The organism is Gilliamella sp. Choc4-2 (assembly GCF_001690355.1).
In the GTDB taxonomy this organism is placed as follows: Bacteria; Pseudomonadota; Gammaproteobacteria; order Enterobacterales; family Orbaceae; genus Gilliamella; species Gilliamella apicola_A.
In genome coordinates this window covers 1-57,671 of record NZ_LZHG01000014.1, presented here as the reverse complement: position 1 = coordinate 57,671, position 57,671 = coordinate 1, and the positions used below count along the sequence as shown (strand labels likewise).

56 protein-coding genes, 1 tRNA gene and 4 pseudogenes (1 of these 61 running past the window's edge) are annotated in these 57,671 nt (G+C 33.7%); 24 read left to right on the top strand and 37 right to left on the bottom strand.

Annotated elements, in window-relative coordinates; all coding sequences use genetic code 11:
* The 6 genes from A9G34_RS02430 to A9G34_RS02405 form a co-directional block, all read right to left on the bottom strand.
* Positions 1-126, bottom strand: the beginning of a protein-coding gene (locus tag A9G34_RS02430; protein ID WP_065568766.1) for an ApeI family dehydratase. Its footprint begins 1,611 nt before the window's first position; the window shows 126 of its 1,737 coding nt (coding positions 1-126); its start codon is at positions 124-126; the stop codon falls past the left edge of the window.
* The gene (locus A9G34_RS02425; protein ID WP_141670314.1) at positions 96-581 is read right to left on the bottom strand and encodes a hypothetical protein; all 486 of its coding nucleotides are present in this window, start codon (positions 579-581) and stop codon (positions 96-98) included. The genes A9G34_RS02430 and A9G34_RS02425 overlap by 31 nt, the downstream gene beginning before the upstream one ends.
* Positions 582-664: 83 nt before the next feature.
* Positions 665-913 (bottom strand): acyl carrier protein, encoded by a 249-nt coding sequence (locus tag A9G34_RS02420; protein ID WP_034943500.1) that lies wholly within the window; start codon positions 911-913, stop codon positions 665-667.
* Between the two features lie 13 nt (positions 914-926).
* Positions 927-1,184: a phosphopantetheine-binding protein gene (locus A9G34_RS02415; protein ID WP_034943499.1), complete on the bottom strand. Its 258-nt coding sequence runs from the start codon at positions 1,182-1,184 to the stop codon at positions 927-929.
* 28 nt (positions 1,185-1,212) lie between these two features.
* Complete coding sequence (locus A9G34_RS02410) at positions 1,213-2,007, bottom strand: lysophospholipid acyltransferase family protein (RefSeq protein ID WP_065568764.1); 795 nt, start codon at positions 2,005-2,007, stop codon at positions 1,213-1,215.
* Positions 1,989-2,708, bottom strand: a complete 720-nt coding sequence (locus A9G34_RS02405) for a beta-ketoacyl synthase chain length factor (protein WP_034943497.1) — start codon at positions 2,706-2,708, stop codon at positions 1,989-1,991. Before A9G34_RS02405 ends, A9G34_RS02410 begins: the two co-directional genes overlap by 19 nt.
* Before the next feature lie 119 nt (positions 2,709-2,827).
* Between A9G34_RS02405 and A9G34_RS02400 the strand changes: the two genes are divergently transcribed.
* The 4 genes from A9G34_RS02400 (at position 2,828) to A9G34_RS02385 (ending at position 7,983) form a co-directional block, all read left to right on the top strand.
* Complete coding sequence (locus A9G34_RS02400; protein ID WP_065568763.1) at positions 2,828-3,913, top strand: class I SAM-dependent methyltransferase; 1,086 nt, start codon at positions 2,828-2,830, stop codon at positions 3,911-3,913.
* 35 nt (positions 3,914-3,948) lie between these two features.
* The gene (locus A9G34_RS02395; RefSeq protein ID WP_065568762.1) at positions 3,949-4,350 is read left to right on the top strand and encodes a hypothetical protein; all 402 of its coding nucleotides are present in this window, start codon (positions 3,949-3,951) and stop codon (positions 4,348-4,350) included.
* A 307-nt stretch (positions 4,351-4,657) separates the two neighbouring features.
* On the top strand, positions 4,658-6,358 hold the full coding sequence (gene aspT / locus A9G34_RS02390) for an aspartate-alanine antiporter (protein WP_034943495.1): 1,701 nt from the start codon (positions 4,658-4,660) through the stop codon (positions 6,356-6,358).
* Positions 6,359-6,387: 29 nt separating this feature from the next.
* A complete protein-coding gene (locus A9G34_RS02385) occupies positions 6,388-7,983 on the top strand; it encodes a bifunctional aspartate transaminase/aspartate 4-decarboxylase (protein ID WP_065568761.1) in 1,596 nt (531 codons plus the stop codon).
* 145 nt (positions 7,984-8,128) lie between these two features.
* Here A9G34_RS02385 and A9G34_RS02380 read toward each other — a convergent pair whose 3' ends face one another.
* Both A9G34_RS02380 and A9G34_RS02375 read right to left on the bottom strand, forming a co-directional pair.
* The gene (locus A9G34_RS02380; protein ID WP_065568760.1) at positions 8,129-10,081 is read right to left on the bottom strand and encodes an acyltransferase family protein; all 1,953 of its coding nucleotides are present in this window, start codon (positions 10,079-10,081) and stop codon (positions 8,129-8,131) included.
* A 286-nt stretch (positions 10,082-10,367) separates the two neighbouring features.
* On the bottom strand, positions 10,368-12,326 hold the full coding sequence (locus A9G34_RS02375) for an acyltransferase family protein (RefSeq protein ID WP_065568759.1): 1,959 nt from the start codon (positions 12,324-12,326) through the stop codon (positions 10,368-10,370).
* A gap of 1,472 nt (positions 12,327-13,798) precedes the next feature.
* Between A9G34_RS02375 and A9G34_RS02365 the strand changes: the two genes are divergently transcribed.
* On the top strand, positions 13,799-14,122 hold the full coding sequence (locus A9G34_RS02365; protein ID WP_141670313.1) for a hypothetical protein: 324 nt from the start codon (positions 13,799-13,801) through the stop codon (positions 14,120-14,122).
* Here A9G34_RS02365 and A9G34_RS11055 read toward each other — a convergent pair.
* Positions 14,106-14,909 (bottom strand): annotated as a pseudogene (locus A9G34_RS11055) (integrase core domain-containing protein). The gene A9G34_RS02365 and the pseudogene A9G34_RS11055 sit on opposite strands and share 17 nt — an antisense overlap.
* A 77-nt stretch (positions 14,910-14,986) precedes the next feature.
* Here A9G34_RS11055 and A9G34_RS11050 point away from each other — a divergent pair.
* The 3 genes and pseudogenes from A9G34_RS11050 (at position 14,987) to A9G34_RS02345 (ending at position 16,883) form a co-directional block, all read left to right on the top strand.
* A complete protein-coding gene (locus tag A9G34_RS11050) occupies positions 14,987-15,052 on the top strand; it encodes a DUF4113 domain-containing protein (RefSeq protein WP_081295248.1) in 66 nt (21 codons plus the stop codon).
* Positions 15,053-15,704: 652 nt separating this feature from the next.
* The gene (locus tag A9G34_RS02355) at positions 15,705-16,166 is read left to right on the top strand and encodes a GNAT family N-acetyltransferase (RefSeq protein WP_065568756.1); all 462 of its coding nucleotides are present in this window, start codon (positions 15,705-15,707) and stop codon (positions 16,164-16,166) included.
* A gap of 3 nt (positions 16,167-16,169) precedes the next feature.
* Positions 16,170-16,883 (top strand): annotated as a pseudogene (locus A9G34_RS02345) (SidA/IucD/PvdA family monooxygenase).
* A 35-nt stretch (positions 16,884-16,918) separates the two neighbouring features.
* Here A9G34_RS02345 and A9G34_RS02340 read toward each other — a convergent pair.
* The 4 genes and pseudogenes from A9G34_RS02340 to A9G34_RS02320 all read right to left on the bottom strand — a co-directional run bounded on the left by A9G34_RS02340 (position 16,919) and on the right by A9G34_RS02320 (position 19,234).
* Positions 16,919-18,000 (bottom strand): IS3 family transposase gene (locus A9G34_RS02340; RefSeq protein ID WP_442902677.1). Its coding sequence is split into 2 segments (ribosomal slippage): positions 16,919-17,754 and positions 17,754-18,000, totalling 1,083 coding nucleotides; the frame shifts between segments, so codons are not numbered across the junction.
* A 170-nt stretch (positions 18,001-18,170) separates the two neighbouring features.
* Positions 18,171-18,518: pseudogene (locus tag A9G34_RS10855) on the bottom strand (hypothetical protein); the annotation flags it as partial.
* Entirely contained in the window at positions 18,491-18,796 is a 306-nt protein-coding gene (locus A9G34_RS10850) for a DNA cytosine methyltransferase (protein ID WP_065568752.1), read from the bottom strand. The pseudogene A9G34_RS10855 and the gene A9G34_RS10850, both read right to left, overlap by 28 nt.
* 350 nt (positions 18,797-19,146) lie before the next feature.
* Positions 19,147-19,234 (bottom strand) — tRNA-Ser (locus A9G34_RS02320).
* Between the two features lie 194 nt (positions 19,235-19,428).
* Between A9G34_RS02320 and A9G34_RS02315 the strand changes: the two genes are divergently transcribed.
* The 6 genes from A9G34_RS02315 to A9G34_RS02290 are packed head-to-tail and all read left to right on the top strand — an operon-like array spanning position 19,429 to position 22,945.
* Positions 19,429-19,746 (top strand): TusE/DsrC/DsvC family sulfur relay protein, encoded by a 318-nt coding sequence (locus tag A9G34_RS02315; RefSeq protein WP_034943493.1) that lies wholly within the window; start codon positions 19,429-19,431, stop codon positions 19,744-19,746.
* 21 nt (positions 19,747-19,767) lie between these two features.
* Positions 19,768-20,064 (top strand): cell division protein FtsB, encoded by a 297-nt coding sequence (ftsB, locus tag A9G34_RS02310; RefSeq protein ID WP_442902637.1) that lies wholly within the window; start codon positions 19,768-19,770, stop codon positions 20,062-20,064.
* A gap of 8 nt (positions 20,065-20,072) precedes the next feature.
* The gene (ispD, locus tag A9G34_RS02305; RefSeq protein WP_081295241.1) at positions 20,073-20,777 is read left to right on the top strand and encodes a 2-C-methyl-D-erythritol 4-phosphate cytidylyltransferase; all 705 of its coding nucleotides are present in this window, start codon (positions 20,073-20,075) and stop codon (positions 20,775-20,777) included.
* 6 nt (positions 20,778-20,783) lie between these two features.
* On the top strand, positions 20,784-21,260 hold the full coding sequence (ispF, locus tag A9G34_RS02300) for a 2-C-methyl-D-erythritol 2,4-cyclodiphosphate synthase (RefSeq protein WP_034943489.1): 477 nt from the start codon (positions 20,784-20,786) through the stop codon (positions 21,258-21,260).
* A gap of 30 nt (positions 21,261-21,290) precedes the next feature.
* Positions 21,291-22,313, top strand: coding sequence for a tRNA pseudouridine(13) synthase TruD (gene truD / locus A9G34_RS02295; protein ID WP_065568751.1), 1,023 nt, complete (start codon positions 21,291-21,293; stop codon positions 22,311-22,313).
* A 5-nt stretch (positions 22,314-22,318) separates the two neighbouring features.
* The gene (locus A9G34_RS02290; protein ID WP_065568750.1) at positions 22,319-22,945 is read left to right on the top strand and encodes a protein-L-isoaspartate(D-aspartate) O-methyltransferase; all 627 of its coding nucleotides are present in this window, start codon (positions 22,319-22,321) and stop codon (positions 22,943-22,945) included.
* Between the two features lie 237 nt (positions 22,946-23,182).
* On the opposite strand, the gene pnuC is transcribed toward A9G34_RS02290, so the two are convergent.
* Entirely contained in the window at positions 23,183-23,872 is a 690-nt protein-coding gene (gene pnuC, locus A9G34_RS02285; protein ID WP_034943482.1) for a nicotinamide riboside transporter PnuC, read from the bottom strand.
* A gap of 2 nt (positions 23,873-23,874) precedes the next feature.
* On the bottom strand, positions 23,875-25,110 hold the full coding sequence (gene nadR / locus A9G34_RS02280) for a multifunctional transcriptional regulator/nicotinamide-nucleotide adenylyltransferase/ribosylnicotinamide kinase NadR (RefSeq protein WP_065568749.1): 1,236 nt from the start codon (positions 25,108-25,110) through the stop codon (positions 23,875-23,877).
* A gap of 161 nt (positions 25,111-25,271) precedes the next feature.
* On the opposite strand from nadR, the gene recD reads away from it, so the two are divergent.
* Entirely contained in the window at positions 25,272-27,122 is a 1,851-nt protein-coding gene (recD, locus tag A9G34_RS02275) for an exodeoxyribonuclease V subunit alpha (RefSeq protein ID WP_065568748.1), read from the top strand.
* Between the two features lie 84 nt (positions 27,123-27,206).
* On the opposite strand, the gene A9G34_RS02270 is transcribed toward recD, so the two are convergent.
* From A9G34_RS02270 to trxB, 12 genes are all read right to left on the bottom strand, one after another.
* Complete coding sequence (locus A9G34_RS02270) at positions 27,207-27,932, bottom strand: amino acid ABC transporter ATP-binding protein (protein ID WP_034943474.1); 726 nt, start codon at positions 27,930-27,932, stop codon at positions 27,207-27,209.
* On the bottom strand, positions 27,929-28,609 hold the full coding sequence (gene gltK / locus A9G34_RS02265) for a glutamate/aspartate ABC transporter permease GltK (protein ID WP_034943472.1): 681 nt from the start codon (positions 28,607-28,609) through the stop codon (positions 27,929-27,931). The genes A9G34_RS02270 and gltK overlap by 4 nt, the downstream gene beginning before the upstream one ends.
* The gene (locus A9G34_RS02260; RefSeq protein ID WP_034943469.1) at positions 28,606-29,349 is read right to left on the bottom strand and encodes an amino acid ABC transporter permease; all 744 of its coding nucleotides are present in this window, start codon (positions 29,347-29,349) and stop codon (positions 28,606-28,608) included. Before A9G34_RS02260 ends, gltK begins: the two co-directional genes overlap by 4 nt.
* Positions 29,350-29,435: 86 nt before the next feature.
* Complete coding sequence (locus tag A9G34_RS02255) at positions 29,436-30,344, bottom strand: glutamate/aspartate ABC transporter substrate-binding protein (RefSeq protein ID WP_034943466.1); 909 nt, start codon at positions 30,342-30,344, stop codon at positions 29,436-29,438.
* A gap of 202 nt (positions 30,345-30,546) precedes the next feature.
* Entirely contained in the window at positions 30,547-32,112 is a 1,566-nt protein-coding gene (gene lnt, locus A9G34_RS02250) for an apolipoprotein N-acyltransferase (protein WP_065568747.1), read from the bottom strand.
* Positions 32,105-32,977 (bottom strand): CNNM family magnesium/cobalt transport protein CorC, encoded by an 873-nt coding sequence (gene corC / locus A9G34_RS02245; RefSeq protein ID WP_065568746.1) that lies wholly within the window; start codon positions 32,975-32,977, stop codon positions 32,105-32,107. The genes lnt and corC overlap by 8 nt, the downstream gene beginning before the upstream one ends.
* Positions 32,978-33,051: 74 nt before the next feature.
* Positions 33,052-33,516 carry an rRNA maturation RNase YbeY gene (gene ybeY, locus A9G34_RS02240; RefSeq protein WP_034943459.1) on the bottom strand — a complete coding sequence of 155 codons (465 nt, stop codon included), beginning with the start codon at positions 33,514-33,516 and terminating at the stop codon, positions 33,052-33,054.
* 16 nt (positions 33,517-33,532) lie between these two features.
* Positions 33,533-34,003, bottom strand: coding sequence for a 23S rRNA (pseudouridine(1915)-N(3))-methyltransferase RlmH (rlmH, locus tag A9G34_RS02235; RefSeq protein ID WP_034944655.1), 471 nt, complete (start codon positions 34,001-34,003; stop codon positions 33,533-33,535).
* A gap of 4 nt (positions 34,004-34,007) precedes the next feature.
* Entirely contained in the window at positions 34,008-34,325 is a 318-nt protein-coding gene (gene rsfS, locus A9G34_RS02230; protein ID WP_034944652.1) for a ribosome silencing factor, read from the bottom strand.
* Between the two features lie 255 nt (positions 34,326-34,580).
* Positions 34,581-36,212, bottom strand: a complete 1,632-nt coding sequence (gene cydC, locus A9G34_RS02225; RefSeq protein WP_065568745.1) for a heme ABC transporter ATP-binding protein/permease CydC — start codon at positions 36,210-36,212, stop codon at positions 34,581-34,583.
* Positions 36,206-37,921: a heme ABC transporter permease/ATP-binding protein CydD gene (cydD, locus tag A9G34_RS02220; RefSeq protein ID WP_065568744.1), complete on the bottom strand. Its 1,716-nt coding sequence runs from the start codon at positions 37,919-37,921 to the stop codon at positions 36,206-36,208. The genes cydC and cydD overlap by 7 nt, the downstream gene beginning before the upstream one ends.
* A 15-nt stretch (positions 37,922-37,936) precedes the next feature.
* Positions 37,937-38,890, bottom strand: coding sequence for a thioredoxin-disulfide reductase (trxB, locus tag A9G34_RS02215; RefSeq protein ID WP_065568743.1), 954 nt, complete (start codon positions 38,888-38,890; stop codon positions 37,937-37,939).
* Between the two features lie 394 nt (positions 38,891-39,284).
* Between trxB and A9G34_RS02205 the strand changes: the two genes are divergently transcribed.
* Positions 39,285-39,470 (top strand): hypothetical protein, encoded by a 186-nt coding sequence (locus A9G34_RS02205; protein WP_034943454.1) that lies wholly within the window; start codon positions 39,285-39,287, stop codon positions 39,468-39,470.
* Positions 39,471-39,534: 64 nt separating this feature from the next.
* On the opposite strand, the gene A9G34_RS02200 is transcribed toward A9G34_RS02205, so the two are convergent.
* Both A9G34_RS02200 and A9G34_RS02195 read right to left on the bottom strand, forming a co-directional pair.
* Positions 39,535-40,191, bottom strand: a complete 657-nt coding sequence (locus A9G34_RS02200; protein ID WP_034943452.1) for an NAD(P)H-dependent oxidoreductase — start codon at positions 40,189-40,191, stop codon at positions 39,535-39,537.
* Between the two features lie 8 nt (positions 40,192-40,199).
* Positions 40,200-41,453, bottom strand: coding sequence for an AmpG family muropeptide MFS transporter (locus A9G34_RS02195; protein WP_081295247.1), 1,254 nt, complete (start codon positions 41,451-41,453; stop codon positions 40,200-40,202).
* Positions 41,454-41,718: 265 nt separating this feature from the next.
* On the opposite strand from A9G34_RS02195, the gene A9G34_RS02190 reads away from it, so the two are divergent.
* The 6 genes from A9G34_RS02190 to rplI all read left to right on the top strand — a co-directional run bounded on the left by A9G34_RS02190 (position 41,719) and on the right by rplI (position 45,511).
* Positions 41,719-42,720: a 2-hydroxyacid dehydrogenase gene (locus A9G34_RS02190; RefSeq protein WP_034943448.1), complete on the top strand. Its 1,002-nt coding sequence runs from the start codon at positions 41,719-41,721 to the stop codon at positions 42,718-42,720.
* A 56-nt stretch (positions 42,721-42,776) separates the two neighbouring features.
* Positions 42,777-43,850, top strand: a complete 1,074-nt coding sequence (gene mltB, locus A9G34_RS02185) for a lytic murein transglycosylase B (RefSeq protein WP_065568740.1) — start codon at positions 42,777-42,779, stop codon at positions 43,848-43,850.
* A gap of 278 nt (positions 43,851-44,128) precedes the next feature.
* Positions 44,129-44,512 carry a 30S ribosomal protein S6 gene (gene rpsF, locus A9G34_RS02180; protein ID WP_034943444.1) on the top strand — a complete coding sequence of 128 codons (384 nt, stop codon included), beginning with the start codon at positions 44,129-44,131 and terminating at the stop codon, positions 44,510-44,512.
* Positions 44,496-44,807 carry a primosomal replication protein N gene (gene priB / locus A9G34_RS02175; protein ID WP_034943442.1) on the top strand — a complete coding sequence of 104 codons (312 nt, stop codon included), beginning with the start codon at positions 44,496-44,498 and terminating at the stop codon, positions 44,805-44,807. Before rpsF ends, priB begins: the two co-directional genes overlap by 17 nt.
* Positions 44,808-44,811: 4 nt before the next feature.
* Complete coding sequence (rpsR, locus tag A9G34_RS02170) at positions 44,812-45,039, top strand: 30S ribosomal protein S18 (RefSeq protein WP_025314965.1); 228 nt, start codon at positions 44,812-44,814, stop codon at positions 45,037-45,039.
* Between the two features lie 22 nt (positions 45,040-45,061).
* Positions 45,062-45,511 carry a 50S ribosomal protein L9 gene (gene rplI, locus A9G34_RS02165; protein ID WP_034943440.1) on the top strand — a complete coding sequence of 150 codons (450 nt, stop codon included), beginning with the start codon at positions 45,062-45,064 and terminating at the stop codon, positions 45,509-45,511.
* A 154-nt stretch (positions 45,512-45,665) separates the two neighbouring features.
* Here the strand turns inward: rplI and ggt are convergent, their stop codons facing one another.
* From ggt to A9G34_RS02125, 8 genes are all read right to left on the bottom strand, one after another.
* Positions 45,666-47,315, bottom strand: coding sequence for a gamma-glutamyltransferase (ggt, locus tag A9G34_RS02160; protein ID WP_442902678.1), 1,650 nt, complete (start codon positions 47,313-47,315; stop codon positions 45,666-45,668).
* A gap of 364 nt (positions 47,316-47,679) precedes the next feature.
* Positions 47,680-49,029, bottom strand: coding sequence for a PTS cellobiose transporter subunit IIC (gene celB / locus A9G34_RS02155; RefSeq protein ID WP_065568738.1), 1,350 nt, complete (start codon positions 49,027-49,029; stop codon positions 47,680-47,682).
* A gap of 14 nt (positions 49,030-49,043) precedes the next feature.
* Positions 49,044-49,532 carry a hypothetical protein gene (locus A9G34_RS02150; protein WP_081295240.1) on the bottom strand — a complete coding sequence of 163 codons (489 nt, stop codon included), beginning with the start codon at positions 49,530-49,532 and terminating at the stop codon, positions 49,044-49,046.
* Positions 49,533-49,537: 5 nt separating this feature from the next.
* A complete protein-coding gene (locus tag A9G34_RS02145) occupies positions 49,538-49,888 on the bottom strand; it encodes a PTS cellobiose transporter subunit IIA (RefSeq protein ID WP_065568737.1) in 351 nt (116 codons plus the stop codon).
* Positions 49,889-49,890: 2 nt separating this feature from the next.
* Positions 49,891-51,918 (bottom strand): PRD domain-containing protein, encoded by a 2,028-nt coding sequence (locus A9G34_RS02140; RefSeq protein ID WP_065568736.1) that lies wholly within the window; start codon positions 51,916-51,918, stop codon positions 49,891-49,893.
* A 156-nt stretch (positions 51,919-52,074) separates the two neighbouring features.
* Positions 52,075-52,398: a PTS cellobiose transporter subunit IIB gene (locus A9G34_RS02135; protein WP_034943433.1), complete on the bottom strand. Its 324-nt coding sequence runs from the start codon at positions 52,396-52,398 to the stop codon at positions 52,075-52,077.
* Between the two features lie 49 nt (positions 52,399-52,447).
* Positions 52,448-53,878, bottom strand: coding sequence for a 6-phospho-beta-glucosidase (locus A9G34_RS02130; RefSeq protein WP_034944636.1), 1,431 nt, complete (start codon positions 53,876-53,878; stop codon positions 52,448-52,450).
* Positions 53,879-53,999: 121 nt separating this feature from the next.
* Positions 54,000-54,227 carry a ChaB family protein gene (locus A9G34_RS02125; protein ID WP_034943431.1) on the bottom strand — a complete coding sequence of 76 codons (228 nt, stop codon included), beginning with the start codon at positions 54,225-54,227 and terminating at the stop codon, positions 54,000-54,002.
* A 545-nt stretch (positions 54,228-54,772) separates the two neighbouring features.
* On the opposite strand from A9G34_RS02125, the gene A9G34_RS02120 reads away from it, so the two are divergent.
* The gene (locus tag A9G34_RS02120) at positions 54,773-57,142 is read left to right on the top strand and encodes a type VI secretion system Vgr family protein (RefSeq protein ID WP_065568735.1); all 2,370 of its coding nucleotides are present in this window, start codon (positions 54,773-54,775) and stop codon (positions 57,140-57,142) included.
* Positions 57,142-57,671: pseudogene (locus A9G34_RS02115) on the top strand (hypothetical protein); the annotation flags it as partial. The gene A9G34_RS02120 and the pseudogene A9G34_RS02115, both read left to right, overlap by 1 nt.

Genomic DNA, 57,671 nt, shown 5'->3' with positions numbered 1-57,671 from the left:
AACTTGTTTTTTTAAATCACGTATTGATAATGGTTGCTTATTTCTAAAAGCTATAATTTCATGTTCAGGGCGTGATAACTGTTGTGATAGTTTAACTATTGTTGAATTCTTCGACGCAAAAGCCATTCTCCCCCCATAAATACTCCAATTAATACATAACTAATTAAACCATTATAGATTGTCCACCAATATGTATTATTGATTAAACAAGTGATCAAGGCTACTGTTCCATTGAAAACAAAGAATAGACACCAAAATATAGTAACTTTTCTTGTATATTGAATCGCATCAACCGATAAGTCTGGATTCTTGATTCTGGCAAATGTCTCAATAATAGTTTGAGGTTGCGATAAAGAGTAGCTAAAAAAAACAAATAATACTACATTGACCATGACTGGATAATAAAGTAGTAATTGATATTTAGAAAATAACCAACTGGTCAATGCTAAGATCATGCCTATACAAGCAATAATCTTAGCCGTCCATTTTATATTAGATATTACATTCGGTAATGTTACTAACCGTATAAGAAATAAAATAATTAAACATAAAATGGCTAAATTTATATGTTTATTTTGCATAGATAAGTAGATAATAAAAGGGTAACAAACGATTAAAATACTTGTTACACATTTTGTTATTAACTTAATTTTTTTCATGCCAATTATTTTGTATTTGATAGATTATATACGGCTTCAACAACATCTTGTACCGTTCTAACTGATTTAAAAGTTTCAGGCTCTACTTTTTTACCAATCAGCTTTTGTAGATGCACAACTAAGTCAACAGCATCAATGCTATCAAGATCTAGTTCTTCAAATAGTTTTGATTCAGGTTTTATGTCACCTTCAGGTAGTTCAAAAATTTGCACTAGTACAGATTTGACTTGTTCAAAAATTTGTTGCTTTTCCATACTATAATGCTCCTTATTGTTTTTGTGATAAGATAAAACTAGCTAATGTCTTGACTGAATAAAACGCTTTTTTAGTTTCGTCACTTTCAGCCGATAAAACAATACCATATTCTTTTTTAATAGCTAAACCAAGCTCTAATGCATCTATTGAATCTAAGCCTAATCCTTCGACGAATAATGGCGCTTCAGTTTCAATATCATCAGGTGTGATATCTTCAAGATTAAGAACTTCAATTATAAGTACTTTAATGTCATGATGTAAGTTTTCCATTAGGTTTCCTTTTTCTATTTGATCAATATTAATTTATCCTACTTTTAGTAAAAAATGAGGTTAAATAGCTGGTTAATCTTCTTGCTGCAATAGTTGTATTTTGATCCATAAAATCATCAATCAAAATCTTTTCTCCAACTGTAATTTTAAAAGAAGCTTTTTGGATTGGTATGTCATACCACCTTTGATGTTTAATTAGATAAGGTGGATCACATTGAATATGAACTACGCGGATGTTTGCATGACAGCGTAAAGCAATATTAGCAGCACCTCTATGTAATTTTATTGGTTGATTAGGGACAGTTCTTGTTCCTTCTGGAAATATTAATATTCGGCCTCCATTTAGTAGTATATTCTGGCACTGTGGTAATATTTTTTCAGATTCAGCATTTAGGATATAGCCTGCTGTTTTAATTATTCGGCTGACAAAAACATTATGAAGTAATGCTCCCTTAACCAAACAATCACAACGAGGCATAACAGATGCTAAGAGTACAAAGTCAAGTAAAGAAGGATGATTAGCAACGATTAAGCAATTTTTATCTTGATTAAGTTTTTCGAGGCCATCAAATTGATATTGAATGACGTTTAAGAATTTTAATATCCTTATAAAAATTCTAAAACTAAAACTGATACTTATTTGAACAATAACGATTCGTTTGTTTTTATTCCAAACAAATAGCCTTAATAAGCTAAACCACAATATTGATAATACAACTAAACCACATAATCCAAAAAGCATGAATCCTAATGCAGTAGCAAATAATCGCCACCATTGGTTGATGCTGTAATTATTTTTTTTTACTAAAGGTTTAATGTCCATTGCCAATCCTGAGTATTTCCTTGTATTGTAAATTGTTTTTGTTTATTCAAATATGCATGCAAAAAAGCAAGAGATTGAGGATAATCGGGCTGATAAATCTTCGGTGTTTTTTTGATGCTTTGGCAATTAATTTCATTACCTTTTGCCAATATATATCCAACTGCATAAGCAGGAACTAACGGTTTGATTTCTTTGTGGTATGCTTCAGGAACCAATCCATCAAAGTCAATCAATAAGACTTTTTTATTTCCTTGATGCAATACTGCAAGAGATTCAATCAAGCCTTGTTGGAAGCTGTCATTATGAGCTGAAAGTGAGCTTATCGGTATCGTTTTATTACTAACGATAGTCAATAATCCAGAGGCGGTATTATGAACAGAAAGAGTAAAATCAGTTGGCGAGATATCTATATTTCGATTCAGTGTAGATAAAATTTTATAGGTTCTTTCTAATTCGCCATGTTGGCTAGTGAAAATAGCTAAATCCAAATTATTATTCTCAATAAGATTAAGCCCTACTTCAACAGCAAATCGTGATGCGATACTCATTCTTCGAGATTGCATCATAGGTATTTTTGTTACTTTAGGTAATGGTAAACTCCAATCATGAACGGGATTTTTAGACCATAATTCCCAATCATGTTTCTTTGATAATCCTGAAGATAAAGCAAACCAACTCTCAACTGCAAAAGAAAAATTCATTTTATTAATATTTTTATTAATTACTTATATTAACTATAATTTGTTAATTTATTGACCAAATTATTACATATATTTATAATTTGTAAATACTACATCAAAATTTAAAAAAGGCAATACTATTGGCTACACAAGAAAATTCAAAATATGGATATGATAAAGATATCTATACCGCATTAGAGGCAATTACTGAAGCGCAAAAAATAGCATTTTCACCAATTTTATTTCAAGCAATTGTTTGCATGAAAAATAAGGGAATTTTGGCGTGTTTAGACCGAGCAGGTCAAAAAGGAATCAGTATTGATAACTTAGTCAAAGAAGTTTCTTTATCTCCTTATGCAATTCAACTTTTGTTAGATGTTGGTTTGAGCATGCATGTTATTTATCAACATGATTCGCATTATATCTTAGGTAAAATAGGTCATTATTTATTACATGATAGAATGACTCATGTTAACCTTAATTTCACTCAGGATGTTTGTTATCAAGGTATGTTCTATCTTCAAGATTCTTTAGAAAGCGGTTGTCCAAAAGGATTAAAGGTTTTTGGAGATTGGAAGACAATTTATCCAGCATTACAGCAATTACCTGAAAAAGCTAAACAAAGTTGGTTTGAGTTTGATCATTTTTATTCCGATCACTCATTTCCTAGCGCTTTTCTTTATGTTAACCAGCTAAACCCCAAACATATATATGATGTTGGTGGAAATACCGGAAAGTGGGCAATTTATTGTGCAAAACACAATCCTGATATTAAGGTGACATTACTTGATTTACCAGAACAAATTACTGTTGCTGAAAAAAATATTAAGCAAATTGGTTTAGAACATCGCATTGATAGTTATGCTGTAGACTTATTATCTGCTGAAAGGCTACCTAATAAAGCAGATGTTTGGTGGATGAGCCAATTTCTAGATTGTTTTAGTGAAGAGCAAATTACAAACATTTTAAAGTTAGTTCACCGTAGTATGAAAGATGATGCTACAGTTTGCATAATGGATATTTTTTGGGATAGACAAGATTTTGAAGCGGGTGCATTAAGCTTGAATGCTTCTTCTTTATATTTTACGTGCTTGGCAAATGGCAATAGTCGTTTCTATCACTCTAAAGTATTTTATAAATGTCTGAATGATGCAGGTTTTCACGTCGAGAAAGATATCGATGGCCTAGGTTTTGGTCATTCATTATTAATATGTAAAAAGCGTTAAGTGAACATAATTAACAATAATTCAAGGAGTAATAAATGAAGTTATTAAAATATTTATCGATACTTTTATTCATCTCATTTTTATTTGGTTGCGGTAATAATAAATATGACACTCCAAAAAATACTTATACACAAGTGAATGGTCTTACTAAAGAGCAAGTAAAAGCAGCTATTTTAGCATCTGCCACTAAAGAACCATCCAGATTTAGTAATTGGAAAATGACTGTTGCTGATAAAAATACAATTCGTGCTACTTTAGTCAATCGCGAGTATCAAGTTGTTGTTAATATACCTTATTCTGCTGAAGGTTATGCAATTAATTTTGTTTCTGGTAGTACAAATTTAACCAATAATAAAGGTCAAATTCACCGAAATTATAAACGTTGGATAAAAAAACTTGATAATAATATTAAGTTAAATCTTGCTAAGGCGAAATAATTAAGTTTCTTACATTTTATTCACTTATATTTAAGTTGTTTTGAGATATGCAATAAGCCCAATTTGTTATTGGGCTTATTAATATAGTCAACTTTGTTATATCTGTTTTTAAATTAAAAATGCATAATTATTGATTAATCATTTTTCTAACAATGATATCAATTGTTAAAATTGACTTTCTATTCTTTCAATAACAGTTTAGTATAAATACGTATTCATAATATTTTAATGAATATTTTTTAAACCCCTTTTTGTATCTTTTCTTATATTTTTAATTCACCATTTTTAGCACTTGAGGACAATTATTATGTTTCAATGGCTTTCAAATTGGATTTTAGATGGACTAAAACACTCACCGGAAATTCTTTTATTTCTTTCTTTGAGTTTGGGTTATTTAATTGGCAGTATTCGTATAGGTAAATTTCAGCTTGGTGGAGTTGCAGGCTCATTGCTTGTTGCTGTTGCACTAAGTGTTTTTGGCGTTACAGTTGATTCTGGTGTTAAAGCAGTTCTTTTCGCACTGTTTATCTATGCTGTTGGTTTTGAAAGTGGTCCACAGTTTTTTCGATCACTAGGTGTTAAAACATTACGAGAAATCTTTTTAGCATTGTTTATTGCTATAATTGGTTTTGTGACAGTGGTAGTATTAGCAAAAGTTTTCAATTTAGATAAAGGGTTAGCTGCAGGATTGGCTGCAGGTGGGTTAACTCAATCAGCTATTATGGGTACAGCTTCTGATGCTTTAAGTCAGCTGGGTTTAAGTGCCGAAGAGCTCAGGAGATTGCAGGGTAATGTGACAATTGGCTATGCCGTTACTTATATCTTTGGTTCGCTAGGGGCAATCATTGTTTGTGTTAATATTTTACCAAAAATAATGGGGCGAGATATTAGTGATGATGCCATAAAAGCTCAATCAGAACAGCTTAATGGCTCGCTATTATTAGGCGCTAATCAAAATTTCGCTTTATCTGATATTAGTGGTCGTTTATATCATGTAACTAATAAGATTAATCAAAGCGTTTCTGATATTGAAAAAATGGTTAATGGTATTAGCATTGAACGAATAAAACGTGACAATAAAATTTTAGAAGCAACTCCAGATGTTTTAATAAAAGAAAAAGATATTATTTTGGTTGTTGGTCATCGCGATGCCATGATTCAAGCAAATGATCTTCTTGGCACTGAGGTTAATTCTGCCTCAGGGATGGATGTTATTATGAATACGCAAGATGTTGAGATGCGTAACTCTCGTTATGTTGGTGAAAACTTAATGCAGGTGCTTTCCTCTGATGAAGTTATGAAGTTAAAGCATGGTATTTATTTAGTCGCTATTCATCGAGATGGTCAGCCTCTTCCACTTAATAATGATATTGTCTTAAAACTTGGTGATGTGATAACTATTTACGGTGCTGATAGTGATCTTCGGCGTGTAATTGATAAAATTGGTGCACCAATTACCAAAAGCGAGAAAACTGATTGGATATTTCATGGCCTAGGTTTGGTCGTTGGACTTATTATTGGTTTAATTGTTATTCATGTAAGTCATATCCCAATTACATTAGGGGCTGGCGGAGGAGCATTACTTTCTGGTTTATTATTTGGTTGGTATCGTGCTCTGCATCAAACTTATGGAAACATTCCTTCCGGAGCGCTACAACTTTTAAAAGATTTTGGTTTAGCTGGCTTTGTTGCTGTAGTTGGTTTAAGTTCAGGGCTTCAAGCAATTGATACTATAAAAGAACAAGGGATTTCCCTATTTTTAATAGGTGTGATTGTCACATTATTACCAATGTTACTTGCTATCTATTTTGGTAAATATATCCTTGGTTATAAAAATGCGGCAGTATTTGCTGGTGCCTTAGCTGGTTCTCGAAGTGCTAATCCAGCTTTTGGGGAAGTGCTAAATAAAGCCGGCAACTCAATACCAACTAACTCTTTCGCTATTACTTATGCATTAGCTAATGTTTTCTTAACACTTTTAGGTCCATTTGTAGTTGCTTTTGTTTAATTGTAATATCAATTTAAAGGTAAATTCTTATGAAGACTAAATCAGAGTACGCTAAATATGCTAATTTAAGCCCTTTTGAATTAAAAGATAACTTAATTAAACTTGCACAAAGCCATACAGATCATGTGATGTTAAATGCTGGACGTGGAAATCCTAATTTTCTAGCTACTTGGCCAAGACAGGCATTTTTTCAATTAGGTGTTTTTGCGGTGCAAGAATCAGAAATGTCTTATTCTTACTTGAATGAAGGGATAGGGGGCTTTCCAATTAAATCCGGATTAACTGGGCGTTTTGAACATTTTATTTATCAAAACTGTAACACCCCTGGTGTCTCCTTTTTAGGTAAAGCCTTTTCTTATATTCGTGATCAATTAGGGCTTGACGAAAATGCCTTTTTACAAGAAATGGTAGAAGGTATTTTAGGGTGTAATTATCCTGTTCCGGATAGGATGTTACAATTTAGTGAAGAGATAGTAAAAGCCTATGTTTTGCAGCAAATGGGAGCCCAATATCTTGATCGTGGTGATATTGATCTGTTTGCTGTAGAAGGTGGTACAGCAGCTATGGCTTACATATTTAATTCAATGAAAGAAAATGGTTTGATTGAAAAAGGTGATAAAATTGCAATAGGAGCACCTATCTTTACGCCTTATCTTGAAATTCCATCTTTAAATGATTATCAATTAGTTGAGATATTAGTTAATTCTGATCCTAACTTAAATTGGCAGTATCCTGAAGCAGAATTACGTAAATTGGAAGATTCTTCTATCAAAGCTTTCTTCCTGGTGAATCCTTCAAATCCTCCTTCTGTGAAAATTGATAGTAAAAGCCTGAAAATTATAGCTGATATTGTTAAAAAACGTCCTGATTTAATTATTTTAACCGATGATGTTTATGGTACATTTGCCGATGATTTTCAATCTTTGTTTGCTGTTTGTCCCCAAAATACTATCCTGGTCTATTCATTTTCTAAATATTTTGGTGCAACAGGTTGGCGTTTAGGAGTTATTGCAATAAATAAAGATAATGTTATTGATAAAACTATTAAAACTTTACCAAGTAAAACAAAACAAATTCTGAATAAGCGTTACAGTTCAATTGTTACTGATCCTGAGAATCTTAAATTTATCGATCGGCTAGTTGCTGATAGTCGTGCTGTTGCATTGAATCATACCGCAGGACTTTCTACCCCGCAGCAGGTACAAATGGTATTATTCGCATTATGCGAAATGATGGATGCCGATGAAAGTTATAAATCTATATTAAAATCATTAATTCGCCGTAGAGCAGCTTCACTTTATCAACATGTTGGTCTTAAACATCAAATAGATGAAAATAGTGTCGATTACTATACATTAATCGATCTTGAACATATTTGCCGAGAACTTTATGACGATAAATTTGCAAAATGGATCTTAAAAAATAAAAATCCTTCTGAAATGCTCTTTAGGATTGCTGATGAAGCAGGTGTAGTTCTTCTGCCAGGTAAAGGGTTCGCTGTTCAACACCCATCAGCTCGTGCATCTTTAGCTAATTTAAATGAGCACCAATATGCTTCAATTGGTTTATCAATGCGCAAACTTGCTCAAGAGTATTATGATGAATATAATGCAAAAAATAGATAACTGATTTATTTGATAATAAATTTTCAATATAAAAAATATAGCCTTAATTAATTTGGGGCTATATTTAAGTTTTTGTATTCTTAATTAAAAAGTGGCAGATGATGAAAAATAAATATTTTTATCATCTTGTTCACTTATTAATAAACTATTCATTTGCTTCTTTAGCTAATTGTTGCCAAAAAGCTTGTTGTGTTGGTAAAACTTCTTGTGACCATAATCGTGTTACATATTCATTTAAATGGCCGTCATGAGAATATGCAATTAACCCTTTGTAAATAGGCCATTCTTTTCTCGATTTTTCATTTAATCCATTTAATGGATCGAAAAAAATTGCTTTTCCATAAATGGAATTTTGAATCATTGCGTTAGCAAATTTTTCTTGATTAGTAATAAATTTCTTACTTTTAAAAGGTTTATTGTGCAAGAAATAAACCATAAATTTTTCATGCTCTTTAACATTTATCCAAGGTGCTTGGGATAGAACAATTGTTTTTTTATTGTATTTAGTTATATTAGTTGCTAAATAATTAACTATTAAATGTTGTTGTTTACCTTTTTTATTGTAAGCATATGCATTATATCGTCCTGCGTATATTAGAATTTTTGCTTCTTGTATAGCTTTGGTAACTTCTTTTCCTAACTTCAAACATTTTCTTTTAAATTCAGAAGGTATTATATCTAACTTAATTTGTTCAGGTAAAAAAGTACAAGCTGGAGAATTAATAATTTTTACAGCAAATCCATATTTCTTCCCTGCTTCATCAAGATAAGGAGAATAATGTCCCGAATGAGAATCACCAAATAATAATATATTTGCTCGTTTTGTTTTATCACCAAAAATACAATTGCCTTTAATTTCACCCATACAAAAATTTTCTGCTGGATTTAAATATTCTGTTTGTAAATAGTAAAGTTGAAGTCTTTCTAGGCTATGTGTATTTAAAAATTTAGTTGATTTTTGTGCATAATAGATAGTTAAAATTACTGTTACAGGTAGAATGTAATAGACAATTAATGAAAATTTAAAACTTCGTTTTTTCAAACGACAAGGTCGTTCAATAAAATAATAAGTTAATATAGATATAAGCAAAGTACCAACTACAATCCAAAAGTATTGCTTTGGTTTATAAAACTGCTCGACAAAAAGGTATTTTCGCGACAGCACAATTATAGGCCAATGCCATAAATATAGAGAATAGGATATTTTACCTATAAAAACAATGGGTTTTAATGATAGCAATCTAGAGACTATAGTTTTAGGGTGGTAAAAATATAAAATCAAACCTGTGCTAATTGTTGGAAAGATAGCCCAAAAACTAGGAAATAATATTTTATCTGAAAATAAAGTAACTGATAAAGATATCCCAATAAAGCCTATAAGTGTTAGTACATTATTTTTCGTAAAATTTGTTCCAATATATTTATTTTTATCTCTATATATCGATAAAATTCCCAAAATAGAGCCTATTAATAGTTCACCAGCCCTCCCAGTAAGTAATGAATAATAATTGTATTTAGTTAATAATCGAGCTAATGGTGAAATTTGAGCTAATAAGAAAGACAGGAAAGCTATAATGACAAAAACAATTAATGCTATTTTAGTCGCAGATTGCTGCTTTAACCTTAATATTAATAATAATATAAATGGTAATATAATGTAGAACTGTTCTTCAACGGCTAAACTCCAAGTGTGCAAAATTGGCATTGATTCTGCAGATGAATCCCAATATCCTCCAGTATGCCTTGCAAAAAACATATTTTCCCAGAAATAAGTTGTTGATTTTAAACTACGGAAAAACAACATAAAATCATTAGGTAATAATATATACCATGAAAAAAATGCAGTGAAGAGCATGACGAAGAAAAAAACCGGTAATATGCGATTAATCCGTCTTTGATAAAAGTTTTTAAAACTAAATGTATTATTGATAATTTCACCATAAATTATTTTGGTGATAAGAAATCCTGAGATAACAAAAAATATATCTACACCAATAAAGCCACCATGTAGCCAATGATGATTAAGGTGATAAGCAATAACTGCGATGACTGCAAATGCCCTAAGCCCATCAATATCAGATCTGTATTTCAATTCCATCTATAGAACCACCGAATTAAGGTTTCTTAATATTATGCTCTTCATACGTATTACTGGGTGTTGCATATAATTATCTTTTTAGATAAAAAGTTAAATAGAAAAACAACGCCACTTTCAAAAAGAGAGTACTTAAAAAAACAATTTTGAAGCATAAAAATTAAAAATCATAACGTTATGTATTAAATAAAAAATTAATTTGTTTGTGAATCTTAATATTCCCCCTATATTTAAAGAAACTATGTGCAAAATCAAATATGGGGGAACAGTATATTATGATACGAGTGATTTATTCATTTGCTTCTTTAGCCAGTTGTTTCCAAAATTCTTTTTGTTTTGGTAAAACTTCTTTGGACCATTGACGAGTTACATACTCACCTAAATGACCATCATAGCTATAAGCAATTAACCCATTATATATAGGCCACTCTTTTTTAGATTCTTCGTTTAAATCATTCAATGGATTGAAGAATATTGCTTTACCTTTTACTTCTTCTTCAATAAGCTTATTTGGTAATTTTTCACTATTAGTGATAAAGTGGCTGCTTGTAAAAGGTATGCCCTGTAAATAATTAGCTATAAATCTTTCATGTTCATTTGTATCAATCCATGGAACTTGAGCTAATACAATAAATTTTTTATTAGTTTTATCGATAAATTTGGGCAAATATTTAACAATTAAGAGTTCTCCATTATAATCGTAACCATTATAACGTCCTGCATATATTATTATTTTTGACTCTTCAATTGCTTTAGTGACATCCCTTCGAAGATCTTCACAATCTTTTTTGAATCTAGAATCGATTAAATTTAAATCATATTGCTCTGGTAAAAAAGTGCAAGCATGCGCATTAATAATTTTTACAGCAAATCCGTATTTTTTACCTGCTTCATCTAAGTATGGCGAATAATGGCCAGAATGAGAATCTCCGAATAGTACAATATTAGGTTTTTTAGTTTTATCTCCAAAAACACAATCACCTACAATTCTACTAATACAAAAATTTTCAGATGGATCTAAATATTGTCCTTGCAACTTATAAAGCTCTAATTTCTCTTTATATCGATAATCTAAAAATTTAGTCTCTTTTTGCATATAATATACAGAAAAGATTACTAAAACGGGAAATATATAATAAGTAATAAAAGAATATTTAAAGCTTCTTTTATTAATCCGGCAAGGCCTCTCAATTAAAAAGTAAGATATTATAGATAAAATTAAGGTAATAAGGGAAACAATAATGTATTGCTCTGCTGAGTTAAATTCTTTAATAAAGAGGTATTTTCGAGTAAGAACAATTATCGGCCAATGCCATAAATATAGGGAATAAGAAATTTTACCAACAAAGACTACAGGTTTTAAAGATAATAATCTTGATACAATGGTTTTAGGATGATAACAATATAGAATTGTAGCAGCACTAATAGCTGGTATAACAGCCCAAAAACTAGGGAATAGTATTTTATCAGAAATAAAAGTTATAGATAAAACAATTCCAATCAAACCAATAAATGACATTATATTGCATCTAATGAGCAAAGCTTGTTGCTGTGCTAAGTTGTTAAGGCCATTATGTTTGTTATCTATATTAACTGAAATAATTCCAATAATAGAGCCTATTAATAATTCACCAGCGCGTCCTGTAAAAAGAGAATAGTAGTTGTATTTGGTTAAAAATGCAGATTCTGGTGAAATTTGAGCTAGTAAAAATGATATAAACGCAATTATAAAAAGAACGGTCAATACTAATTTAATTGATCGTTGTTTCATTTTTAAAAGAATTAATAGAATAACGGGAAGAATAATATAAAACTGTTCTTCTACAGCAAGGCTCCAAGTATGTAGTATTGGCATAGATTCAGCTGAAGTATCCCAATACCCGCCTGTATTTTGCGCAAAAAACATGTTTTCCCAAAAATAGGTAGTCGATTTTAAACTGCGTAAAAATAACATCAAGTCTTTTGGTAAAAAGAGGTACCAGGTAAAAATTGAAGTGAGAAGCATTACACAAAAAAAGACCGGTAAAATGCGGTTTATTCGTCTTTGGTAAAAATTTTTGAAACTAAATGTATTATTACAAATTTCACTATAAATTATTTTGGTAATCAAAAAACCAGAAATCACAAAAAATATATCAACACCAATAAAACCGCCTTGTAACCAGTTATTATTTAGATGGTAAATAATTACAGAAAGTACAGCTAATGCCCTAAGTCCATCAATATCAGATCTATACTTTAATTTCATTGCAGCCACAATACCTTGAATAAAATTGTAGCATTATATACTTTTTCTAATCATATTAGAATACATAGAAAATGTTTTATACTTGCTAATAAAAAATATAAAAGGTGATATTAAAATAACAAGTTAAACCTAGATAAATAATTATTTATATTACACTTCATATAATTCAATTATTAAAGAAACGGTACCAATAATGATGAAGCTTAAAATTTAATCATTTTAAAGTAAAGAATATATTATGTTTTTCGTTAATGTTATTTGGATAAATAAGATGCACCAATTTTATGGATTTGTTTAATTATAGGTTGCTTACTTTAGATGTATATAATAAACAAATTTATAAAATAGCTTTTTATTAATGTTAATACAAAATTATTTTTGCTATCACTTTACGAATTTATACATTGTTTCTATATAACAGATAATACACAGATATTTGGTTAAGTTTTAGTTGAATAAAAAACAAGGCGAGATGTTATTTGAAATCTAGAAAAGGATATGGCGGAAGAGCAGGAAAAAGCTGGAATTCGAATTTAAATTTAACTCATTGATTTTATGTAAATTATTCATGCTTCATCTTATGTGTAAATCTCTGTTCTACCTTTGGGTCTACCTTTTGAAAATGGATTATTTTGGACTGGTATGGATTAAAATAATATGATGTACAATCAAAGTCAAACCTAAATTTTGAGTGTCCAAATTATTTATTTGCTAACTATTTTAGCTTCTCCGTTAATGGAATTACGTTATTCCTTAGTCGATGCAACTGAAAAGCTTCAGTCAACAAATTAAATGAAATATATTGAATCATTATTCTTGATAATGTTATAAATGGCATTGGCATATTTATGCCTTTATAGCAAAGGAGATTGGCGTCTCCAAACACTGAATGTATTCGCTATAACCGGTATTAATTTATTCATTAAGTTAATACTTGTTCTGTTATGGCGAACTATGTACGGGGCATCTTCAGATGCACCGATTCAGTGTTTCGGTACGCCAACCTGTGCATAGTTCCGCCTCTCTTTACTGATGTTTAAGTTGTCTGTTTATTGTGAGGCTCATTGATGAGGGTTATCATGCGAAGCAACAACTGGACACCACGGAAAGTAGTCTCAGAACTTAGTCAAAAAGGAATCAAACTTGACCAATTGATACGAGATAATCATATTGATATTAGAAATTTTACTGATTTTGAATCTTGTATAGCAAAAGTTTTAGATATTCCCCTGCAAACTATCTGGCTCTCTCATTATGATAAAGATTAACTATTCACTTTTAATCACTTGAATCCTCATAGATTTATTTAGGTCTTATCCAATATAAGTCCTATTTTGTATGTTATTTTTATTTTTTTACACTAAAATCTATTGATGTTCGCACTATATGCTATATATTTATACATGTTCTTTTTTGCCACGATAATTAGAAAAATAGTGGAAATTTCTTTACTTTAGTTTTTAGGAGTTCTCTTGCACAAATTTTGTTGTATTGTGCTTGGCCGTGTTGATGCCTCTATTATAAATCAGTTGACGTTGGTAGATACGCCTGTTAGAGCGGGATTTCCTTCTCCTGCCGATGACTCTAGACTCATTATCCAAGCTGCGCAAAAGGGATTACAGGCCATTTATAAAAAAGGTTTTTTGTTTATGAAAGCGGGAGTGATGTTACTTGACTTACATGCTAAGCATACGGATACACCGTATGATTTATTTGAAATGTCTACAAATGTAGAGCAAAAGAAAAAAAATGATAAGTTGTTAGATTTAAACGGGTTGTTTACACTTTTTGATTAAAATAAAATTCAAGTATCTCATAAGGTGTCGCACTATTCAAACCTTTATGTGGTTTAACTGTGTTATAGAAATTAAGAAAACGACGTAATTTAGCTTGGCGGTCTGCCGAGTCGATAAAGTGCTTCTTTTCGTTCCACATTTCCATGAGTGTTCTTATTACCGGTTCTGCCTTACCATTTGTTTGCGGACATGCTGGTTTTGTGAATTTTTGATTAATCCTATTATCTCGACAAAGCTTAACAAAAGCATGTTCCTGCGTGCCTTTATACTCCCGCCCATTATCCGAATAAACACACTCAATAGTATACGGCACTTGAGCTAACACATCACGCTGTAAAAATGCAGCAGAACTAAATTGAGATTTATCACCATAAATTCCTGCGTATAATTCACGTGAATAATCATCAATGCCCACAAAGAGATATTCTCGGCGCAAGGATTTTACTTCACCTTTCAGCAACGGTAAACGTTTGGTATCAACATGGAACATCTAACCAGGATAACGTTTGTTGTAACGCTTAGCCTGGCGTTTTAATCGCGCTTCAATCGATTTTTCGACTTTAACTAACCGCTTAATACCATATTTGATGGTTTTATAGCGCTCATTCGTACTAAGTTGCGGTTTAAACAACTTGTGACGACAAAGTTTTAATGCTTTGTAAATCGTTGGGCGACTGACGTTAAATCTTAACGCCAGAGACGTAACTGTCACTTTATCTTTATTGTATAAACGCCAAATCTCTTCTCGATGATACGGCGTTAGTCTAGTATTTTTATGCATATTCATTACAGTATTTTCTCCTAATACTGTAAACAACGCTAGAAAATCTTACAGGTGGAATAAGAAAACAGGCACCTTGACAGATTAAACGTGAATTACTGAGTCCTTGTTATACAACACGATGGGATGAGTTACCTTATGTTAGATAACTCTTCCTTGCAAACAACCATAAACGACAGCTAAATATTATTTATATGTATGCCGTATAGTAATGATTAAGAGTTCTAGTAAAGAAAGTTTTTTCTTAGATCTTTCTTTAATAATACGCAAGAGAAAATGCTTCACTAAATGAATGCCGCGGCTCAATATCATTTAATTTACTGCTTCTTAATCCTTTTTTATCATTTGGATTTTCCAACAAAGCATAACCACACACGATAGGATGTGCTTTACTTTTGATAAAATAGTCAATCTTATCATCTATTTTATTGGTTTTTCAATGACTCTTCTGCGTTTTTTAATAAAGAAATAGCCGCTATTTTTGCTAATTTAATCTAATGAAATTGAAACATCAAAGATGGAGTCGCCAGCAAATCTATGTATTTTCATAAGCTCAGGTTTCACTTTTTGGGCATTTAAATCAGTAATATCAAGAGCAAGTGCCAAATTAAAAGAGCCCGTAATTTCACCGTCCTGTTTAATTTTTTGTTAGAATTAAGATCCATTCTGAAGAAATATGAAGAGTACAACCTTAAAATATTAATCTATGTTATTAAAAATAAAACATTGAATAAAATATATAATCCGTTTAATATTATGATAATAGTTATCTAAATGGCATCATGAGGGATATATAAACATATGAATATTCCATTTAATATAATACAAGGAACATTAAACGAGCTTGATGATATATCATTACTTTTTTCTGAATATCGAGAGTTTTATGGTATTGAGGATTGTAATTCTGAATCAAAAAAATTCATTAAAGAAAGATTGATCAACAATGATTCAATAATTTTCCTTGCCTACGACAATAAAATAGCATGTGGTTTCGTACAGCTATATTTTTCATATTCTTCTTTATCCATATCACCAACTATAATTTTGAATGACTTATATATTATAAAAAGCTACAGAAGGTACGGTATTGCAACCCAATTAATGGAAAAAGTAAGAAGCTTTGCTAATAATTCTACATATAATGGAATTTCATTATGCACATCAATCGAAAACCACAAAGCTAGAGCTCTGTATGAAAAATTAAATTATAAAATTGATGATCAATTTATATATTATTTTTTAAAACTACATAAGGAATGATATATGAAAATTTATGATTTTGTTGGAGTTGGAGTTGGATTTGGACCGGCAAATCTTTCAGTGGCGGTTGCTATGGATGACGCTGGTATGTTAAACAAAGATGGCTTACAAATTAAATTTATTGAAAGTAAAAGCGAGTTTGGCTGGCATCCTGGAATGTTACTTCCGGAAGCGGATATGTAAATATCTTTTTTTAAAGATTTAGCAACATTAAGGAATCCTACTAGCAAGTATACATTCTTGAATTATCTATTTTCATCAGATCGTTTAGAAGGCTTTGCAAATTTAAGAAACTTTTTCCCTAGTAGACTGGAGTATAACGACTATTTAAAATGGTCAGCAAATCACTTTAATGATTATGTTTTATTATATGGTCATAAAGTTGTAAGTATTAATCCCATTTATGATGGTCATTTAATTGATCATTTAGAAATTTGCATTGAAGATAATAATAAAACAATCAGCAAATTGTATGCAAAAAATATTTCATTAGCAACAGGCATAACTAAAAATATACCCGTGGGAATTTTCTTAGATGAAAAAAATAAAAAAATAATGCATCCCAATGATTTTTTAAATAATTTGGAACATGAATTTAATGATAAAAATTCAGATTATAAATTCTTAGTTATAGGATCTGGACAAAGTGCAGCAGAGATAACTAATCATTTATCAGATCATTATCCAAATATAGAGTTATGTTTAAGAAACTTGTAAATACCCCAAACTTAATACACAACTCACGTAGAAAATTAAGCTGCCTGTTTTAATGTTTTATACTCGATCGGCGTCATATTATTTAGTGCTTCATGAGGCCTTTCGGTGTTATAAATCGTTAACCATTCTTCGGTTATTCTCCTTGCTTGCGCTAGGTTGTTAAAAAGATATAAATCTAACACTTCAGTTCGATAAGTCCGATTAAATCGTTCAATGTAACCATTTTGATAAGGGCTACCGGGTTTGATGTAATCTATAGTTATACCATGTGTTTTTGCCCAATTAGTAAACGTGTTTCCGGTGAATTCTGGTCCATTATCGACTCGTATTTTTAATGGATACCCATGATATTCGGCCAGTTTATCTAAGTAACGGGTAATCCTTCTTGCTAGTAAGCTTACTGCAATATCAATTCCTAACGCCTCACGATTAAAGTCATCAATGACATTGAATGTCCTAAAGCGACGTTGATTACGGCTACTGTCACTCATAAAATCCATTGACCAACATTCACCTTGTTTATTAGGAGCCAATAGCTTTTCTGGAGTTCGTGGGGGGATACGTTTTTTACGCTTTACCCTGAGATTAAGTTTCAACTCACAATACACCCGATACACCCGTTTATGATTCCATTTATAGCCGAGCTTTCTGATACGATTAAAGCATTTAGGAAAGCCCCAGCGCAAATGCCGGTCAGTGATAGCATTCAACACCGAAACAATCACCGAATCATCCGGTAACTTAGGTTGATAATAGTAAGCACAACGGCTTAAGCCAACAATGGCACAACTCATAGTAATAGTAACTGAATGATTTTGTTGTAGTTGCTGTGCCCACGTTTTACGTGCCTTTGTGGGCACTAAAGCTTTTTTATGATTTCTTCCTGAAGCTGGGATTTTAAGCTCAGTTCGGCAAACATCTGCTTAAGCTTACGGTTTTCAGCCTCCAGCTCCTTTAAGCGTTTGATATCCGAAGTTTCCATTCCGCCGTATTTTTCCCGCCATTTATAGAAAGTTGAATTACCCATGCCATATTTACGACAGAGTTCTTTAACCGGAATACCCGCTTCAGCTTCTTTTAAAATAGCGACGATTTGATGTTCAGTCATTTTTTTCATCATTAAATCCCCTTTTCTTTTATCATAGAGAATTTTCTACTTTTTTGCTGTACTATTTTAGGGGATAGTTACATCGGTTTGCTGCGGTGAAATGAAATATTGTGAGACTTCGATGAAATTGCCTTGCCAATTGGCATACATTCGGCTGGTGAGCGTGATGGCTTTGTTGGCTAGATTACCAATTTGTGAGTATTTCTTTTGTAGCTGAAATTGTTTTTTTCCCACCAATGATGCCAGCCAGAGGAGCATAAATACGCTTCTGAGAAAACAGATAACAGGATATCAGCCAATAGAATACCTTTATCTTTGGATTGTGGTGCTTGCCAGTTAAACCAGTACAGTCGTTTACGATTCTGCGCACAGACTAAATTACTTTCAATCATCTGTGGTTCAACTTTCATATACTCGGTAATGACTGCTTGATGCTCCTTTTTCATGCGAACATTTTCAAGTAAAAATTTCACATGCGGATTGAGTGACTTGATATGATTCAAAATATCCACAAAGGTGAAAAAAAGTTGCCCGCGTGGATCATCAAAACCAAGCCGTTTGCCGGCAAATGAAAAGGCTTGGCACGGGAGCCTGCAAGCACCAAATCAATTTTAGTCCAATCAATATCCCATGTTCGCCAATTGGTTACATCCCCCAATCGAATGATATCAGGATAATTTTTTTGACTAACTTGAATCGCAAATTTATCAATTTCTGACGCATAATAACAAGTGACAGGAATTTTGGCTCTATCGAGTGCAACTCGTCCACAACTAATTCCATCAAATAAACTTAATATATACATAGTGTATCTCCTAAAGGTTAATGTGGCTTATGCCACACTGGAGATACTGCTAAATTAAGATATCAAAAGACCGTTTAAATCCAATATTGCCATGAATAATTCCCCAACATATTTTTAATGGGTTGAATTATGCAAAGAGGGATAATCGAATTTAATAATAAATACAAAATGGTTTGAGTATTTTTCTTTCTACCTTTTGAAAGTGGATTGGTATGGATTAGTCTGGACGAGTATGGAATTAATAGAAAAATAAAAACAAAAACAAAAACAAAAAAATCCACTCAAACCTCTGATAGTAAAGGTTAAAATGGATTTCTTTGGACAACTGTGGAATCTGCCACAAAAATAAGTGGCGGAAGCGCAGAGATTCGAACTCTGGGAGGGTCGCCCCTCGCCGGTTTTCAAGACCGGTGCTTTCAACCGCTCAGCCACACTTCCGCAATGGCTGTGAATATTAAAGGATACGAGTTTATTTGTAAATAGCTTTTTCTAAAAAAAAGATTACTTGCTTTAATTTTCATCTATTTTGAGTGTTTTTAGCGTTTCAGCGATAGTTTTGTCATCAAAATTAGTGTTGGAATCAATTTAATTGAGTATAATATCACGCAAATAAAATAGCATACATTAGAGAAATGTTAGAGCAAATAAAAACTGATAATAATGGTTACTTGAAGAACTGGCAGGACTGGTCCATTGATTTAGTTCCGGAACTGGCGTTAAAAGAATCAATAAGTTTAACTGATGCACATTGGGAAGTTATTTTATTTGTTCGCGATTTTTATTTAGAATATAAAACTTCGCCTGCTATGCGTACTTTAGTCAAAGCAATGGAAAAAAAACTTGGTTTAGAAAAGGCTAACAGCCGTTATTTATATAAATTATTTCCTGGCGGACCAGCAAAGCAAGCGACTAAACTAGCTGGCTTACCCAAACCTGTAAAATGCATATAGATAAAGGGAAATAATGAATTCATGATGCGATGGAAATTACCTTTAATCTTACTGATCTTGTTAGGTTACCTTCAATATTCTTTGTGGTATGGAAAGAATAATGTTTATGATTATAAAGCTAATTTGCAAATGCTATCAAATATGCGTCAGTATAATGATAAGCTAAAAATACGTAATGAACAGATGTTTGCCGAAATTAACGATTTGCAGCGTGGCTTAGAAGCAGTGGAAGAACGTGCCCGTAGCCATTTAGGTATGATTAAACCAGACGAATATTTTTATCGAATTATTATTGACTCTAACACTCATCAACAATAAGGCAATTTGTGAACAACCCTTCTAATATTATTGCAATTGTCCCTGCCGCGGGAATTGGTAGCCGAATGAATAGCCAAATACCTAAACAATATTTGAAAATTGGTTCGATGACGATTTTAGAACATACAGTGGATAAATTATTAACACACCCTAAAATAGATAGAGTGATCGTTGTAATTAATTCTAATGATAATTTATTTAATAAACTCCCTATTGCGACAAATGATAAAATTAGTGTAACTTTAGGCGGTCAAACTAGAGCAGCTTCTGTTTTAGCTGGCTTAAAGCTGTTGCATAGTCAACAATGGGCTTTAGTTCATGATGCAGCTAGACCTTGTATCGATCACCATGATATTAATCGTTTGATTGAAGCAGTGATGAATGCAAAACGAGGTGGTATTTTAGCGATGCGAATTAGTGATACGGTGAAACGATCTTATCAAGATAATGATAGCATCATTGAGCATTCGGAAGATCGTACTCATTTATGGGGGGCTGCGACCCCACAATTGTTTAAAGTAGACGAATTAAAGTTTTGTTTGCAAAAGGCGTTAAATGATAATGCCGCAATTACTGATGAAGCTTCGGCAATTGAATATTGCGGGGGGCATCCTTTATTAGTTGAATGTCGACGCGATAATATCAAAATTACACGTTCAGAAGATATTGCATTAGCGACTTTTTATATAAAAAATCAGATTTCAAAAAGGTAGAAAAGCATGAGAATAGGTCATGGGTTTGATGTACATAAATTTGGTGGGGAAGGTCCAATTACCTTAGCTGGGGTAAAAGTATCTTACCCATATGGTTTAGTTGCACATTCTGATGGTGATGTTATATTACATGCAATCACCGATGCTTTAATTGGGGCATTAGCATTAGGTGATATTGGTAAGCTTTTTCCTGATACTGATCCTAAATATAAAAATATTGATAGTCGAATGTTACTCAAAGAGGTATATCAAATTATTCGGGCTAAAGGCTACGAACTGTGTAACTTGGATACAACTATAATTGCTCAAGAACCCAAAATGCGTCCTCATATCGATCAGATGCGAGTTAATATTGCAGAAGATCTTAATGCTAATTTTGACCAAATTAGTATTAAAGCGACAACGACAGAACAACTAGGTTTTACTGGACGTAAGGAAGGTATTGCTTGTGAGGCTGTGGTATTGTTGACTAAAAAACGTTAAATAGAATAATTTAAATAGTGAGCCAAATAAGTGTTAGTAGAACTTAATTATTTGTATGGAAAACCAGTAACAACAGGGCAATATAAACAACAAAATAAGGATTTTGAGGTAACTGAAGATCTTGGTTTTGAGTTGAAAGGCGATGGTGAACATGTTTTAGTTTATCTACAAAAAAGTGATTGTAATACTGTTTTTGTTGCTGAACAATTAGCCAAATATGTTGGTGTTTCAGCAAAGTTTGTTAGTTATGCAGGTTTGAAAGATCGTCAAGCTATTACTAAGCAATGGTTTAGCTTACATATGCCAGGTCAACAAACGCCGGATTTTTCTAATTTTGATTTGCCTGGATGTCAGATCTTAAATGTGACTCGTCATAATAAAAAATTAAAGATTGGTGCATTGAAAGGCAATAATTTTATTATCACTCTGAGAAAATTAACTAATAAAAGAGAACTTGAATCTAAATTAGCATTAATCAAGCAACATGGTGTACCTAACTATTTCGGTGAACAACGCTTTGGGCACGAGCAAAATAATATTATGCAAGCGATCAAATGGGCTAAAGGCGAGATTTCAGTTAAAAATAGAAAAAAAAGAAGTTTCTATCTTTCGGCTGCTCGTAGTGCTATTTTTAATGATATTGTAAGCCAAAGAATTGGGAGCAATCTGCATCAAACAGTCCTTAGTGGTGATATATTACAGTTTGCTCAGCGAGGAAGTTGGTTTGTAGCACAAGATGAAGAATTGCCAGTTTTACAACAACGCTTACTAAGTGGTGAAATTAATCTTACTGCTCCAATGGTTGGTAATTCTCCTTTTGGAACAATATCCCAAGCACTCGAATTTGAGCAAAACTGTTTACAGCACTGGTCAATCTTTTGGGATTTATTAAAAAAAGAACAAGTTGAAACAGCAAGGCGTTCAATATTATTAAGACCAGAAGGGCTTTATTGGCAATGGTTAGACAATGAAAGTCTGCAAATTTGTTTTTATCTACCTGCTGGTTGTTACGCCACAAGTGTGCTACGTGAATTGATAATAGGGAATAATTAACGTAAATGCAAAGTTTAAAAATACAGTCTCTTATTCAATTATTGTATCAGCAAGGAATTAAAGATGAACGTGTCTTAGCTGCTATTGCTTTAATTCCTCGAGAGCATTTCATTGACGAAGCGCTTTCTCATCAAGCTTATGATAACCGCTCTTTACCAATTGGTAGTGGTCAAACTATTTCTCAGCCTTATATAGTTGCAAAAATGACAGAATTATTAAGGCTAGAGCCTCATTCTAAAGTATTAGAAATCGGTACTGGTTCTGGTTATCAAACAGCAATATTAGCTAAACTGGTTAATCACGTTTGTTCTGTTGAACGAATTAAAAATCTGCAATGGAATACCAAAAGGCGCTTAAAACAATTAGACATTCATAACATCTCAACTCGGCATGGTAATGGTTGGCTTGGCTGGCCTGAGCGAGCTCCTTTTGATGGTATTATTGTGACAGCAGCTGCATCAGAAGTCCCTAAACATTTACTTGAACAGCTAGCAGATAAAGGTCGTTTAATCATTCCTGTAGGTGAGCAAAAACAAATTTTACAATTAATAGAACGTAATGGGGATAAGTTTATCACAAAAAATATCGAAGAGGTGAAATTTGTCCCATTAGTCAAAGGTGATATAGCATAGTAGTTACGCTAAAATAAGTAATACAATAGAGAGTATTTACCATTTATAGAAATATAAAATTATTTATTTCATTAAAACGTATGTATGAATAATTAAAAATATAACAAATAGAAAATAAATCATTTATTTTCTATTTGTTGTATTAAAAACTTATGGTAATTATTAGTGTTTCTATGCGTTTATTTATGGCATTTTAATAAGTATTCATCATAAATCGAATATTATGATTAAAATTCTTTATTGTTTTTGTTCAGATTGTTTCCATTCACAAATACCGTAAATTGCATTGAATAAATAAATTAAGTATTGCGTAGCGATAACAATATTATTAGTATAAATATTTAGCCCAATTACTAGCACATTTAATATTATCCATAAATACCAATTAAAAGAATAACGCATCATTAAAAGTAACTGTGCAACAACCCCTAATCCGAAAATAAAGCAATTAGTAACGAGTTGGTAAATTGTGTTTTCTACACCAATAGCGTGAGTTAAATAAATATTGATAAATACAGCAACTATTAAAAAAATCAAAACATATAAAAATGCAGTTTCACTTAATGAGCGGACTTTAACATTTTTATCATTATCTTGATTTTTCTTCCAAGCCATTAGACCAATAATATGTGATCCAAAATAGTAAAAAGTCGGCAAACCAGCCCCGATATTGTTACCTAAGTAATTGGCATAACATTCTGCCATGACCGCAAACATGCCTAACACATTACCCATATTTTTGCGTTTGGCTAGCAAAATCACACATAATAAACCACAGAAAGCACCAATATAAGAGGAAAAGTAACGTAAATTTAAATAAGTAAAAGGATCTGTATATAAAAAGGCTAAAGTGATACAAATGACGCAAAAATAGGGGTAAAATTTGTTGCGCCCAATTAACATAGCAATATAGCTTAATTTATTCATAATTAATACTCTTCATTATTAATAAGTTGATTCACTAATTCGATGCAACGCAAGTAACGCTCTTCATAATTAGGTGAGTCAATTTGGATGTATTTGATATTATTTTTTTCAAGGATTGAAATAAGCAATTGTTGGAAATCCTTACGTTGTTTGCGGCTACCAAGGGATCGTAAACCATCAGCAATCCATGGTGTGTTATTACCTAACAAGATTACCAAATCAAAACGATAGTTGTTGATCATCGCCTGTAAAAAAGGATGTTCTTTACCTTCATATTTTTTACAAAAAGCTTGGGTAGTTACAAAATCCGTGTCGATAAACGATACTTTGTTAGCATGTTTTATCGCAAAATCAATATACTGTGCATGCCCTAATGCAATCTTATCATAGTCTGCATATTGCAAAGCACGCTCATCACCGCCAAGATGAGAAAAAACATAATTGCGTCCATATTCCCATGCGCTAGTTGTATTAAATACGTTTGCCAATTTATTTACTAAAGTTGATTTACCACTGGATTCCCCACCCAAAATGGCGACAGTTCGAACAAAAAAAGGTCTTACTTCTGTTGGAATATATTGCCAATTTTGAAGTGGTGCTTGGCGGATTTGGGTACCACTAACTTGCATAAACTTGCGTTTTGGATCGATAAGTACAGTATCTAAATTAAATAAATCTTTATACATAGCTACATCTTGAGGTTCACTAGAATAGACGCAATTAGGGTGAATGCCTTTATCAATAAATAGCTTTTTGACACGCTCACTCCATTCAAACCAACCGTTAGGGTAGGCAGGAATACCATCTTCTTCTAATAATTCAATATGAATATTTTTTTGATATTTAAATGTTTGTAATAACCAACGAATTCGATCATTAATAGTTGGCTGGCGAGACATTGCACTTTGCTTAAACAGCGCCATATCACGAAGGGTATCTGAACAAAGAACTACATACAGCTCATCAACTTGACTAATGGCACGTTGGATTAAATGAATATGCCCAGTATGTAATGGATAGAACTTACCAAAAATTACCCCTATTTTTTTATTTTTATCTGATTCTTCAATTTGTAAATACTGGTGAAGTGATTGCAATTTTTGAGCACTTGGATTTTTAATTTTATCATTTATTAGTTGGCTCAAATAACCTTTGGTCATTTGGCAGGCATCAGCAACAGTTTGTAACGATAATTTTTTTCTTTTTATTGCTTTTTTCACATAGCTAAAGCTATTCATATGGTCTCCCTGTTTCTTATATGCGACAAAATTTACACCATTTATTTTAAATGTTCAATATAGTAAACAAAAATATTTATATAAGCTCCAAGCTAATTTATCCAAAAGATAATTATGAGTATATAATTAGGCTATAGATAATATTAAAATAAAGAAAAGATATGTTAACTCAGTGGTTCAATCAATTTAAACAATATAGTCAAATTAATTTATTAGATATACATATAGCCAAATTTTTAACTGACAAAGCCCAGTTAACTGATAAACTAACAGCAAAGCGTTTTGGTTTTTTAATTTTGTCCCTGAGTATGGAGGTAAGAGCAGGACATGTTTGTCTGGATCTCTCATGTCTAAACCCACTAAATACAGAGCCTGAAATTTGGCTTGGCTTGGAGTCACCAACGGATAAAGACTGGATGCTTACATTAGAGGCAGCCAAAAATAAGCAAGTAGTAAGTGATGGTAATATTTTATCTCCATTGATTTATACTAACAATAAACTTTACTTTCAACGGATGTGGTTAGACGAAAAGCTAGTTGCTTATTATTTTAATCATACTAAACTTGATCATAATGAATATGATACTTCTAGTCTAAATGCCATTCTGGATCGGCTTTTTAACAATCAAGAATTACAGATTGATTGGCAAAAGGTTGCAGTAGCCGTTGCATTAACACGCAAGGTCGCCATTATATCTGGTGGTCCTGGTACAGGTAAAACTACTACTGTTGCCAAAATTTTAGCTGGACTTATACAAACTAATTCCTCAGCCCGAATTATAACGGCTGCACCAACTGGTAAAGCAGCTTCAAGATTAACTGAATCATTAAGTCGAGCAATTGATAAATTATCACTTGAATCGTTAAATCTCAAAGCAGAATCAGTCACATTACATCGATTATTAGGTGCAAGAACAGATAATCGTGCCTTTATTTATAATAAAAATAACCCGTTGCATGTCGATGTGCTAGTAATAGACGAAGCTTCAATGATTGATTTAAATATGATGGCACGAATTATCGAAGCATTACCTAAGTCAGCACGTTTAATTTTACTAGGTGATAAAGACCAACTATCATCAGTTGAAGCTGGGGCTGTATTTGGTGATCTGTGTTCATTTATTGCCAATGGGTATAGCCAAATGCGAGCAGATGAATTAAGCCAGCTAACGGGCTATATGATACCTGCGCATTCACAAGTAGCTTCAATTACCGACAGCATATGCCTATTACAAAAAAGTTATCGATTTAATGATTCATCAGGAATTAGTATATTAGCTAATGCTGTAAAAGAAGGTCAGAGCTCACTGGCAAAAACGTTGTTAACGGATAATTTATTTGATGATATTCGTTATTACTCATTATCTTCTAAACAAGCTTATCAAACAATGCTACAAGATAGCATCGAACATTATAAGCATTATTTAAAATCAATTAATCGACAAGGTAACAATAATGTTGCGGCTATATTAGATAAATTTGCCCAATATCGCTTACTTTGCGCCTTAAGAGAAGGGATTTTTGGATTAGAAGGGTTAAATAAGCAAATTGAATTATTATTGGTTAAAAATAAATTGATTGAACAGAGAAATAAAGAAAATTGGTATATTGGCCGCCCAATTATGATTTTACAAAACAGTGCCACATTAGGGCTATATAATGGTGATATAGGTATTACGTTGCCATCAGAGAAGGATAGTTCAAAAATGCGAGTTTATTTTCCTTTTGCTGATGGGGTAATCAAAGGTTTTTCACCATTTAGGCTACCAGAGCATGAAACAGCTTATGCAATGACAATATATAAATCGCAAGGTTCAGAGTTTAATCATGTTAATATTATTTTACCAACGGATTATTCACCTTTGCTTAATCGATCGCTACTTTATACCGCAATTACACGGGCTAAAAATAGTGTTTCAATTTATGCAAATGACTATGTACTAATGCAATCAGTAAAAACACAAACAGAAAGACATAGTGGGTTAATTAATTTATTGCAGAACAATAATTAAATTAGATATATGTTTTTTTATGATAAATTGGGATGATTTTTGTAGGAATAGCAAAACAGGGCAATAAAGCCCCGTAATTAAATATTAATGAATAATTTTAGCTAAAAAGTCTTTAGCGCGATCAGACTCAGGATTACTAAAGAATTGCTCTTTTGAAGTATCTTCAATAATCTCACCTGCATCCATAAAGATAACTCGATGTGCTACCTTGCGAGCAAAGCCCATTTCGTGAGTAACTACCATCATAGTCATACCTTCATAAGCGAGTTCAACCATAACATCTAGTACCTCATTTACCATTTCAGGATCAAGAGCTGATGTAGGTTCATCAAATAACATGACAATCGGATCCATACAAAGCGCCCGAGCTATAGCAACACGTTGTTGCTGACCTCCTGAAAGTTGTGCCGGATATTTGTTAGCATGAGCAAGTAGACCAACCCTATCTAAAAGTGAAAGTGCTTTTTCGCGAGCCTCTTTATCTGCTCTTCCTAATACTTTGATTTGTGCAAGCGTTAGGTTTTTTAAAATCGTTAAATGTGGGAACAGTTCAAAATGTTGAAAAACCATACCGACTTTAGAACGTAATTTTGCCAAATTAGTTAATTGACTAGTAACTTCGGTTCCATCAATAATAATTTTGCCTTCTTGTACAGGTTCTAACCCATTTACAGTTTTAATTAATGTTGATTTTCCCGAACCAGAAGGACCACAAACAACTACCACTTCGCCTTTATCGACTCTTGTAGTACAGTTTTTTAATACTTGAAATTGTCCATACCATTTTGATACGTTTTCTAAAGAGATCATCGAGTAATCCTTTTCTTAAAATAATTAACTAAGCGTGAAACAGTGAAGCATATGATAAAATATACTGCTCCAGTAAATAGCACCATTTCAACAATTAAACCATCTCTGTTACCCACAATATTTACAGCTCGGTAGAAGAAATCAGCTAAATTTAGCGTATAAATAAGCGTAGTATCCTGGAATAAAATAACACCTTGTGTTAATAAAAGAGGCGTCATAATGCGAAATGCTTGTGGTAAAACAACCATCCGTAGAGCCTGACCTTTAGTCATACCAAGAGCCAGAGATGCACTGATTTGACCTTTAGACACACTTTGAATACCCGCACGAATAATTTCAGAATAATAAGCAGCTTCAAAAAGTGCAAAAGCGATTAGTGCGGACACAAAGCGTATGTCTGTCGTTGGAGGAAGATTTAATAATTTCCCCAAAAGTTGTGGGACAAGTAAATAAAACCATAATAAGACCATCATAAGAGGAATTGAACGGAAAATATTTACATAACACATAGCGAACCAATGCAAAATTTTGATTGAAGATAAACGCATAATTGCCAGTAGTGTTCCCCACACGATACCAAAAATTACTGCAGTAATTGTTATCTCTAAGGTTAATATCATGCCTTTCATGATATAAGGTAAATTTGGTAAAATTTGCCCCCATTCTAATTCCATCATGATTTACCTCCTAAAATCCCAGGAAGTCGTACTTTTTTTTCTATATATTGCATAGCAAACATAATAACCACATTAATAAGTACATACCCTAAGGTAATGGCAATAAATGATTCATAAGGTTGGCCAGCATGCTCTAATAATTGATTAGCCTGTTTTGTTAGCTCAATATAACCTACTGTAGAGGCAACAGCAGAGTTTTTAACCATGTTCAACATTTCGGATGTTAATGGCGGAATTACTCTTCGATAAGCATTTGGCAATAATATATATAAGTAGATTTGTTTTAGTGTTAATCCTAATGCAATTCCAGCATTTTTTTGTCCTATTGGGATTGATTGGATTGCGGCCCTTATTTGTTCACAAATACGAGCACCAGTAAATAATCCTAAGCCAATTGTTGACATTAATAATGTAAATGTCATTGGATCAATATCATTATATAGCCAATCTCTAATTGATTCTGGTACCAATATTGGCACAACTTCAATCCAAAAGAATAAATGAATGATAAGGGGAATATTTCTGAAAATTTCGACATAACAAGTGCCTAACGTTGATAAAAAACGATTAGGTAATGTTCTCAAAACACCAAATAGTGAACCTACGAAAAAGGCTACTAATCCCGATGTAAAAACTAGCAATATGGTCATTTGAAAACCTAACCACAGCCATCCTAAATAAGTTGTATCCCCAAAGGGAGTTGGTTGCAGAAAAATCCCCCAATTCCAACTTGTTGTCATAAATGCTCCAACATATAAAAAATATTTTTTGTAAATAAGATGATGAGCGCAGCAACCTGCGCTCTTTTGAAAATATAAGTATATTATTAGTCTAATGCTTTATCATTAGGGTGAGCGAAAAGTTCTTTCATCTCGGGAGACATGTCAAAGTTCATGTTTAATCCTTTTGGTGGAATAGGCTCCTTAAACCATCGATTATATGACTTCTCTGCCATACCAGAAGTTTGAAATTCGGCAATGGTTTTATCTACTAATGCTTTAAATTGAGGATCTTGCTTGCGCAACATACATCCATAGGCTTCATAAGATAGTGGTGTCCCGACAATTTCCCAAAGTTCTGGTTTTTTAGCTTTTGAGCGTTCACCAGCTAAAAGTGCATCATCGATCAGGAATGCCGCTGCTCGTCCGCTTTCAAGTGTGCGAAATGCATCACCATGATCTTTCGTTGCAATAATACGAATATTCAAACCTTTTTCAGAATTGATTTTGTTTAGCATAACTTCAGAGGTTGTACCAGAAGTTACGACTACATTTTTACCTTTCAGGTCGTCAATATCTTTGATTTTGCTATTCGTTTTTACTAAAAAGCGAGTACCAACTATAAAAATAGTATTTGAAAAATCTACTTGTTGTTGACGAGAAAGATTATTAGTTGTTGAACCACATTCAAAATCATAAGATCCATTTTGTAAAAGTGGAATACGATTTTGTGATGTAAGTGGTAAATATTTAACTTGTAAATTTGGCATATTAAGTTCTTTTTTTACCGCATCAACGATAAGATCTGAGTAGTCTTGTGAATAACCAATAACTTTTTGATTATCACCATAATATGAAAAAGGAACTGATGATTCTCTATGCCCAACGACAATCATACCATTTTCTTTCACTTTAGCAAGTGTACCATTAAGTTCCTCCGCAACTGCAGAACCAGCCATTAGACCTAGCATTGCAAATGATAACACTAATTTGGTTAATTTTGTCTTTCTGTTCATACTCATCTCCTACGGTTTGATTTGTATCGTATTAAATAAATTTAATATTTTTACAAGCGATGTATATTATAACTTATTTTTAAACATAAAAGTACTTTTTACTGTTTATTTATATATTATAGAAACTAGATACAACTAATAAATAGTGCTTTATAACTCTCATTGAGGTGCTAAAATTTATTCTAAACTAAATAAGCAATAATTATGCCAGTATTCTAGACCAAAATCGTTCTTTTATAAAAAGAAGAATAAACATTAAAGCCATCATGATCCAATAAGGTTGATTTCCCCAACTAGCATAAGGCGTTAAACCTACCGTAGGTGATAATGTTTGTGTTAATACTGTAGTTTCAAATTGTGGTAATTGTTTAATAATCTCACCATGATGATCAATAATGGCAGTGATTCCTGTATTGGTGCTACGAATTAATGGTCGCCCAAATTCTAATGCTCTTGCTTGAGCCATTTGCAAATGCTGTTTTGGTCCAATACTATCACCAAACCAAGCGTCATTGGAAACAGTAAGTAAAAAATCGGTATCAGCGGTAAAGTTTTGCCAAATCAGATTGGATAAAATTACTTCATAACAAATAGCTGTAGTAAACTTAAAGCCTTTCATTTCAAGTTGTGGCTGCTGTTTTTCACTGGATGTCATTGATGACATAGGGATATTAAGTAATTTAGCAATCGGTTTAAGTACGGATTCCAATGGGGTAAACTCACCAAATGGTACTAAGTGGTGTTTTTGATAACGATTCCTAGTTGGGTATTGGTAGGGGATTTTTTCTCCTAATACTAATAATGTATTATAAATTTTTCCTTGGGCTTCGGAATTACTGTCATCAAAGCGATAGTCAATGATTCCCACCGCAATTTCAGAATCATTTGCTCTTGCTTGCTCATCCAGATAATTCAAAAAAGATTTTTGATTTAATTCAATATCGGTAATGCTTGCTTCAGGCCAAATAATGATCTTATTGCTACTAATGTTGGCCTGAGTTAGCATTGCGTAGGTTTTTAACGTATTATTTAACTGTTGATTATCCCAACGCAATGATTGTGGAATATTACCTTGAATTAAAGCAAAATTGGCAACACGTTGATGATCGACGGTGGTCCAGTTAATATTTTTGAATGGAATTGGTGCAATAAAAATCGTAAAAAGTGCAAACCCTGCACCAAATATGTACTTTTTATTAGCATGTTGTTTTATTTTGTATAAACAATAAACGAACAGCCCGCACAAAATAGATGTCAATAAATTAACACCATCTATTCCCATAATTGGAAAATAAGCGCGTAAAGGGCTATCAAGTTGACTATAGCCTAATTGTAGCCAAGAAAAACCTGTCAAGATATAACCACGTAAAAACTCAGTCCCTTGCCAAATGATGGGTGCTGCAAAAACTAATTGTTTAAATGAACATTGTGGGGCAAATCGTTGTACTACTCTAAATCTAAGCAAAAAAGCAAATAACATAGGATAAAGTGACAAATAAAGGATAAAAATCCCCAAAATAATGAGCGCCACAAGTGTAGGTAATTCACCATATTGTTTAATACTAATATATACCCAATGAACTCCAGCTGCAAAGTAACCGATACCCCAAAATAATCCAAGTAGGATAGCTTGTTTACTAGATTTATTAGCAATAAGCCATAATAAACCCGAAAATGAGATAAAAGCTAAAGGCCAAAGGTGAAAAGGGGTATAACTGAAAACAGCTATACTACCTAAAATCATACTAGCTAAGACGTATTTAAGCATTTTCTGATAGTTCAAGATTAGGTACAGTAGCACCTTCTGGAATAGTTACATGTAATTGGATGATTCGCCTGCGATCAACAATAGTTACTTTAAATTGATATCCATCAATAGTAATACTTTCACCACGTAAAGGTAAACGTCCAAAATGTTGCATTACTAAACCCCCAATGGTATCCATGTCATCATCACTAAATTTAGTAGCGAATATTTCATTAAAATCTTCAACTGGCGTGAGCGCTTTTACAGTATAAACTGATTGAGTTAAGCGGCGAATATCGCGATCTTCAATTTCATCATACTCATCTTCTATATCACCAACAATAAGTTCTAAAATATCTTCAATAGTAACAAGACCTGATACACCGCCAAATTCATCAATTGCCATTGCCATATGATAGCGCTGCATACGAAACTCTTTTAACATATGATCAACACGTTTACTCTCGGGAACGACAACAGTAGGGCGCAGAATTTTTTTGAGATCAAAATTATCAACGCCTTGACGAATAAATATAAGAAGATCTTTGGCTAATAAAATGCCTTCAATATGATCTCTATCTTCACTAATAACAGGATAGCGCGAGTGCCCATGTTCAGAAATAATATCCAGGCATTCATCTAAAGTATAATTATCTTTAATTGTGATAATTTGAGAACGAGGAATCATGATATCTCGGACACGTTGTTCCGCTATATCCATAACACCTTCAATCATATCAAGGGTATCTGGATCGATGAGATCGTTTTCTTCGGCTTCACGAATGACTTCAATCAACTCTTCTTTGTCTTTCGGTTCAGAATTAAATAATTGATTTAACCATAATGCAAACCCTTTTTTAGGGGACCGGTGATTGTCATCACTCATTTGCTCTCTTCCTTTCTTATTTTGCTATGATAAAAAATGTTAATAAAAACAAATAGTGTAATGAATAGTTTCGATTAGTCAACTAGTTGATAAGGATCATCAAATCCTAACTGCTGCATAATACTTATCTCGATATTCTCCATTTCTTTTGCTTCTTCGTCAAGAATATGATCATAGCCAAGTAAATGTAAACAACCATGCACAATCATATGTGCCCAATGTGAGGTTAATGATTTGTGCTGAGCTATTGCTTCTGCTTCTACTACTTGTTTACAAATAACCAAATCACCGAGCAACGGTACAGCAATTTCAATTGGTGACTCAAATGGAAAAGATAATACATTAGTAGGTTTATCTTTGTGTCGATAAGTACTATTCAATTGCTGGCTTTCTTGTTCATCGACAATACGAATAGTAATTTCAGCACTATCCATAAATTGTGGCAAAATAACTTCTAACCATTTTATAATTTGCTTTTCAGTAGGTAGGTTTTGGTGATCTTTTGTAGCAACTTGCAGATCTAAAATAATCTCGCTCATTTTTATTACCTAGTTATTATTCACGATGATATGGATGATTAGTGGTTAAGCTAAAAGCTCGGTAAAGGCTTTCTGCCACGATGATGCGAACTAAAGGATGAGGAAGTGTAAGCGGTGATAGAGACCAACTTTGCTGCGCAGCGGCTTTACAAGCAGGAGATAAACCTTCAGGTCCACCAATTAATAAACTCACATCACGACCATCTGCTTTCCAGTGCTCTAACTGTTCGGCTAAATTATACGTTGTGTAAGGTTTACCTGGAATATCGAGCGCCACAATGCGATTACTTTTACCGCAAGCACTTAGCATTGCTTCGCCTTCTTTATCTAAAATTCGTACAATATCTGCATTTTTAGTACGTTTTCCTGCGGGAATTTCAACAAGCTCCAAAGGCATATCTTTAGGAAATCGTGACTGATAATCATTAAAAGCAATAGTAACCCAGTTTGGCATTTTAGTGCCAACAGCAATAAGCTGTATTTTCACGGCATTAACTCCAAAGTTTTTCAAGTTCGTAAAGCTGGCGACTTTCCTCTTGCATAATGTGCACAATCACCGAGTCCATATCAACCACAACCCAATCAGCATCACCTTGTCCTTCACTGCCTAAAACTAGATGACCTTGTTTTTTTGCTTCATCAATTAAATGACCTGATATTGAAGCTACATGACGGTTTGAAGTACCGGTGCAGATAATCATATAATCGGTAATGCTCGATTTACCTCGAACATCAAGGGTAACAATGTCTTTGCCTTTTAGATCATCAATCTTATCAATAATAAAATCTTGTAACGACTGTTGCAAAATAATCTCTCTATCAATCAAAACAAAGCGCTATTATAGCATATTTTTAAGAATAACGGTGTGGATAACATATAAATCCAACACTCCCTTAAAAAACTTATGATTACAAAATATTTAAATAAAAAGTAATTTTAATATAACCAAGTATTGTAAGCTCCAATAAATATTATGTTAACTATTAAAGCTAATCCCTTTTTTAGCCTAAATAATGCATTACTTACCAATATAGCGTTCTAATTATTATTAAAAACATCTATTTTAAAGTGAAACAACCCGATCAAACATTGGATTATCCGTTAAACGATGTGTAACCATAATCAATGTTTTACCCTTACATGTCTGCTTGATTAATTGAATAATTTGTTGCTCTGTTTGTTGATCAAGGCTTTCTGTTGGTTCGTCCATTAAAATTAAAGGGGAATTATGCAGTAATGCTCTTGCAATGCCAATACGACGAATTTCACCGCCAGATAAAGTACGCCCGCCTTGTCCAATTAGCATATCTAAACCTTGTTCTGTAATTAGTAATTTGTCCAATTCAACTTGATGTAAAACCTCAATAAGCTGTTGATCCGTTGCATTAGGATTACCAATGAGTAAATTTTGCCGTAAAGTTTCACTAAAAATAGTAATAACTTGAGGAACCATTGCGATGGCTTGTCGCAAAGTTTTTTCATCCAGTTGATTTATTGGGGTATCATTAAAATAAATATTACCGGATCTTGCCTTCCAAGTTCGATTCACTAGACTTAATAAAGTTGATTTACCACAACCAGTTTTACCAATTATTCCAATATGTTCACCTTGTTCAACCGTTAAGGAAAAATCAGTTAATATCGCAAAAGGTTGATTTGGATAGCTGAAATTAATTTGTTCAAATTGTAATTTTGCCGTAGTTAAATCTATTTTTTTACCTTTAGAAACAAATTGAATATCGGGTGTTTGATTAAAAATAGCTGTTGTGCGTGTGGCAGAAGTAAGTACTTGCCCTAAAAAGATAAATGCGCCAGGAATTGGCATGAGTATTTCAGCACTTGCAAGACTAACAAATACAAATAACGCCACCAAAGGGGATAGGGTGTATTGGGTAATTAGCCATAGAACAAGCAACGTTAAAAATCCAGCAATCAGCACAATCAATGAACTTGATAGTGCCATTAATGTTGATTGACGTTGCTGGTTATAAAGCCAGTTTGATTCAAGCTCATCAAGTTTAGCACGATAGCGTGGTTGTGCATTAAATAGGATAAGTTCAGCTTGTCCTTGTAGATAATTAATTAATAATAAACGATATTCACTTTGTTGTTTAGCTAGTGTTTTGCCGAGTTGCTTTCCTGCTTGATAAAAAATGACCGGAACCACAAGTAAAGTGGTTGTAAGGATAATAGTAATAATTAACGCAATAGGTAAGTTTATATTTGCTAATCCAACAAACAAAACAGCAATGGTAACAAGTGCGGTTACAATAGGTGAAAAAAGTTTTAGGTATAAGTGATCAAGTGCGTCAATATCAACAATAAAGCGATTAAGCAAGTCAGCCCGTTGGTAGTGGGCTAATTGATTGGCACTTAAGGGCAAAATCTTACGAAAAGCTAACGTTCTTAAATAAGCTAAGATTTTAAATGTGGTATTATGATCAACTAAACGCTCCATATAGCGGGCAGCGGTTCGAATAATTGCCGCAGCACGAACACCAGCAGCAGGCAACATATAATTGAAAGTATACAAACCTGCAACGCCAACAAAAGCTGTAGAGGCTAAAAACCATCCTGATAATGATAGCAAAAATACGCTGGCAAATAGGGTAAGAATTGACAAAAATAATCCCAATAAAATTTGCCCAAAATAGTGTTTATATAGTGCGATATAAGGGCGTAATATAGCTAGCATAAATCCCCCTTGATATCACAGTGTAGCTTACCATTAGCCAATTGCCAGATCTGTTTAAAATCTTGCATGTCATCTGTTTGATGAGTAATTGTAATGCTATTAGGGGCAATGTGTTGCTGATCCAAATTTTGGATAGTTTGTTTATCTAAACTAGCAGTTGGTTCATCAAGAATCAATAATTGACAAGGTTTTAGCATTGCTCTTGCTAAAGCGATCCTCTGTGCTTGCCCAATTGATAAACGTACCGCATCTTCGCCAACTTGGGTTTCAATGCCTTGTGGTAATTTAGCAATAACTTCAGTCAATTGGGTTTTGGCTATCACGTTATCAAGTTCATGGTTGGTTGCATTTTGTTTACCCAATAAAATATTTTCACGGATAGTACTATTAAGCAAGTAAGGATTTTGACCAATCCAGCTTACTTGCTGTTGCCAATCATTAATATCTAATTGATTAAATTCAATACCATTAATCTTTAATGAACCTTGATAAGGTAAAAATCCGAGTAGTACTTGCATTAACGAAGTTTTACCTTCGCCACTAGTCCCTATGAGAGCTAATTTAAAAGGTGCCTGCAAGCTAAATGATAATGGACCAACGATAGGTTGTTGTTCGTTAGATAATATAATTAAATTATCTGCTTCAATTGTTTTTAATGGCTCAGTCAATTTTATGTTTGTTATATTATCATTGATTTGTTTTGGTGCGATTTTTTTACTTAAAAAAGTTTCGATATTATCTGCTGCTGCAATTGCTTCAGCTTTGGCATGATAGTAAGTGCCCAAATCACGTAAAGGTTGAAAGTATTCAGGGGCTAACATTAGCGCAAAAAAACCAGCAAATAGAGTAACAGTTCCATTATATGCACCAAAATCAAATTCGCCTAAATACGAAAATCCAAAATAAACTGCCACAATGGCGATTGAAATAGAAGTAAAAAACTCCAATACGGCTGAAGATAAAAAGGCTATTTTGAGCACTTGCATAGTTTTAATACGAAAATCTTCAGAAGCAATCGCTATTTCGTTTGTTTGTTTTTCACCTTGGTTGAATAGTCGAATGGTATTGAGGCCTTTTAAACGATCTAAAAAATGACCACTTAAATACGCAAGCGCTTTAAAATGACGACGATTAATATCAGCAGCTCCCATTCCCACTAAAATCATAAAAATAGGAATCAAGGGAGCGGTACAAAGCAAAATTGTAGCTGCTGCCCAGTTAAATGGAAAGATAGCAATACAGATTAATATTGGAGCCATACTTGCCAATCGCATTTGGGGTAAATAACGGGAAAAAAAGTCATGCAATTTATCGACTTGTTCAATAAGTAGCGTACTTAATGCACCTGTGGTGTTTTGGTTTAAATGAGCAGGTCCATACAACTCAAGTTGATCAATTAATTGCTGTCGAACTTGCTGGCGAACTTTTTTGCCTATGGCAAAGTTGATCTTTTCGCGTAGATAAATTAAGCCTGCTCGACCAAGTAACACTGCAACTAGTGCGCCAAAAAAAGGCAGAATATCCACAAAATAGTGTTGTTCAATAATAATTTTTTGCAAAATTACAGCGAGCAATGCAGATTGAATAATAACTAATATAGTTAAAACCAAGCCGGTTAAAATTGAAGCACGCAAATTAGTTTTATACATTTTTGCTTGCTGTTTTAACCAGCCAAGTAGATAGGTCTGGCGTTTTTTATCTAATGACATAAAGATCTTTACTGCTTATTTTAAATTATCCAAATAATGTTCTGCATCTAAAGCAGCCATACAGCCTGTACCTGCTGAAGTGATTGCTTGACGATAGACATGATCCATAACATCACCAGCAGCAAAAATCCCTTCGACACTGGTTTGAGTAGCGTTGCCTTGCGTGCCTGATTGTACTTTGATATAACCGCCATTTAGTTCAAGTTGACCTTCAAATATAGCGGTGTTTGGTTTGTGACCAATAGCGATAAACACGCCTAAAACCGACAACTCTTCGGTAGTATTAGGATCTTGTGAGCTACGGATTCTAACTCCAGTTACTCCCATGTTATCCCCTAAAACTTCATCAACTACACGATGAGTATGTAGGATAACTTTACCTTCTTTAATTTTTTGAGCTAAGCGAACCATTAAGATTTTTTCTGCTCTAAAGGTATCTCGACGGTGAATTAAATGTACTTCACTCGCAATATTGGCTAAATAAAGAGCTTCTTCTACCGCAGTATTACCTCCACCCACGACAGCTACTTTTTGATCGCGGTAGAAAAATCCATCGCAGGTTGCACAAGCTGAAACTCCTTTACTTTTAAATGCCTCCTCAGACGGTAAACCAAGATATTGTGCTGAAGCACCAGTTGCAATGATGAGTGCATCACAGCTATATTCAGTCTCACTACCGAAAAGCTTATAAGGCTTAGCGCTAAAATCGACACGCTCAATTTGATCTAAAATAATTTCAGTATTAAATCTTTCTGCATGTTCCTTCATCTTAACCATTAATTCTGGTCCTGTTAAATCAGGAGCACCGGCTGGCCAGTTTTCAAGATCGGTTGTGGTTGTTAGTTGCCCACCTTCTTGCAATCCTGTAATTAGCACAGGTGAAAGATTCGCTCTTGCAGCATAAACTGCAGCTGTATAGCCGGCGGGACCAGAACCCAAGATAAGTAAACGTGCATGTTTCGATTTCATTTTTAGAACCTTACTGATTGTTAATAACAGTCATTTTATTTTTAATATTCATTAATTAAACTTTTTAATAAACCGTAGAGTCATCAAACAGTTTTTTAAAATAAGGATGATTTATGACACAAAAGTCTATCATTATCAATCTCTTTCTGGCAAAAAAATTGATTATTACAGTAATAGGTAACCACAATAAATTTTTTACTTTTAAAAAATAGATTATCTTTCCCTTTTCAGTTTTTTTAATTGAATTTATACTTTTTAAAACAACGTTTGTTTTATTTTTTGCTTTTTTTTGTTTAAAATACGTGCTTTTCTTATTCATGACTTATTGTTAACTTAGATAATCTATTTTCAGCCGCTTAGGCATGAAATCCTAACAAAACGGAGGACGTGTAAAATGAATAATCCTTCAAAAGAAAACGTAGAAGCCGTACTACGAAAAATTAATTGGGCACAAGAAATATTAACCTCATTGCAACACAATGTAACTGATCCGCAAATAGGTAATATTTTATCAGGAGTAGTGTTTATTATGAATTCCGCATCTGCGGATACTGAAACATTGTATCAATCGATTGAATAAAATTAAGTGTTGTTTTTTTCATTTTACCTTCAGCGGCTATAAAGCAACTGAAGGTTTTTTTATTTTAATCAGATAAATAAGTTGTTACCTCATCAAGCGACCAACGAGTTTTAGCTCTTGGTTCATTAAGTCGGTAACCGAAAGCCAGACAAAGTCCCACACCAAAAGATTCGCCACTAAACGCTAGTATATATTTTTCTAGAATCTTAATAATGCCATCATGTTGAAATCCACCAATAGCACATGAATCAATACCATAATAAGCGGCTGCAGTTAACATATTTGCGCAAGCTAGGTAGCTTTGCATTTCGGATGAATGATTGATGGTCAACCCACTTGCTAAACCGTGCTCATAAAAATTGATAATTGATTGACAACCAATATCAATAGCGGTTTGATCTTCAGGATTTGGTAAGTTACGCGCAACTGTTCTACGCAAATATTCGCTTTGTGACGTAAAATTATTAGCTTTACGATAAAGCACAATCACAAAATGTGAACAGCTGGTTACTTGCTCTTGATTGTAACAAACAGCACGTAATTCACTTTTAATTTTATCGTTATCAACAACGACAAAATGCCAAGGTTCTAATCCAAATGTAGAAGGGGATAGTCGACCAGCTTCTAAAATAGATTCAATATCAGTATTACTAATTTTTTTGGTACCATCGAATTTTTTGCATGCATGTCGAAAATTAAGGGCTTGTAATAATTTATCCATGCTCTCTCCTAATTTTTTGTGTTCCATGGAGCAACTTTAAACAATAATAACATACCGGGTATGGCAAGAATTGTACATAAACCAAAAAAGGTCGTCCATCCTAAATAATCAACCATAATACCGGTGGTGGAATTAATCAGTGTTCTTGGAATAGATGCAATACTCGTAAACAGCGCAAATTGTGTTGCAGTATAAAGAGGATTGGTTGTTTTAGCGATAAACGCTACAAAGGCAGCTGAACCCAAACCAACGCCCAGAGATTCAAAGCCTATGACAATCGCTAATAATATTTTTGCATAAAAGGTAATTTTAGTAAATGGACCTTCTATAGATAGCCACGCAAATCCTAAAATAGAAATAACTTGAACAAAACCAAACAACCAAAGTGCACGATTAATGCCAATTTTAATCATTAAAATACCACCTAATAAAGCGCCAAATATACTCGGCCATAAGGAGGCATTTTTAGCAATCCAACCAATATCTAAAAGAGTAAACCCCATTTGCATATAAAACAGCGTAGCCAATGATGTTGCCATACTATCCCCTAATTTATATAAAAATATAAAAGTTAGAATCAATACAGCTGTCTTAATACCATTTCGTGTAACAAATTCACTAAAAGGTTTAATAATAATATCTTCAAGCTTATATATTTTAGGTGATTGATTGATTGGCTCTTTTACTTTTAATGTCATGATAATTGCAGGCAACATAAATAGAGCAGTAACAATAAAAACACTGTCCCAGGGTAAATACTTAGAAAGAATTAATGATAGTGAACCTGGTACTAAACCAGCAATACGATAGGCGTTAGTATGAATAGTATTACCAAGTCCTTGCTCATTATCCAATAATAACTCTCGTCTAAAAGCGTCAAGAGCAATATCTTGGGTGGCAGAAAACAGAGCAACGATAAAGCTAATAGATGCAATTAACCAAATATTTAATGAAGGAGAAAGGAATCCTAGTATTGCAATAGATAAAACCAATATAACTTGTGAAGTAAGCATCCAGCCTCGCCTTCTTCCCAAATTAAATAAGGAAATATTATCCATAAATGGTGCCCAGACAAATTTCAAAATATAAGGAAACTGCGTTAACGTAAATGCGCCAATAGTTTTGATATTAATTCCTTCACTTTTTAACCATGCAGGTAATAATTGGGATAATAAATAAAAGGGTAAACCAGAAGCAAAACCAGTGAAAATGCAGATAAGCATTTTAGTGGAAAAAATAGTTTTAAAAATAGAGTTTTGCATATGGTTCATGAATTAATCTTATTGGTTGGTTTTTAGCAAGGTGCTATCATAGCATACAATAATCAAAATAATCACTAATGGTTAACACATACTGCTGGCGAATAATGATATTTAGGGTTAAAAAAGTTAAATATTGTTATATAGCTGTTTTATCTATATTATCGTTGGCTATTACCATATAAAATATTATGTATTTTAACTATGATATAAAAATATCTAACCAGTTAAAAAATTAATCAATCACCGTTAAGAGGGGTGTTGTAATATGAAAAGTTCATTAAAAATCGCTGTTTTTAGCAGTAAACATTATGATAAAGAACATCTAGAAATCGCGAATAAAAAGTATGGTTTTGATATCGAATATTTTGAACACAAATTAAGTCATAAAACGGTAGTGACCGCACAGGGTTACAATGCAGTTTGTGTCTTTGTTAACGACGAAATTGATAAAAAAGTATTGCAAAAATTAGCTGATTACGGCATTAAAATCTTAGCGCTCCGCTGTGCGGGGTTTGACAATGTTGATATAACCGAAGCTAAAAAATTAGGTATAACCGTTGTTCGAGTACCTGCATATTCCCCAGAAGCAGTAGCAGAGCACGCTGTTGCTTTAATGATGACACTCAATCGCCGCACTCACAAAGCTTATCAACGCACGCGTGATGCTAACTTCTCACTTGATGGATTAACCGGTTTTAATATGCATAATCGTACTGCAGGTGTTATCGGTACCGGAAAAATTGGTCAAGCGGCTATCCGAATACTAAAAGGTTTTGGTATGCATATTTTAGCTTATGATCCTTATCCAAACGATACTGTTGTTGAGCTAGGCGCAAGATACGTTGAACTTGATGAACTCTATGCACAATCAGACGTTATCACACTTCATTGTCCAATGACACCTGAAAATTACCACCTCCTTAATAAAGAGTCATTTAACAAAATGAAAAATGGTGTAATGATCATTAATACTAGCCGTGGTGCACTACTTGATGCAACAGCTGCTATTGATGCATTAAAGCAAACCAAAATTGGTGCATTAGGCATGGATGTTTATGAAAATGAACGAGACTTATTTTTCGAAGACAAATCAAATGATGTCATTTTAGATGACGTGTTCCGTCGATTATCCTCATGTCATAATGTAATCTTTACTGGTCATCAAGCCTTTTTAACACAAGAAGCATTATTAAATATTTCTGATACAACTTTAAATAATATTAAACTTATATCTAAAGGTGAGTCTTGTTCAAATATTGTTGAATAACAATCAACAATTTATGATAATGACAATTTTTTAACAATTCAAAATTTGGATAGTCTATGCAGCGTATTCTTCTTTTTATTAGTATGATGCTGATGCTTACGTCTTGTAGTAGCAATAATTATTCAACTTCACCAATGCAAGAGCACAGGGGACATTCTAATGTTGAAGGAGGGGTGTATCTGGAACAAGAACATATCCAACCTGAAACTGACAACATTCCTTTATCAACAGATAAAGAGCAGTTTATTGATAAAATGGTGAGTAAGCATGGTTTTGAACGTCAGCAACTTCATAATATACTAGCACAAGCTAATAAGCTTGATTGGGTGATTAATTTAATGGATAAACAAGCACCCAAATCAAGCACTTCAAATGTGCCTAATGGTGCTTGGATTCGTTACAGAAATAAATTTATTACCCCAAGCAACCTTTCTAAAGGCGTTGATTTTTGGAACCAATACGAAAAAGAATTACAGCGTGCTTATAATGAATATGGTGTACCGCCTGAAATCATTGTTGGCATTATTGGTGTTGAGACAGGATGGGGCAGGGTTATGGGTAATACCAAAATTATTGATGCTTTATCAACTCTTGCCTTTTATTATCCAAGACGAGCCCAATATTTTACCAACGAACTAGAAGACTTTCTAATAATGTGTCGAGATGAAGGTGTAGATCCTTTTGATCTAAGTGGATCGTTTGCTGGTGCAATGGGATATGGTCAATTTATGCCCTCGGCCTTTAGAAGGCATGCCGTTGATTTCAATCAAGACGGTCATGTAGATTTATGGGATCCCATTGATGCAATTGGTAGTGTTGCTAACTACTTTAAGGCGCATGGATGGCAACGAGGAAAAAAAGTAGCAGTAATGGCACATGGTCAAGCACTAGCGCTTGAAACGGGATTTCACACCAAATATTCAATTGAAAAGTTAGCAAAAGCGGGTTTAAAACCAAAAAGTTCACTAGAAGGGCACAATCAAGTCAGTTTATTGCGACTTGATGTAGGCGATCGTTATCAATATTGGTATGGATTACCCAATTTCTATGTAATAACCCGTTACAACCATAGTTCACACTATGCCATGGCTATTTGGCAATTAGGAAGAGCAGTTAAAGCGGCAAGATAATCGCATCATTCAATTACAACCGGTTATTATGGGATTTTATACTCAACTTTAAGGTCGCAGCAGTGCGATCTTTTATATTTTATTCATTTTTTTCAATTTGTTATATACCAATTCATTCCCCTGATAATAATTCATTAAAATTACTATATTCATTTGTCAATTATAGTTAGTTGATATATAATGCCCCGTCGATTTCAACCGCCTATTTTTCATGTTCCTTGCTTTCAATGGGTTGCGGTTGCCCCGACAGAAAGCTGATTAATCCGTAGGGAGCGATAATGCGTCATTACGAAATAGTATTTATGGTTCACCCAGACCAGAGTGAACAAGTACCTGGTATGATTGAACGTTATACTGGTACATTAACCACTGATGGTGGTAAAATCCATCGATTAGAAGATTGGGGTCGTCGCCAATTAGCCTATCCTATCGAAAAACTGCACAAAGCACATTACGTGTTAATGAATGTTGAAGCAACTCAAGAAGCTGTTAACGAACTTGAAGATAACTTCCGTTTTAATGATGCAGTGATTCGCAGTTTAATTATGCGCACTAAACATTCTGTAACTGAAATGTCACCTATGCTAAAAGCTAAAGACGAACGCCGTAGTTCTGAAGATGATTTTAGCGAAGTAAATATGGACGATGATTCCGACGAATAATCGTTTAATGTTATCGGGTATTGTTACTAAAACGCCGATACGAAAAATGAGTCCAAGTGGGATTTCGCACTGTCAGTTTTATTTAGAACATGTATCTGAACAAATTGAAGCAGAACTCATAAGGCAAGCGTGGTGCGTCATGCCCATTATTGTTAGTGGACAACAAGAATTAAGTTACAGTATTAAAAAAGGCAGCAAAGTGTTAGTAAGTGGCTTTATCAGTACACACACTAAACGCAATAAAACAAGCCAACTTGTTTTACATGCTGACCAAATTAAACTATTAGGAGAATAGCCAAATGGCACGTTATTTCCGTCGTCGCAAATTCTGCCGTTTTACAGCAGAAGGCGTTAAAGAAATTGATTATAAAGATGTTTCTTTATTAAAAAGCTATATCACAGAAAGTGGTAAAATTGTACCAAGCCGTATTACTGGTACAAGTGCAAAATATCAACGTCAATTAGCTCGCGCAATCAAACGCGCTCGTTACTTGGCATTATTACCATATACTGACAATCATCAGTAATTAGCAACAGAGGGAACATATAATGCAAATTATTCTACTCGATAAAGTTGCTAATTTAGGCAGCTTAGGTGATCAAGTTAATGTTAAAGCGGGTTATGCGCGTAACTTTTTGATTCCACAAGGTAAAGCAGTACCTGCGACTAAAAAGAATATCGAATTTTTTGAAGCGCGTCGTGCTGAATTAGAAGCAAAACTTGCGGATGCATTAAAAGCAGCTGAAGAGCGCGTTGCTCAAATTAATGCGCTTGAAAAAGTAACGATTGCTTCTAAAGCTGGTGACGAAGGTCGTTTATTTGGTTCTATTGGTGCACGTGATATCGCTGATGCAATTAAAGCTCGTGGTATTAATGTATCAAAAAGCGAAGTTCGCTTACCAAATGGTGTATTACGTACAACTGGTGAGCACGAAGTCTGCTTCCAAGTACATAGTGAAGCTTTTGCTAAACTTATTATTGATATTATTCCTGAATAATCATCAATCAATATCGATAAAAAAACCCGTCTAAGTTGACGGGTTTTTTTATTATGTTTTTTTGATATTGATATCAGTAATTTTTATATATTACATACTAATCTACATACCCAATCATTACGGCTAAAAAAGGGTAAATAGCTAGGTAACAAAATTATTTAATAATAAACGCTTTGCCTCTACCTCGAATATCTGAAACGGCTTCGGGTTTATTATTATTAATTCTTATGGCTTGAATATCACCACTAAAATCTTGCTGTTTAAAATGATAACCCATCTGTTTAAGTTTATCTTTTAACTTCTCTGGCACTTTATTTTGAAAACGCTCAATAAAGATAAGATTTGCTGGTAATAGTTGATGATGATAACGTGGGGCATCCATTGCTGCTTTTAATGACATATGATTATCAAAAACATTTGTCACAACTTGAAAGATTGAAGTGAAAATCCTTGAACCACCTGGTGTACCAATAACCATTGCAACTTCGTTATCTTTAATAAAAATACTTGGTGTCATAGAAGATAAAGGACGTTTATTCGGCTCAATCGCATTAGCATCCTTACCAACGACACCAAATTGATTTGCCACACCTGCTTTACTACTAAAATCATCCATTTCATTATTTAATAAAATACCTGTACCTTTTATTACAACTGCAGATCCAAACCAACCATTAAGTGTATAAGTATTGGATGCGGCATTACCCCATTTATCTACAATAGAAAAATGCGTTGTCTGTAATTTTTCATGATTATTATCTAATCCTGGTTTAACTTGTTCAGTAATTGAAATAGTTTTAGGATTAACTTGTTTGGCTCTTTTTGCTAAATAATTACTATCAATTAATTGAGTAACAGGAACAGAAATAAAATCGGGATCGCCCATATATTCAGCCCGATCTGCAAAAACACGTTTTTCTATTTCTGCTAATAAGTGAATATATTGAGGTGAGTTCACTTTAACATGCTTAAAATCATTCGCTAAATTTTGCTTCATTAATAATAGTTGAATTAAACCAACACCACCAGAGCTTGGAGGCGGAGCAGTAACAACTTGCATATCGTGCCAGTTAGCAATTAAAGGTTCTCGCCATTTAACTTGATAATTAGCAAGATCACTTTCCGTAATCAAACCTTCATTCTTCTGCATTTGTTGCGCAATTAATTTAGCTGTTTCACCTTTATAAAACCCGTCGCTTCCTTGACTTGCAATACGTTCTAATACTTTGCCAAGTTCAGGTTGTTTAAATCGTTTTCCTTCTTGCATAGAACCAAAGTACTGCTTAAAGTGACCATTAGCTGGTGCTAATTTTTCGGCTTCTTGATAACGAGTAATCAACGCTTTATCTACTATAAAGCCTTCATTAGCATATCGAATAGCCGGCGCCATTACTTCTTGCCAAGTGAGCTTACCAAACCGTTGATGTACAGCCCACATCCCAGCAACTGTACCTGGCACGCCCGATGCTTTATGTGAATAAAGACTTAAATTAGGGATAATATTTTTATTTTTATCCAAATACATATCTTTATCAGCTCTGCTTGGGGCAACTTCGCGATAATCGATAAAATAAGGTTTACCGTCCATCCAAAGCGTCATAAATCCACCACCGCCAATGTTTCCAGCTTCTGGATAGGTTACCGCCAGAGTAAATGCTGTTGCAACTGCAGCATCGGCTACATTTCCACCTTTTTCGAGCACTTGTTTTGCCGCCTTTGCACCATAATAGTCGGGCGAAGCAACAGCTGCAGCTTCAAACTTTTGTGGACTCAGGTTTTTGGCAAGCACTTGCTGATATACCATGATAAATAAAGTAAAACAGCAAAGCTTCACCCACTTACTTTTTAGATAGAACATTTTAAACCTCCTAATAAATACATTGATACCGTCTTACTTTTCTGTTACATAAAAATGAATAAAGCAAAATTCTTGCCAATATGTAAAAGATTTCATAAGAGGGAATTAAAAAATATATCACAGAAAGATTATCAATTGAGTAAATATTGTTCAGCTTTTGTTAATGCGGTTTTACTTGGTGATATCATATAATACATAATTTTTAATAACGAAAATTCACAATAAAACAGCGCCACTCCTTTAAATAAAAGATTATGACGCTAAAAAAGTGAATTTAAAAAAGTTATTACCTTACCTATATTCAATTTTTTTAAGCTTCTTGAGCTTGGCTATCTATTTTCCCTTGTTCTTCTTTATAAAGTTTATTGTCATAAAGCTTTATAAAAGGCAGATAAATTACAACAGCTAAAATTGCCGACAAGATAGCAACAAAAATGGCTTTATAATCTCCTCCAGTACCAATAAAGGCACCTAATCCCATTGGTGATGGCCATGGTATTAACGCAATAATTGGATGAATAAGGTTTGAATTAATTGCAAAATAGCCCAACGTACCGCATGCCATAGGGGCTAAAAAGAAAGGAAGTGCTAAATAAGGATTATAAACAATCGGCATTCCGAAAATTACAGGCTCATTAATATTAAAAATGGCCGGTACGGCTGATGCACGTCCTAATATTTTTAATTGGCTAGATTTAGCATAAAAAGCAATAAAAAAAGTCATCAACAATGTAGATCCTGATCCTCCTAAAATCACAAATGAGTTATTAAATTCGCCAGCAAAAGGAATATGTGCCCCAGCTGCATTTTCACTCATATTGGCGAGCATAATTGGTGTAATAAACGCTCCAATAATACTAGCACCATGGATACCGACAACCCATAAAGCATGGATTAAAAATAAAATAACCATAATCCCCAGCCAACTTTTGGTTAAATTGGTGACAAAAGTAAAAGGGACACTAACAATATGAAAAATATCTGTTCCTAAAAAAACCAAAACACCATTAAGAATGATGACAAAAAAAGCGATAACAAAAGTGGGAATTAACGCAGTGAAAGAACGAGAAACACCTAAAGGCACGGTTTCTGGCATTTTTACCACCCAATTGCGTCTAACACATAAAAAATAAAGGTGGGTAGCTAAAATTGCCATAACAATGGCAATAAAAATACCTGAAGTTCCTAATCGAAAAATAAAAGGGTTTAAACGTAATCCATTGATGACTGAATTATCAAGATTATTAAATAACGCAATTCCTCCATTTTGTATTACCAATTCAGGTAATGTCATAAAAAAGGCAAAAACGGATAACATTGCCCCATTAAGTGCATTGACTTTTAACCCTGTTTCTTCTGCTTCAATTTTACTTAACTCATAACCAACAACAAAATTAAAATAGAGAGCTAAACTACCGATAGTTGCTGTATTAGCAATCATATAAAGGTTACTAACTCTAAAAAAGGTATTTTCAAAAAAAACCTCCAAACCAGTAAATGTCATCGGCAATGTATTAAACACTAAAAACATAGACCCAACGATAGAAAAAGGTACTGACGCCATTCCAGCAGCCATGACTGCTCGCACAATTTTAAATTGGGATATTTTTGCCATTGGGGTCATCAAAAACCTTTGTAAAAACATAAATCCGGCATTCATTTTGTTTTCCTCATCTAATTAATGATTGCTTGATAAGCTTGAATTCTTTGAAAATGTTTATCTTTATTGAGTTGAATTTTTTTTAATTTTTTAAGCATCAAAAAATCGATAAATACACAGCCTATTAAAAAAGCGCTAATTGTATTTAAAACAACTTGCGTATCTTTCAAAAAAGGAAAAAAAAGAGGATACCAAGGGGTATAAAGTATGATAATTAACGCACTAAAAGTGAATAATATTGAACGATAAAATAACGTTGCATAAGGTAAATAATTATAATGATTCCGATAAAGTTTTATCTGTTCAAACGAAGCCAAAACACCTAGTACCAATAAAGCAATGGGCATAATAGAAAAAAAAGACATTGAACTAATTAAAAACACAGCCCAATAAAGGTTAAGAAAAATAAAAAAAGCAGTGCCATAACGAATAGCTAAAAAACGATTAAAATAAAGATTAGCTAAACTTATTTTTTTATGCATCTTCAATTGATTAGACATCATATTGATTAACCCCTAAGCGTAGCTAATAGTTCATGATTCTTTCTATACAAATAAGAAATTTCAAGGGAAATTTCGCGCATTGCCATCGTTGTCATTAAATGATCTTGTGCATGCACCATAATAATTTCCATATCGATTTTTGTTCCATTCGCATAAAATTGCAGTAATTGGGTTTGTGATTTATGTGCTTCTAAAATTTCTTGGTTGGCATCTTCGAGCAGCGTATTAGCATAGTCAAAATTGGCTTCTCTCATGGCTTTAAATGCCTCGTAAATTTTGGTTTTAGCGTTACCACTGTGCAAAATAATATTAAATGCAACAAGTTGAATATTCTCGGAGCTCATTTTTTTATTCATTGTTAGATTCCCTTTTCTATAAGTTTGATAAAAAGTGATTTAAATTCGGTAAAGTTTTGGCTCTGCAACAATTTCGATTGCATCGGCAAATCATCAATTAACGTAACGACAGCTTTTGTCATCATGGCTAAGTTAGGGTTCTGATAAATAGAAGGGGATATCATAAAAATAAAGCGGATATCTGGGTGACTTTTATCCCAAACTAAACCATTAGGGATAATTGCAATCCCCATTTTTGACAATTTACCCACAGGAACAGCGGGATGTGGTACCACAATGGTAGGGCTAAAAAAGATATCACCTAATGCCATTCTGTTTTCCATTTGCTTTATTATCTTATGTTTATAACAACAATCTTCATTTATTGCTAAGCGATCAAGTAAACTATCCATGATTTGATCTTTAGTTTTAGATTGCTGGCACACATAAAAATAGTCAGCTGATAAATCATCAACAGCTTGCTCAATATGAATTAAACGGCGGGGATCACTTACCGCTTTATTTGTTGATAATGATCCTTGACTAAAAGAAACCAACATTTTACGTGATATAAGGTACCGACGAATTTTCTGCACATCTTCATCATTAAAAAATACAGAAACATGAAAAATAGGAACTTTAAAAATTTTCGCTGAAAGATCAACCGACGATATAATAAAATCAATATCATTTAGCATATCAGCTTCAATTTCATAATACCCTCGAATGGCAACAATTTTAATCCGCTCATCAAATTCATTCTCCACTCGATTTTTTAGCAACTGCGCACTTCCAAGCCCTGTTGCACAAATAATTAATGCTTTGAATTTTTGCTCATTTTTAAGTTTTTCAATCGAAGCTAAAAAGTGCAGGGTTAAATACCCCCACTCGTCATCATTAATAGAAAATGTATTTAAATTAACAAGTTGATTAAAATAGTGTTTTACTAAATCGAATAATTCTGGTGAACAAGTTTTAATTTCATTAAGCAGTGGATTTTCTAGTTTAATATTTTGTTCTAACCGTACAAGCATAGGTTTTAAATGTTGAATCAACCCATTTTTTAATTGTTCATCTTTTGAAAATTGATACCCGGTTTCCTCTTGAATTTTTCGGAGTAACTTGGTCAACATCACACTAAGTTGCGAATCTAAATTACAATGAGCAGCATTTGATTTGCTCATCAAATGTAATGTCAAATACATTTGTTCTTCTTTTGGAAAAGTAAACCCGATCGCTGCCTCAACACGAGTAATAATTTTCTTAGCAACTTGATATTCCAGCTTGTCTTTCGTTGAATCGGGCATATCAAGGTGTTGGATTAAAAGCCCAGATTGCAAACGCTTTATACTTAAAGAAAGATGCAGCACAATATTTTGCACCATCACATCAGACAGTTTAAGGTGGGCCTCTCGGCATTCATCTAAAATAATAATAGTTAAAGTATCAAAACTAATGGCATCACTAAATTTATTTAAATAGCTTAAACGCTGTAAAAAATGAATCGACTTTTCATGAAAAAAATAGCTCATAATAAAATGCCGTTTTGCCTTCTCTGCGCCGTCAACATAAAACAAGCATTTATCTTTTTTCAGTTTAAGTTCGAAAGATGCCAATTGATTTTTAATTTCCAACATATCCTTATTCAACTGAGAAGTGCTAATAAATATCTGTTCAGACAAGTCTTCAATATCAATTTTTTGGCTTTCTAAAAGAAGCAAATTAAGAAGATAATGTTTTCTTTGGCAAACATCGCGATAACTTGATAGTTCTTCATTACGATTTAGATTTTGATTTTGATCTAACAAATGATGATGAATTAAAAATGAATTGAAAGCGGTTCTATTTCTAATCTGTAATTGGTATCCATAGCCTTGCTTACTAACTATAATTGCGCCATTACTTTCAATTAAAGGTTTCAAATGGTTAAGATAAGTGCGAACGGTCCTATCAGATAATGATAACTTACAGGCCAGCAACGTACTGCTTTGGAATTGATTTTTAGAACTAACTAATAAACTAATAAGATCACGTTGTTTATTTTTAATCATTATCACCCATACCTATAACAGTTAAAAGCATGCTTAATAATATTGTGGTTGTTCTTATTGGCTTAATAAAAATGCACGCAGAGCAACATAATAAGGCACCGCTATATAGCGCAACAAACAAACGGTGCCAAAATCAAATATTTACAAAGGAATGGCTTAAAGCGATTGAACATTATCCTCAATTAATTTAGCTAACTGCTCAATTCCTGATTGAATCGGAATATAAGCCTGAAAAGGAATACTCACAACAGGCTTACCGACTTCTTCCCCCAATTTTCTAAATTTATCAAACATCATCATAGTTTGAGGGCTAATTAAAAAGAGCGAAAAATCGCTATCTTTAATCATATTTGCCCCTTCAGTGGAAGAAACTGCATCAACCGAAATGGTTTTATTTTGGCTTGCAAAATATTCGGTTACTTTTTTGGCCATTAAGGATGATGACATCCCAGCAGCACAGATAATCAATGCTTTTTTCATCGCTTTTCTTATTCTCCAATAAATAATAATCTGTTATCAGCTCAACCAGCTATAAGATTTCACCGTTTGACCCAATGACTTTCTTATACCAAATGAATGAATCTTTTCGACTGCGTTTTAAAGTACCATTACCGTGATTATCTTTATCAACATAAATAAACCCATAACGTTTTTCCATTTCCCCTGTGCCTGCCGAAACAAGATCAATACAGCCCCAAGGGGTATATCCCATCAAATCAACACCATCTTCTTCAACAGCAATCTTCATTTGTTTAATATGTTCACGCAAATAATCAATACGGTAAGCATCATGGATGCTACCATCAGCTTCGACTTTATCGTAAGCACCAAAACCATTTTCAACAATGAAAAGCGGCAAACGATACATATCAGTTAACCAATTTAAAGTATAACGTAACCCTTCAGGATCAATTTGCCAACCCCAATCGGATTTTTTCACATATTGATTACCAATCAGATCGGTTTTTTCGTTATATTCATAGTTATCCGATTTTTTACGAATAGCGTTTGACATGTAATAACTAAACCCAATGTAATCGACAGTTCCATTTGCTAAAATTTCCAAATCTTGGGTAGTCACATCTAATTTATAGTTTTTACCTTGCCAATATTTAATGATATGGTTTGGATACTGACCATGTACATGAACATCGGCAAAAAAATATTTACGCTCCATCGCCTTTTGTGCCATTAAAATATCACCTGGTTTACAAGTCTCTGGATAGATAGGAATCATCGCCAACATACAGCCTATTTCAAAATCAGGGTTAATAGCATGACCAATTTGCACCGCTTTGGCACTGGCTACTAATTCATAATGTGAGGCTTGGTACATAATCTGCTCACGATTGTCACCTGCTTTATAGAAAATACCGGAATTGGTAAACGGGGCGAAATCCTCATCAAAATTTGCTTGATTATTAATTTCGTTGAAAGTCATCCAATATTTGACTTTATTTTTATAACGATCAAAACAGACCTCGGCAAAACGCACAAAAAAGTCAATTAATTTACGATTACGAAATCCACCATACTCAGTGACAAGGTAATAAGGCAATTCAAAGTGGGAAAGGGTAACAACTGGCTCGATATTGTATTTTAAGCATTCATCAAAAAGCTCATCATAAAATTTTAAGCCTTCTTCATTTGGTGCAAGTTCATCGCCTTTTGGGAAAATACGCGTCCAAGCAATCGAAGTACGAAAACATTTAAATCCCATTTCGGCAAATAGCTTAATATCATCTTTATAATGATGATAAAAATCAATAGCTTCGTGATTAGGATAATATTCCCCCTCAATTACACCTTCAGTAATTTTACGATAACTTTTAGGTGAGCCCACAGTCATCACATCAGCGACACTTACACCTTTCCCTCCAACTTGCCAAGCACCTTCTAATTGATGAGCCGCAACAGCGCCGCCCCATAAAAAATCTTTTGGTAAACCTTTATTACTCATAATTAAGTACCTGTGTTTATTAATAATTCAAAATTAGTATAAAAGGAAAAAAATAGAATTACTAACCCACTTTTTCCGTATTGATAAGGAAAAATATAAGAATAATTGGGGAAAAAGCTATTTATTTAGCCACCCATTTACCATTTTCATTTTTGTGATAAACCTTTTCAACAGCAGCCCAAGCTACTTTAAAAGCAATTGTTTCTGGATCGCTGTTATCATGTCGTTTATGCGGATCTTGATACTGTTTAATAGCGCTATTGAAGGCTTCTTTAAAAATATCCTGCGCATGTTCAGGCAAAACATGGCGTACTGAATCGGGTAAATCTTGACGTGTTTTATATGGCATAACACTCTCCTTCTAAATTGAACATACATTATTGAAAAGTTAACAATGATTATATGAGTATCGCATTCAAAACAACTTGCTTAGAATTTAGACTTTTTTACGATTTAATACAATAACTGGTTTAATACAGTAATTAATTTAATACAAATAAACTAAACACTATAATCTACTGAAAAAAATTTAATGTAATATCTAAAACGGATAATTGCTTAAATTAAAAAAATTTTATTGTATTGATTAAATGGCAAGCAAAACAATTAATAACGCATAAAAACCATGTTATTTATAAAAATGCTCGTAAAAATGACTATCAGCATCATTGTTCAAAAGAGCTTCAAAATGATAAATGTTATTCTTTAGATTTTTAATTAAAGAGTGTAAAGAAGAATTAACACAACAAAATAGTTGATTAATTACTCAAAAAAAGTTATTTTAACGGCTTTTTAAACATTAACTGTTAATGGTTTTACATTCACTAACATTAATTAATCGTTTACGCATCAAAAATAAATAGTATTTGGATATTGGATTAGTAAGGAATATAGATGTCTTTTTCGGATTTAATTTCAACAGGGTTAGATGCTCTTTCTTCAGCAGTGCCTCATAATCGTTACTCTCTTAAATTGAATGAACTGAATATAACCGAATCAATTTCAGTTCATGCCGTTGCCATTGATGAACAGTTAAACCAACCTTGGCGTTATACTATCACCTTTACCAGTTGCAACCACACATTAGCGGTTGACACCATTTTAAACAAACCGGCTTCATTTTCTTTTTTACCGGCTGAAAATAGCGTACTTGACCGCCTATTTGACGCATCAGAAGCCACCCGCACCGTGTACGGTGTAGTAACGGCGTTTAGTTTGCTATCCACAAGTCAAGAAGAAACGCGATATCAAATTATATTACAACCAAGGGTTGCATTACTTAGTAATAGTTACAGCAGCGCCATTTATCAAAATCAAAGTGTAATTAGCGTGGTTGAATCTTTATTCCGACAGCATGGCTTAACAGGCATAGATTACCGCCTAGAATTAAAAGAAACTTATCCAAACCGCGAGTTAATCACACAATGGCAAGAAAGTGATTTAGTCTTTATTCAACGACTATTGGCTGATGTTGGCATCAGTTTATTTTTTGAAACTCACCCAGAGCATCATTGCGACGTGGTAGTATTAAGTGATGAAGACCAGCGCTTTAAAGATTATGGCACAATTATTCATCAAAAACCCAGTGGTATGATGGACAGCGGTAAATACAGTGTCTGGGCACTGGCTCGGCAAAGTAGTGTAGTAAACCAAAGTGTTACGGTTAATAATTATAATTACCGTGAAGCAAAACAAAATTTACTCTCCCAAGTCAACACGGCGGCGAAAGACACTACTACCTACGGCAATGACTACCGTTACGGAGAGGATTATAAACACCTTATTGAAAATGACGAAGATAGTGAAATTGAAAGCGGACAGTGGTTTGCCGCCATTCGTCACCAACAAGTTATTTCGCAGCAACGCCTTATACGGGGAAAAAGTAACGACTACCGTTTAGCCCCAGGTCAACGCCGAACGATTACCAACAGCTCAATGGCTGGCATTGAAGACGGCATTATCATCTTAACCACCAAAGGCTATGGTGACCGCAGTCAGGCTTACGAAATTGAATTTACTGCCATAGCCTTTGACGTATTAAAACCTTACCGACCAGCGCCCCTCCCGATGCCAAAAATTAGTGGCACACTACCGGCTCGAATTACCAGTCCAGATAATGACACTTATGGTTATATCGACACACATGGGCGTTATCGAGTTAAATTTAACTTCGACTTAGCGAACTGGCGCAGTGGTGAAGAAAGCTTGTGGGTTAGACTTGCCAGACCGTATGCGGGTAATCAATACGGATTTCACTTTCCATTGATTGACGGCACCGAAGTGGCAATAGCCTTTACGGACCAAAACCCTAATCGTCCTTATATTGCCTTTGCGTTCCATGACAGCGCCCACCCCGACCTGATTACTGCCATGGATAAACACCGTAACGTAATTCGCACGCCAGCGAATAACGAGCTGCGAATGGATGACAAACGTGGGCAAGAGCACATCAAACTGGCAACCGAATACGCTAAAACCCAATTAAATTTGGGTCATTTGGTGGATAAAGACAAAAATCACCGAGGAGAAGGCTTTGAATTAAGAACTGACCAGTGGGGGGGCATTGCCGCCAATAAAGGCTTATACCTCACCAGCCAAACCGAACCCAAAGCGCAGGGCAAACAGCTCGATATGCAAGGGGCAATGGTGGAGCTTGAAAACGCCTTATCCATTGCCAAAGCACTACATAGTGTCGCAGAAAGTGCCCAGTCACACACACCAGATACCGAATCACAGCAACAACTGCAAAGTTCACTGAGTAACTTAACGCAATCAGGCATGCTGGCTTATGCCCAAGAAGGCATGGCGCTAATCAGCCCGCAAAACATACAGTTAACCACTGGTAACAGCTTAAGTATCATCTCGACCAATCAAACAGACATTACCGCATTAAAAAATATCACGGTTGCCACACCTGAGGCAATCAGTTTACTGGCGCAAAAATCAGGGATGAAACTCATTGCCAATGAAGGGGACATCGACATTCAAGCACAAAGTGACCAAATGGCGTTAGCGGCAAAGCAAAACATTAAAATTGACAGTGAGGACAGTCAAGTTGACTTTTCGGCAGCCAAAGAAATTACCTTAATGTGTGGTGGCTCTTATATCAAAATCAGCAGTGAAGGTATTGAACTTGGCACGCAGGATAATATTTATCTTAAGTGCAATGTAATGCAAAAAATGGGGGCAACAACGGAAACACGAAACACGAAATTACCATCTAGCGATCTGGATGTTCATGGTTGTGTAGAAAAGGGTAAATAATGATTTTTGAATTAAATAATACCAACAACTTATTTAAATACCGTTACTTATTGGTTGATAACATCGTCGCCCTTAACCCAGTTGAACCATTATCAAAAGAAGGGTTAATAGACCTATTTGGTGAAGGCCACCCATTTAGCGAAAAAAAACTCACGCAAGTTTTACGTTCGGATTTAGATTATGACCCAAGCGTCTGCCCAACACTGGTTAAACTTGCCGAACCCGATGAATTTTTAGAAAGCCCAATATTGGATAGAATTGGCTTTGAAGCAGCAAACGAATGTTTTGAGTCAAAGCGTTATATTTGTGCTTATATTGTTACAGACCTTAAACCATCGGTACTGGCAAAACAACTAATCAATATTGGCAATACCATTGCCAATGCATTGCATCGGCGTTATTACCCCTTTTTTGAACCATTTCGAATGCAATTTCTGCAAGAAGTAGCGAGCAAAGAAGACAACGCATGGCTAAAATCACAATTAACCCAAATTGCAAACTACTACTACCCATCGATTCATGGTGGGCA

Excerpts from the sequence above, each read along its gene's own strand:
- ggt (WP_442902678.1), bottom strand. The coding sequence starts at position 47,315 with ATGGTATATCAGCAAGTGCTTGCCAAAAACCTGAGTCCACAAAAGTTT.
- rpsF (WP_034943444.1), top strand. The coding sequence starts at position 44,129 with ATGCGTCATTACGAAATAGTATTTATGGTTCACCCAGACCAGAGTGAA.
- priB (WP_034943442.1), top strand. The coding sequence starts at position 44,496 with ATGATTCCGACGAATAATCGTTTAATGTTATCGGGTATTGTTACTAAA.
- recD (WP_065568748.1), top strand. The coding sequence starts at position 25,272 with ATGTTAACTCAGTGGTTCAATCAATTTAAACAATATAGTCAAATTAAT.
- A9G34_RS02425 (WP_141670314.1), bottom strand. The coding sequence starts at position 581 with ATGCAAAATAAACATATAAATTTAGCCATTTTATGTTTAATTATTTTA.
- cydC (WP_065568745.1), bottom strand. The coding sequence starts at position 36,212 with ATGCTAGCTATATTACGCCCTTATATCGCACTATATAAACACTATTTT.
- A9G34_RS10850 (WP_065568752.1), bottom strand. The coding sequence starts at position 18,796 with ATGTATATATTAAGTTTATTTGATGGAATTAGTTGTGGACGAGTTGCA.
- A9G34_RS02380 (WP_065568760.1), bottom strand. The coding sequence starts at position 10,081 with ATGGAATTGAAATACAGATCTGATATTGATGGGCTTAGGGCATTTGCA.
- ybeY (WP_034943459.1), bottom strand. The coding sequence starts at position 33,516 with ATGAGCGAGATTATTTTAGATCTGCAAGTTGCTACAAAAGATCACCAA.
- A9G34_RS02395 (WP_065568762.1), top strand. The coding sequence starts at position 3,949 with ATGAAGTTATTAAAATATTTATCGATACTTTTATTCATCTCATTTTTA.
- A9G34_RS02385 (WP_065568761.1), top strand. The coding sequence starts at position 6,388 with ATGAAGACTAAATCAGAGTACGCTAAATATGCTAATTTAAGCCCTTTT.
- A9G34_RS02195 (WP_081295247.1), bottom strand. The coding sequence starts at position 41,453 with ATGCAAAACTCTATTTTTAAAACTATTTTTTCCACTAAAATGCTTATC.
- A9G34_RS02260 (WP_034943469.1), bottom strand. The coding sequence starts at position 29,349 with ATGACAACAAGTTGGAATTGGGGGATTTTTCTGCAACCAACTCCCTTT.
- A9G34_RS02405 (WP_034943497.1), bottom strand. The coding sequence starts at position 2,708 with ATGAATTTTTCTTTTGCAGTTGAGAGTTGGTTTGCTTTATCTTCAGGA.
- A9G34_RS02355 (WP_065568756.1), top strand. The coding sequence starts at position 15,705 with ATGAATATTCCATTTAATATAATACAAGGAACATTAAACGAGCTTGAT.
- A9G34_RS02140 (WP_065568736.1), bottom strand. The coding sequence starts at position 51,918 with ATGATTAAAAATAAACAACGTGATCTTATTAGTTTATTAGTTAGTTCT.
- A9G34_RS02315 (WP_034943493.1), top strand. The coding sequence starts at position 19,429 with ATGTTAGAGCAAATAAAAACTGATAATAATGGTTACTTGAAGAACTGG.
- A9G34_RS02130 (WP_034944636.1), bottom strand. The coding sequence starts at position 53,878 with ATGAGTAATAAAGGTTTACCAAAAGATTTTTTATGGGGCGGCGCTGTT.
- A9G34_RS02410 (WP_065568764.1), bottom strand. The coding sequence starts at position 2,007 with ATGGACATTAAACCTTTAGTAAAAAAAAATAATTACAGCATCAACCAA.
- celB (WP_065568738.1), bottom strand. The coding sequence starts at position 49,029 with ATGAATGCCGGATTTATGTTTTTACAAAGGTTTTTGATGACCCCAATG.
- A9G34_RS02415 (WP_034943499.1), bottom strand. The coding sequence starts at position 1,184 with ATGGAAAACTTACATCATGACATTAAAGTACTTATAATTGAAGTTCTT.
- A9G34_RS02125 (WP_034943431.1), bottom strand. The coding sequence starts at position 54,227 with ATGCCATATAAAACACGTCAAGATTTACCCGATTCAGTACGCCATGTT.
- gltK (WP_034943472.1), bottom strand. The coding sequence starts at position 28,609 with ATGATGGAATTAGAATGGGGGCAAATTTTACCAAATTTACCTTATATC.
- A9G34_RS02135 (WP_034943433.1), bottom strand. The coding sequence starts at position 52,398 with ATGAAAAAAGCATTGATTATCTGTGCTGCTGGGATGTCATCATCCTTA.
- cydD (WP_065568744.1), bottom strand. The coding sequence starts at position 37,921 with ATGTCATTAGATAAAAAACGCCAGACCTATCTACTTGGCTGGTTAAAA.
- A9G34_RS02205 (WP_034943454.1), top strand. The coding sequence starts at position 39,285 with ATGAATAATCCTTCAAAAGAAAACGTAGAAGCCGTACTACGAAAAATT.
- A9G34_RS02120 (WP_065568735.1), top strand. The coding sequence starts at position 54,773 with ATGTCTTTTTCGGATTTAATTTCAACAGGGTTAGATGCTCTTTCTTCA.
- A9G34_RS02255 (WP_034943466.1), bottom strand. The coding sequence starts at position 30,344 with ATGAACAGAAAGACAAAATTAACCAAATTAGTGTTATCATTTGCAATG.
- nadR (WP_065568749.1), bottom strand. The coding sequence starts at position 25,110 with ATGAATAGCTTTAGCTATGTGAAAAAAGCAATAAAAAGAAAAAAATTA.
- A9G34_RS02145 (WP_065568737.1), bottom strand. The coding sequence starts at position 49,888 with ATGAATAAAAAAATGAGCTCCGAGAATATTCAACTTGTTGCATTTAAT.
- corC (WP_065568746.1), bottom strand. The coding sequence starts at position 32,977 with ATGAGTGATGACAATCACCGGTCCCCTAAAAAAGGGTTTGCATTATGG.
- rplI (WP_034943440.1), top strand. The coding sequence starts at position 45,062 with ATGCAAATTATTCTACTCGATAAAGTTGCTAATTTAGGCAGCTTAGGT.
- trxB (WP_065568743.1), bottom strand. The coding sequence starts at position 38,890 with ATGAAATCGAAACATGCACGTTTACTTATCTTGGGTTCTGGTCCCGCC.
- aspT (WP_034943495.1), top strand. The coding sequence starts at position 4,658 with ATGTTTCAATGGCTTTCAAATTGGATTTTAGATGGACTAAAACACTCA.
- pnuC (WP_034943482.1), bottom strand. The coding sequence starts at position 23,872 with ATGAATAAATTAAGCTATATTGCTATGTTAATTGGGCGCAACAAATTT.
- A9G34_RS02200 (WP_034943452.1), bottom strand. The coding sequence starts at position 40,191 with ATGGATAAATTATTACAAGCCCTTAATTTTCGACATGCATGCAAAAAA.
- rpsR (WP_025314965.1), top strand. The coding sequence starts at position 44,812 with ATGGCACGTTATTTCCGTCGTCGCAAATTCTGCCGTTTTACAGCAGAA.
- A9G34_RS02190 (WP_034943448.1), top strand. The coding sequence starts at position 41,719 with ATGAAAAGTTCATTAAAAATCGCTGTTTTTAGCAGTAAACATTATGAT.
- lnt (WP_065568747.1), bottom strand. The coding sequence starts at position 32,112 with ATGCTTAAATACGTCTTAGCTAGTATGATTTTAGGTAGTATAGCTGTT.
- A9G34_RS02420 (WP_034943500.1), bottom strand. The coding sequence starts at position 913 with ATGGAAAAGCAACAAATTTTTGAACAAGTCAAATCTGTACTAGTGCAA.
- A9G34_RS02375 (WP_065568759.1), bottom strand. The coding sequence starts at position 12,326 with ATGAAATTAAAGTATAGATCTGATATTGATGGACTTAGGGCATTAGCT.
- A9G34_RS02150 (WP_081295240.1), bottom strand. The coding sequence starts at position 49,532 with ATGATGTCTAATCAATTGAAGATGCATAAAAAAATAAGTTTAGCTAAT.
- mltB (WP_065568740.1), top strand. The coding sequence starts at position 42,777 with ATGCAGCGTATTCTTCTTTTTATTAGTATGATGCTGATGCTTACGTCT.
- A9G34_RS02270 (WP_034943474.1), bottom strand. The coding sequence starts at position 27,932 with ATGATCTCTTTAGAAAACGTATCAAAATGGTATGGACAATTTCAAGTA.
- ftsB (WP_442902637.1), top strand. The coding sequence starts at position 19,768 with ATGATGCGATGGAAATTACCTTTAATCTTACTGATCTTGTTAGGTTAC.
- ispF (WP_034943489.1), top strand. The coding sequence starts at position 20,784 with ATGAGAATAGGTCATGGGTTTGATGTACATAAATTTGGTGGGGAAGGT.
- A9G34_RS02290 (WP_065568750.1), top strand. The coding sequence starts at position 22,319 with ATGCAAAGTTTAAAAATACAGTCTCTTATTCAATTATTGTATCAGCAA.